At 64.3% G+C, this 57,239-nt stretch carries 52 protein-coding genes (1 of these 52 running past the window's edge); 23 read left to right on the plus strand and 29 right to left on the minus strand.

Features of this window, described 5'->3' with window-relative positions; translation table 11 throughout:
• Positions 1-885 (minus strand): efflux RND transporter permease subunit (locus GQ57_RS01425; protein WP_034196867.1); only part of this gene is annotated, 885 nt, incomplete at its 3' end.
• A 15-nt stretch (positions 886-900) separates the two neighbouring features.
• Complete coding sequence (locus tag GQ57_RS01430; RefSeq protein ID WP_034196868.1) at positions 901-2,139, minus strand: efflux RND transporter periplasmic adaptor subunit; 1,239 nt, start codon at positions 2,137-2,139, stop codon at positions 901-903.
• Between the two features lie 931 nt (positions 2,140-3,070).
• Between GQ57_RS01430 and GQ57_RS01435 the strand changes: the two genes are divergently transcribed.
• The gene (locus GQ57_RS01435; RefSeq protein WP_052000989.1) at positions 3,071-4,090 is read left to right on the plus strand and encodes a LysR family transcriptional regulator; all 1,020 of its coding nucleotides are present in this window, start codon (positions 3,071-3,073) and stop codon (positions 4,088-4,090) included.
• Positions 4,091-4,177: 87 nt separating this feature from the next.
• Here GQ57_RS01435 and GQ57_RS01440 read toward each other — a convergent pair whose 3' ends face one another.
• Positions 4,178-4,906: a TetR/AcrR family transcriptional regulator gene (locus tag GQ57_RS01440; protein ID WP_268810858.1), complete on the minus strand. Its 729-nt coding sequence runs from the start codon at positions 4,904-4,906 to the stop codon at positions 4,178-4,180.
• Between the two features lie 79 nt (positions 4,907-4,985).
• A complete protein-coding gene (locus GQ57_RS01445) occupies positions 4,986-5,657 on the minus strand; it encodes a TetR/AcrR family transcriptional regulator (RefSeq protein WP_152602001.1) in 672 nt (223 codons plus the stop codon).
• Between the two features lie 157 nt (positions 5,658-5,814).
• Between GQ57_RS01445 and mhpA the strand changes: the two genes are divergently transcribed.
• The 6 genes from mhpA (at position 5,815) to GQ57_RS01475 (ending at position 12,134) form a co-directional block, all read left to right on the plus strand.
• On the plus strand, positions 5,815-7,386 hold the full coding sequence (mhpA, locus tag GQ57_RS01450) for a bifunctional 3-(3-hydroxy-phenyl)propionate/3-hydroxycinnamic acid hydroxylase MhpA (RefSeq protein WP_034196869.1): 1,572 nt from the start codon (positions 5,815-5,817) through the stop codon (positions 7,384-7,386).
• A gap of 26 nt (positions 7,387-7,412) precedes the next feature.
• Entirely contained in the window at positions 7,413-8,354 is a 942-nt protein-coding gene (locus tag GQ57_RS01455; RefSeq protein WP_031403631.1) for a VOC family protein, read from the plus strand.
• Between the two features lie 82 nt (positions 8,355-8,436).
• Entirely contained in the window at positions 8,437-9,306 is an 870-nt protein-coding gene (locus tag GQ57_RS01460; protein ID WP_034196870.1) for a fumarylacetoacetate hydrolase family protein, read from the plus strand.
• A 19-nt stretch (positions 9,307-9,325) separates the two neighbouring features.
• The gene (locus GQ57_RS01465; RefSeq protein WP_034196871.1) at positions 9,326-10,255 is read left to right on the plus strand and encodes a 3-keto-5-aminohexanoate cleavage protein; all 930 of its coding nucleotides are present in this window, start codon (positions 9,326-9,328) and stop codon (positions 10,253-10,255) included.
• Between the two features lie 84 nt (positions 10,256-10,339).
• Positions 10,340-10,756, plus strand: coding sequence for a nuclear transport factor 2 family protein (locus GQ57_RS01470; protein WP_034196872.1), 417 nt, complete (start codon positions 10,340-10,342; stop codon positions 10,754-10,756).
• Between the two features lie 202 nt (positions 10,757-10,958).
• Complete coding sequence (locus GQ57_RS01475) at positions 10,959-12,134, plus strand: OmpP1/FadL family transporter (protein WP_081896556.1); 1,176 nt, start codon at positions 10,959-10,961, stop codon at positions 12,132-12,134.
• A 94-nt stretch (positions 12,135-12,228) separates the two neighbouring features.
• On the opposite strand, the gene GQ57_RS01480 is transcribed toward GQ57_RS01475, so the two are convergent.
• A complete protein-coding gene (locus GQ57_RS01480) occupies positions 12,229-12,678 on the minus strand; it encodes a MerR family transcriptional regulator (RefSeq protein WP_034196873.1) in 450 nt (149 codons plus the stop codon).
• Positions 12,675-13,094: a hypothetical protein gene (locus tag GQ57_RS01485; protein WP_052000996.1), complete on the minus strand. Its 420-nt coding sequence runs from the start codon at positions 13,092-13,094 to the stop codon at positions 12,675-12,677. Before GQ57_RS01485 ends, GQ57_RS01480 begins: the two co-directional genes overlap by 4 nt.
• Before the next feature lie 496 nt (positions 13,095-13,590).
• Here GQ57_RS01485 and GQ57_RS01490 point away from each other — a divergent pair, with 496 nt between their 5' ends.
• From GQ57_RS01490 to GQ57_RS01500, 3 genes are all read left to right on the plus strand, one after another.
• A complete protein-coding gene (locus tag GQ57_RS01490) occupies positions 13,591-15,093 on the plus strand; it encodes a catalase (RefSeq protein ID WP_174923149.1) in 1,503 nt (500 codons plus the stop codon).
• Positions 15,094-15,182: 89 nt separating this feature from the next.
• Entirely contained in the window at positions 15,183-15,824 is a 642-nt protein-coding gene (locus tag GQ57_RS01495) for an ankyrin repeat domain-containing protein (RefSeq protein WP_034196875.1), read from the plus strand.
• Between the two features lie 129 nt (positions 15,825-15,953).
• Positions 15,954-16,886, plus strand: coding sequence for an SDR family oxidoreductase (locus GQ57_RS01500; RefSeq protein WP_034196876.1), 933 nt, complete (start codon positions 15,954-15,956; stop codon positions 16,884-16,886).
• Positions 16,887-17,053: 167 nt separating this feature from the next.
• On the opposite strand, the gene GQ57_RS01505 is transcribed toward GQ57_RS01500, so the two are convergent.
• From GQ57_RS01505 to GQ57_RS01515, 3 genes are read right to left on the minus strand one after another with little or no spacing between them, the layout of a single operon-like run.
• On the minus strand, positions 17,054-18,349 hold the full coding sequence (locus GQ57_RS01505) for an MFS transporter (RefSeq protein ID WP_034196877.1): 1,296 nt from the start codon (positions 18,347-18,349) through the stop codon (positions 17,054-17,056).
• 16 nt (positions 18,350-18,365) lie between these two features.
• The gene (locus GQ57_RS01510) at positions 18,366-19,538 is read right to left on the minus strand and encodes a porin (protein WP_034196878.1); all 1,173 of its coding nucleotides are present in this window, start codon (positions 19,536-19,538) and stop codon (positions 18,366-18,368) included.
• Positions 19,539-19,597: 59 nt separating this feature from the next.
• Positions 19,598-20,785, minus strand: coding sequence for a M20 aminoacylase family protein (locus GQ57_RS01515; protein ID WP_034196879.1), 1,188 nt, complete (start codon positions 20,783-20,785; stop codon positions 19,598-19,600).
• 119 nt (positions 20,786-20,904) lie between these two features.
• Between GQ57_RS01515 and GQ57_RS01520 the strand changes: the two genes are divergently transcribed.
• Entirely contained in the window at positions 20,905-21,822 is a 918-nt protein-coding gene (locus tag GQ57_RS01520) for a LysR family transcriptional regulator (RefSeq protein ID WP_031403390.1), read from the plus strand.
• Between the two features lie 268 nt (positions 21,823-22,090).
• Here GQ57_RS01520 and GQ57_RS01525 read toward each other — a convergent pair whose 3' ends face one another.
• Together GQ57_RS01525 and GQ57_RS38685 are read right to left on the minus strand one after the other, a co-directional pair.
• Positions 22,091-22,744 (minus strand): hypothetical protein, encoded by a 654-nt coding sequence (locus GQ57_RS01525; RefSeq protein ID WP_152603165.1) that lies wholly within the window; start codon positions 22,742-22,744, stop codon positions 22,091-22,093.
• Positions 22,745-22,780: 36 nt separating this feature from the next.
• Positions 22,781-23,446, minus strand: a complete 666-nt coding sequence (locus GQ57_RS38685) for an OmpA family protein (RefSeq protein ID WP_081896557.1) — start codon at positions 23,444-23,446, stop codon at positions 22,781-22,783.
• A 327-nt stretch (positions 23,447-23,773) separates the two neighbouring features.
• On the opposite strand from GQ57_RS38685, the gene GQ57_RS01535 reads away from it, so the two are divergent.
• The 5 genes from GQ57_RS01535 (at position 23,774) to GQ57_RS01555 (ending at position 30,577) form a co-directional block, all read left to right on the plus strand.
• Positions 23,774-24,873, plus strand: a protein-coding gene (locus GQ57_RS01535) for an IS3 family transposase (RefSeq protein WP_152603166.1) whose coding sequence is annotated in 2 segments (ribosomal slippage) — positions 23,774-24,026 and positions 24,026-24,873 — 1,101 coding nt in all. Because the reading frame shifts where the segments join, the coding sequence is not laid out codon by codon here.
• Between the two features lie 99 nt (positions 24,874-24,972).
• Entirely contained in the window at positions 24,973-25,308 is a 336-nt protein-coding gene (locus GQ57_RS01540) for a hypothetical protein (protein ID WP_034196882.1), read from the plus strand.
• 226 nt (positions 25,309-25,534) lie between these two features.
• Entirely contained in the window at positions 25,535-27,661 is a 2,127-nt protein-coding gene (locus tag GQ57_RS01545; protein WP_152603167.1) for a hypothetical protein, read from the plus strand.
• Positions 27,639-29,561 carry a hypothetical protein gene (locus GQ57_RS01550; protein WP_034196884.1) on the plus strand — a complete coding sequence of 641 codons (1,923 nt, stop codon included), beginning with the start codon at positions 27,639-27,641 and terminating at the stop codon, positions 29,559-29,561. Before GQ57_RS01545 ends, GQ57_RS01550 begins: the two co-directional genes overlap by 23 nt.
• A complete protein-coding gene (locus GQ57_RS01555) occupies positions 29,558-30,577 on the plus strand; it encodes a hypothetical protein (RefSeq protein ID WP_034196885.1) in 1,020 nt (339 codons plus the stop codon). Before GQ57_RS01550 ends, GQ57_RS01555 begins: the two co-directional genes overlap by 4 nt.
• Before the next feature lie 371 nt (positions 30,578-30,948).
• Here the strand turns inward: GQ57_RS01555 and GQ57_RS42965 are convergent, their stop codons facing one another.
• Positions 30,949-31,257, minus strand: a complete 309-nt coding sequence (locus tag GQ57_RS42965) for a hypothetical protein (RefSeq protein ID WP_160257497.1) — start codon at positions 31,255-31,257, stop codon at positions 30,949-30,951.
• Between the two features lie 619 nt (positions 31,258-31,876).
• A complete protein-coding gene (locus GQ57_RS01565; protein ID WP_031397195.1) occupies positions 31,877-32,998 on the minus strand; it encodes a DUF2827 domain-containing protein in 1,122 nt (373 codons plus the stop codon).
• A 479-nt stretch (positions 32,999-33,477) separates the two neighbouring features.
• On the opposite strand from GQ57_RS01565, the gene GQ57_RS01570 reads away from it, so the two are divergent.
• Positions 33,478-33,672, plus strand: coding sequence for a hypothetical protein (locus GQ57_RS01570; protein ID WP_034196985.1), 195 nt, complete (start codon positions 33,478-33,480; stop codon positions 33,670-33,672).
• A 106-nt stretch (positions 33,673-33,778) separates the two neighbouring features.
• On the opposite strand, the gene GQ57_RS01575 is transcribed toward GQ57_RS01570, so the two are convergent.
• Complete coding sequence (locus GQ57_RS01575; RefSeq protein ID WP_081894806.1) at positions 33,779-34,843, minus strand: GlxA family transcriptional regulator; 1,065 nt, start codon at positions 34,841-34,843, stop codon at positions 33,779-33,781.
• Positions 34,844-35,085: 242 nt separating this feature from the next.
• On the opposite strand from GQ57_RS01575, the gene GQ57_RS01580 reads away from it, so the two are divergent.
• On the plus strand, positions 35,086-35,472 hold the full coding sequence (locus GQ57_RS01580) for a VOC family protein (protein ID WP_031397198.1): 387 nt from the start codon (positions 35,086-35,088) through the stop codon (positions 35,470-35,472).
• Here GQ57_RS01580 and GQ57_RS41260 read toward each other — a convergent pair.
• From GQ57_RS41260 to GQ57_RS01630, 11 genes are all read right to left on the minus strand, one after another.
• Entirely contained in the window at positions 35,459-35,932 is a 474-nt protein-coding gene (locus tag GQ57_RS41260) for a hypothetical protein (RefSeq protein WP_152603168.1), read from the minus strand. The genes GQ57_RS01580 and GQ57_RS41260 overlap by 14 nt on opposite strands.
• A 181-nt stretch (positions 35,933-36,113) precedes the next feature.
• On the minus strand, positions 36,114-38,804 hold the full coding sequence (locus GQ57_RS01585; RefSeq protein WP_034196887.1) for an excinuclease ABC subunit UvrA: 2,691 nt from the start codon (positions 38,802-38,804) through the stop codon (positions 36,114-36,116).
• 61 nt (positions 38,805-38,865) lie between these two features.
• Complete coding sequence (locus GQ57_RS01590; protein WP_034196888.1) at positions 38,866-40,179, minus strand: replication-associated recombination protein A; 1,314 nt, start codon at positions 40,177-40,179, stop codon at positions 38,866-38,868.
• A 64-nt stretch (positions 40,180-40,243) separates the two neighbouring features.
• Positions 40,244-41,563: an NAD(P)/FAD-dependent oxidoreductase gene (locus GQ57_RS01595; RefSeq protein ID WP_052001000.1), complete on the minus strand. Its 1,320-nt coding sequence runs from the start codon at positions 41,561-41,563 to the stop codon at positions 40,244-40,246.
• 18 nt (positions 41,564-41,581) lie between these two features.
• The gene (gene fghA, locus GQ57_RS01600; protein ID WP_034196889.1) at positions 41,582-42,412 is read right to left on the minus strand and encodes an S-formylglutathione hydrolase; all 831 of its coding nucleotides are present in this window, start codon (positions 42,410-42,412) and stop codon (positions 41,582-41,584) included.
• A 69-nt stretch (positions 42,413-42,481) separates the two neighbouring features.
• Complete coding sequence (locus tag GQ57_RS01605; RefSeq protein ID WP_031397203.1) at positions 42,482-43,792, minus strand: DUF3422 family protein; 1,311 nt, start codon at positions 43,790-43,792, stop codon at positions 42,482-42,484.
• A gap of 32 nt (positions 43,793-43,824) precedes the next feature.
• Positions 43,825-44,403: an S-(hydroxymethyl)glutathione synthase gene (gfa, locus tag GQ57_RS01610; RefSeq protein WP_034196890.1), complete on the minus strand. Its 579-nt coding sequence runs from the start codon at positions 44,401-44,403 to the stop codon at positions 43,825-43,827.
• A gap of 60 nt (positions 44,404-44,463) precedes the next feature.
• On the minus strand, positions 44,464-45,573 hold the full coding sequence (locus GQ57_RS01615) for an S-(hydroxymethyl)glutathione dehydrogenase/class III alcohol dehydrogenase (protein ID WP_031397205.1): 1,110 nt from the start codon (positions 45,571-45,573) through the stop codon (positions 44,464-44,466).
• A 57-nt stretch (positions 45,574-45,630) separates the two neighbouring features.
• A complete protein-coding gene (gene frmR, locus GQ57_RS01620) occupies positions 45,631-45,906 on the minus strand; it encodes a formaldehyde-responsive transcriptional repressor FrmR (RefSeq protein ID WP_031397206.1) in 276 nt (91 codons plus the stop codon).
• Positions 45,907-46,238: 332 nt separating this feature from the next.
• Positions 46,239-47,846, minus strand: coding sequence for a glutamate--cysteine ligase (gshA, locus tag GQ57_RS01625; protein WP_034196891.1), 1,608 nt, complete (start codon positions 47,844-47,846; stop codon positions 46,239-46,241).
• Positions 47,839-48,594 carry a ZIP family metal transporter gene (locus GQ57_RS01630; RefSeq protein WP_031397208.1) on the minus strand — a complete coding sequence of 252 codons (756 nt, stop codon included), beginning with the start codon at positions 48,592-48,594 and terminating at the stop codon, positions 47,839-47,841. The genes gshA and GQ57_RS01630 overlap by 8 nt, the downstream gene beginning before the upstream one ends.
• A 379-nt stretch (positions 48,595-48,973) precedes the next feature.
• Here GQ57_RS01630 and GQ57_RS41265 point away from each other — a divergent pair, with 379 nt between their 5' ends.
• Positions 48,974-49,282, plus strand: a complete 309-nt coding sequence (locus tag GQ57_RS41265; protein WP_152603169.1) for a hypothetical protein — start codon at positions 48,974-48,976, stop codon at positions 49,280-49,282.
• Here GQ57_RS41265 and GQ57_RS01635 read toward each other — a convergent pair.
• A complete protein-coding gene (locus GQ57_RS01635) occupies positions 49,256-50,194 on the minus strand; it encodes a LysR family transcriptional regulator (RefSeq protein ID WP_031397209.1) in 939 nt (312 codons plus the stop codon). The two genes, GQ57_RS41265 and GQ57_RS01635, sit on opposite strands and share 27 nt — an antisense overlap.
• A gap of 212 nt (positions 50,195-50,406) precedes the next feature.
• Between GQ57_RS01635 and GQ57_RS42970 the strand changes: the two genes are divergently transcribed.
• Both GQ57_RS42970 and uvrB read left to right on the plus strand, forming a co-directional pair.
• Positions 50,407-50,568 (plus strand): hypothetical protein, encoded by a 162-nt coding sequence (locus GQ57_RS42970; protein ID WP_160257498.1) that lies wholly within the window; start codon positions 50,407-50,409, stop codon positions 50,566-50,568.
• A 226-nt stretch (positions 50,569-50,794) separates the two neighbouring features.
• Positions 50,795-52,774, plus strand: a complete 1,980-nt coding sequence (gene uvrB / locus GQ57_RS01640; RefSeq protein WP_034196892.1) for an excinuclease ABC subunit UvrB — start codon at positions 50,795-50,797, stop codon at positions 52,772-52,774.
• Positions 52,775-52,870: 96 nt separating this feature from the next.
• On the opposite strand, the gene GQ57_RS01645 is transcribed toward uvrB, so the two are convergent.
• Complete coding sequence (locus GQ57_RS01645; protein ID WP_063934548.1) at positions 52,871-53,830, minus strand: LysR family transcriptional regulator; 960 nt, start codon at positions 53,828-53,830, stop codon at positions 52,871-52,873.
• Between the two features lie 122 nt (positions 53,831-53,952).
• Between GQ57_RS01645 and GQ57_RS01650 the strand changes: the two genes are divergently transcribed.
• On the plus strand, positions 53,953-55,341 hold the full coding sequence (locus tag GQ57_RS01650; protein ID WP_034196893.1) for a DHA2 family efflux MFS transporter permease subunit: 1,389 nt from the start codon (positions 53,953-53,955) through the stop codon (positions 55,339-55,341).
• Positions 55,342-55,571: 230 nt separating this feature from the next.
• On the opposite strand, the gene GQ57_RS01655 is transcribed toward GQ57_RS01650, so the two are convergent.
• On the minus strand, positions 55,572-56,117 hold the full coding sequence (locus GQ57_RS01655; RefSeq protein WP_031397213.1) for an RBBP9/YdeN family alpha/beta hydrolase: 546 nt from the start codon (positions 56,115-56,117) through the stop codon (positions 55,572-55,574).
• 121 nt (positions 56,118-56,238) lie between these two features.
• Between GQ57_RS01655 and GQ57_RS01660 the strand changes: the two genes are divergently transcribed.
• Entirely contained in the window at positions 56,239-56,694 is a 456-nt protein-coding gene (locus GQ57_RS01660; RefSeq protein WP_031397214.1) for an Lrp/AsnC family transcriptional regulator, read from the plus strand.
• 151 nt (positions 56,695-56,845) lie between these two features.
• Here GQ57_RS01660 and GQ57_RS01665 read toward each other — a convergent pair whose 3' ends face one another.
• On the minus strand, positions 56,846-57,239 hold the 3' portion of the coding sequence (locus GQ57_RS01665; protein WP_031397215.1) for a TetR/AcrR family transcriptional regulator. Its footprint extends 212 nt past the window's final position; the window shows 394 of its 606 coding nt (coding positions 213-606); its start codon lies off the right edge, out of view; it ends in the stop codon at positions 56,846-56,848.

Below are 57,239 nucleotides of genomic sequence, written 5' to 3' on the forward strand. Positions count from 1 at the left end.
GGTCGCGAGCTGGATACCGAGCGCCGCGGTCGGCTGACCGTTGTACTTCGTGTCGAAGTTGTAGTTTTCGCCGCCGAGGCCGATCTTCGCGACGTCCTTCAGGCGAACCTGCGAGCCGTCCTGGTTGACCTTCAGCAGGATGTTGCCGAACTGCTCGGGCGTCTGCAGCAGCGTCGATTCGGTGATCGTCGCCTGCAGCACGGTGCCCGGCGTGGCCGGCGTGCCGCCGATCTGGCCGCCCGCGATCTGCACGTTCTGCTGCGTGATCGCGGTCGACACGTCGACCGGCGTGAGGCCGTAGTTCGTCAGGCGGTTCGGGTCGAGCCAGATCCGCATCGCGTACTGCGAGCCGAACAGCGTGACGGTGCCGACGCCGTTCAGGCGGCTGATCGGATCCTTCACGTGCGACGCCACGAAGTTCGAGAGGTCGTCCCGGTTCATGCTGCCGTCGTCGGAGTTGAAGGCGAGCACCAGCAGGAAGCTGCTGCTCGACTTCGTCACCGACAGGCCGAGCTGCTGCACGACCTGCGGCAGGATCGGCGTCGCGAGCGACAGCTTGTTCTGCACCTGCACCTGCGCGATGTCGGCGTTGGTGCCCGGCGCGAAGGTCAGCGTGATCGTCGCGTTGCCCGAGTCGTCACTGGTCGACGACATGTACAGGAAGTTGTCGAGACCGCTCATCTGCTGCTCGATCACCTGCGTCACCGTGTCTTCCACCGTCTTCGCGGAAGCGCCCGGGTAGCTCGCGCTGATCTGGATCGATGGCGGCGCGATCGTCGGATACTGCGCGATCGGCAGCGTGAAGATCGATGCGACGCCGGCCAGCATCAGGATGATGGCGATCACCCACGCGAAAATCGGGCGATCGATAAAAAACTTTGCCATGAAGCAGGCTCCCCGTTATTGCGCGCTCGACGCGGCGGCGGCACTTGCCGGCGCGGCGCCCGATGCGGCGGCGGCGCTCGCGGCTGCCGGCGCGGCCTCGCCGGTGGCGGTGTCCGGCGCGAGCTGCGCCGCTACCGATTTCACGGTCGCACCCGGGCGCACCTTGTCGACGCCCTGCACGATCACGTGATCGCCCGCTTCCAGGCCGCCTTCGACGACCCAGTTCCGCCCGTTCATGCCAACCGTCTTCAACGGACGCGGCTCGACCTTGCTGGCCGCATTCACCACCATCGCGATCGCCTGGCCCTTCTGGTCGTGCGTGACGCCGATCTGCGGCACCAGGAACGCGTTCTCGTTCACGCCTTCCTCGATCCGTGCACGCACGAACATCCCCGGCAGCAGTACGCCGTCCTTGTTCGGGAAGATCGCGCGGATCGTCACCGAGCCGGTGGTCTGGTCGACCGTCACGTCCGAGAACTGCAGCTTGCCCGGCTCGGAATAGGTCTTGCCGTCCTCCAGGATCAGCGACACCTTCGCCGCGCCCGGGCCCGACGTCTTCAGGCGCCCGCTCTGCACGTCCTGGCGCAGCTTCAGCCCTTCGAGGCTCGACTGCGTGAGGTCGACATACACCGGATCGAGCTGCTGCACCGTCGACATCAGCGTCGCCTGGCTGGCCTGCACGTACGCGCCCGGCGTCACCTGCGAAATGCCGACGCGGCCGGTGACCGGCGACACGACGTCGGTATAGCCGAGGTTGATCTGCGCGGTATCGACCGCCGCCTTGCCGGCCGCGACGTCCGCCGCGGCCTGGCCTTGCGCGGCCACCGCGTTGTCGTAGTCCTGCTTGCTGACCGCGTTCGCCCCGACCAGCACCTTGTAGCGCGCAACCAGCGCGTTCTGCGTCGTCAGGTTCGCTTCAGCCTTCGCCAGCGTCGCCTTCGCGCTGTTCAGCGCGGCGATGTACGGCGCCGGGTCGATCTTGTACAGGCGCTGGCCTGCCTTGACGTCGGTGCCTTCGGTGAATTCACGGCGCAGCACGATGCCGTCGACCCGCGCGCGCACCTGCGCGACGAGGAATGCACTCGTGCGGCCCGGCAGTTCGGCGACGACCGGAACCGCTTGCGGCTGGACGGTGACGACGCCGACCTCCGGCGTTTGCGGCGGTGGCGCCGATTCTTTTTTTCCGCACGCAGCCAGGAAAACGGCGGCTGCCGCGACAGTGATCAAGCGGTATGGAACCCGTTCGACGCGCATAGAGCGACCTCTCACAAATAAACGACCTTCAATAGGAATCACTAAACCTCCTCGCCGCGGGCACGAACCGGCACACGGTCAGTTACGCCGTTTTTTCGACGGGAATGGACAAAGGACTCGGGCATTCGCCGCGCCCGGTGAAGCGTTCGCGGGCCGAACGGCTTCCGTAAAACAATGACGACCGCGCTTGACATGCCGAAACGCAGGCAGGCAGCGGCAGCAAGTCGCGTCGCCGGCCTCCGAGAAAGCACGCTGCCGACGCATTCGCTCGACACCCTCGTCGAGCGATGCACGACCTTCGGGAGCGAGCCGATGGAGAACCGGCCGGCACGACAACGTCGTGCTCCGGCCTGCCACGTCCGACGCCGCGCGCCCCGTTGCACGCGTCGAATCACGCAACCGTCACGGCACCGGACGTCGCATTCGAGCGACCTGTCACGCGTCGCACGACAGGTCAGGATGACGCGACAACCATCGGAATTTCCCATGCCACGGGGCCAATCAATTAATTCATCATTTGTTGATTTACGGCGATACTAAGGCAACCTCAACAGCCGTGTCAACCGCCCGAGGCCCGTGTGGAAAGACCGCCCGAAGGTCGGCAAACGGGCGCCCACATACTTGACGCGCGGCCGCGCGACGCTATCGGAGGCTCGCTCGCCGTTACAAGCAATGGAGTATTGACGAATCGGAAACAGGGACGATGCCGGTTCCGGCCGGCATCGAGCGGACGGCGGGGCGCGCGGCGCCCGGCCTGCCTTGACACGTCATCACCGGAGGGATACCATGCCGAAATTCAACACTCGTTGAATTTATATATGGTCGACAAATCCGATGCCCGCGCATGTCGCACGAGAGGCACATTCGCTGGATCGGGATAGTGGGATAGTTGGGAACACACAGGCCGCCCCACGTATTGCGAGAACCTCACATGGATCAACTCGAATCGATACGCACCTTCCACGAAGTGGTGAATTCGGGAAGTATTTCGGGCGCGGCACGGAAACTGAGCGTTTCCGATGTGGTGCTGAGCCGCCAGATCAGGTGGCTCGAGAAACGCCTGGGGGTGTATCTGTTCTCCCGCGAAACACGCGCGGTGTCATTGACGGACGTCGGCCGCCGCTATTTCGACCGTACGCTCGAGCTCGTGTGCAGCCTGGACGACTGCGAGCGGTCGATCGCCAACATGGTTCACAAGCCGATGGGCACCTTGCGGATCGTCGCGCCGAATTTCTTCTCGCACTACGGCCTCGCGCAGTGCCTGCATCAGTACAACGTGACGTATCCGGATGTCCGCCTCGAGCTTACCCTCGTCGATCGGCCGATCAACCTGGTGCACGACGGTTACGATCTCGGCCTGGTGGACACGTCGCTTCTTCCCCACTGCCCGACCAGCCTGATTGCCCGCCCCATCATGAGCGAACCGCTCATCGCGTGCGCGTCGCCCGAGTATCTGCGGCGCAGGGGAATTCCGGAACATCCGGACCAGTTGGTCGAGCACGCCCATGTCGCACTGACGGCCCAACCGTCCGGTAGCCGCGAATGGCTGCTCGAGGGCCCGGACGGCACGCGGCATACCCTCGACCAGCGGCCGACGATGGTCGTCGACAACATCGATGCGTTGATCCAGATGCTGATCTCCGGGGCAGGCATCGGCTTCGCGCCCGCCACCCTGGTCCGGCAGGATATTCAGAACGGGAAATTGCTGGAAGTGCTCCCGGAATATTCGACGGCGATCTTCTCGGTCAGCATCGTCTATCCCAGCAGGGAACATATGCCCGCGAAGGTTCGAACCTTCATCGATCACCTGCTCCGCACCGTCGGCGAACCCGCTCATGCTCCGGTGCCGCGACACCTCGCGACCGGCCCGGACCCGGTGCGCAAGCCAGACGCCCGGATGGAGCGAGCATCGGCCGACACCGCCGGAAGGCTCGCCGCGGCAGCCGCCTAGCGTATCCGCCACGCCGGCGCCGTACGGCGCGCTCCGGCCACGATCGCCGGGCGCCGGGCGCGATCCGGCCCGGATCGATACCGCGACTTACCGGAACATCCCGAGCGCGATGTCGAGCACCTCTTCCTTGAATTTTTCCGGCGACGCCGGCAGCGACGAGAAGGTCGACAGGATGTGGCTGTACGACATGACGTTACTGATCGCCATCACCATCATGTAATACATCGTATCCGGATCGTGCGGTTTCAGCTTGCCCGCCTCGATCGCATCGGTCAGCAACGGAACGAACGCCTCGCGATACGGGCGAACGTGACGCTCCAGCAGCAGGTTGAGCCGCTCGCCCTGCTCGGTTGTGGCAGTCGAGAAGAACATGCCGATATACCGGTCCTCGGACACGGTATCGATGAAGAGAATGATCGCCTGCCTGATGCGCTCGCGCGGCGACATGCGCGCCTCGCTCAGTTGTCTCGTCGATTCGATCAGGGGTCCCAACTGCTCGGAGAGCTGCTCGACCACCGCGATCCACAGCCCCTCCTTGGAGCCGAAGTGATGCGACATGAGCGCGGGATCCACACCGGCCAGCTGTGCGATGGCCCGCACACTGGTTCCTTCATAACCCTGGGTTGCAAACATTTGCCGCGCCCCGCGCAGCAATGAGTCGAAACCCGTCAGTGCGCTGCTCGTTGGACGTCCGCGAGCCCGTTTCTTCGCGGCGCGTTTGGGCGGTGTGCTGGAAGGCGCCATTTCTCCTGCTGTCTCGCTCTCTGATTCGATGACCCGCCAGTATAGCAAGCGCGTTGCGCCGGCCTGGACCATGCGTGGCATCGGCCGCGGCCTGGATCACGGCGCCGGATGCCCGCGTGCATGAACGCGGGCGCCAGCCGTGCCAGCCGGCCTACTCGCCTTCGCTCACTCCCGCTTCCAGCGATTTCAGCCCGTCGGGCAGGTCGATTTCGGGAAGCGGTTGCTTGACGAGCCGGTTGAGCGTCGCACGTGCGACGCCCAGCGCGCAGAAGGCAAGTTCCATGACCGCGCGCGGATGATCCGCGGGGGCCGCGCCGCTCAGGACGGTCTCGATGCTCTGATGAATCGCGCCGAGCAACAGATCGTGCGCAGCCCGCGCATTCGCATATTTCATCATCCCGCATTCGAGCGCGGCCGCCAGATCGCGCGGCAGATAGATTTTCGTCAAGCGCCCGCTCGCCGCTTCGCGCACCCCGGTGCGGGTGATGAACGCGCCCCAGGCGGGATGCATCACCGCGACCTGGACGAAGATCTGACACCCGATCCAGATCCGCTCGATCGGGCTGTCGATCTTCGACACGCAATTCTCGATGGCCACGATGACCTGGTCGTTGAGCTCGGCGGTCACGGCATCCAGCAGCTCGCCGGTCGTCTTGAAGTAGTTGTAGAACGTGCCCCGCGCGACACCTGCCGCCGCGAGGAAATCGTCGATCGACGCGGCATCCGGCCCCTTCCGCGCATACACCTCCACCGCCGCGCTCAACAGCTTGCGGCGCGTCGCCTCACGCCGCACGGCGCCCGTGCGCACGCGGTGGTCTTCCATTTCGGCCTCGACGGCCACGCGTCGCGCTCTGGAATGATTCGCTGCCAATGCCTCTCCTCGGGGTTTCCCCCATTTGCATGGACGCACTTGTCAAATTGACAATACAATCCAATTTATACGGTTGTGTCATTTTGAAGAATTCGTTTCCGGAGGAGACATGGAAGCAGACAAACACGTCGACGTCGCAATCGTCGGCTACGGGCCGACAGGGCAACTGCTCGCCCTGATGCTGGGCCGCGCGGGACATCGGGTCACGGTGATCGAACGCTGGCCCGACCTGTACCCGCTGCCGCGCGCGGTCCACTACGACCACGAGATTGCCCGCCTGTTCCAGGCCTCCGGTGTCATGGATGATATCAAGCCCATCACCGAGATCGCCGATCGCTACCAGTGGCTCAACGCCCGGGACGAGATCCTGATGGACTTCGACTGGAGCGGCCCGGGGCCGAGCGGCTGGCCCGTCTCGAACCTGTTTTCCCAGCCGCAGCTCGAACGCGTGCTCGACACGCACGTCCGGCGCTTGCCCAATGTAACCGTCCGCACGGGGTGGTCGGCGCTCGCGCTGCAGCAAAACGACTCGGGCGTCAGCGTCGAGATCGGGGCCGGCCGGTTCGAGAACGGCAAATGGTCGGCAACCGGCGAGACCGACACCGTCCACGCGCGCTACCTGATCGGCGCCGACGGAGCGAATTCGGTCGTGCGGACGCTGTCCGGAATCGAATTCGAGGATCTCGGCTTCGCGTTCGACTGGCTCGTCGTCGACGTCCAGCCCACCACGCCGCGCGAATGGATTCCCAAGGCATGGCAGCTGTGCGATCCGGCGCGTCCGACCTCGATCGTTCCGGGCGGCCCGGGACGCAGGCGCTGGGAGTTCATGCTGCTGCCCGGCGAAACGGGGGAGCAGATGAATCAGGACGCCGTCGCCTGGGACCTGCTCTCGCGCTGGGACGTCACGCCCCGCAACGCGACGCTCGAACGCCATGCCGTCTATACCTTCCGCGGGCGCTGGGCGCGGCAATGGCGCACCGGCAACGTGCTGCTCGCGGGCGACGCGGCCCATCTGATGCCCCCGTTCGCGGGCCAGGGCATGTGCAGCGGGCTGCGCGACGCGGCCGCGCTCGCCTGGCGCCTCGACACGATTCTGTGCGGCAAGGGCAGCGACACGCTGCTCGAAAGCTACGGTCCGGAGCGGCTGAACCACGTGCGCGACATCATCGATTTCTCGATCGAGCTCGGCAAGGTGATCTGCATCGCCGATCCCGAGGCCGCCGCGGCACGCGATCAGGCGATGCTGGCCGCGCAGGCCACGCCGGGGTTCCGGCCGCCTGCCACGCCGCAGCCGCGACTCGGCGCAGGACTCTACGATCCGCACTCGCCGGGCAGCGGGCAGCTCACCCCGCAAGGCCGAATCGAGATCGGCGGCAAACGAGGGCTGTTCGACGACCTGTTCGGCGCGGGCTTCGCACTGATTGCACGCGATCGGGCGACGCTCGATCGCCTGAGCGACGAGAACCGCCGGGCCCTGGACAGGCAACGCGCGATCGTCACGCACTTCGGCCCGGGCGGGTGTGTCGACGTCGACGGCATCTACGGCGAGTACTTCGCGCAGCACGACGTGGTCGCCCTGCTCGCCCGCCCCGACTTCTACAGCTACGGTTCGGCCCGCGCCGCCGACGGCCTCAACCCGCTCGTCGACGCATGGCGTCACGCCATGGAGCCGGCCTGCTGAGCCCCCCCTTCGATCAGGAGAAAAACATGACGCAACATCGCAGACGCGATCGTCTCGGCATTCATTCCATCGGCGAATTCCGCATGTCGGTGCCGTCGCTCGACGAGGCCCGACACTTCTACACCGCGTTCGGTCTCGATGTCCGGACTGACGGCGAGGCAGGACTGTCGATTCGCACCTTCGGCTCGCCGCACGCATGGGGCCGCCTGCGCGAAGGCGCGCGCAAGAAGTTCGAATGGCTCACGCTGCACTGCTTCGACGACGACCTGGACGCGCTGCACGCCCGGGCGCTTGCCGAAGGTGTCGAAACGATCGCGCCGCCGCCCGACGCGGATCCATCCGGCTTCTGGATCCGCAATCCCGACGGCATGCCGCTGCAGATCCGCGCCGGCATCAAGACGACGCTCGACGAAGCGGCGCACGTGAGCCCGCCCTTGCCGGCGGACGGCCTGCGGTGTGCGCCGTACCGGCGCAATACGCCGGCTGTACGGCCCACGCGCCTCTCCCACATCGCGTTCGCCACGTCGAACGTGCCGGCGCAGATCGACTTCTGCGAGCGCGTGCTCGGCCTGCGCCTCTCCGACCGCTCCGGCGACGGCGTGGCCTTCATCCACGCGCCGCACGGAGGCGACCACCACCTGTTCGCGTTCGCGGCAAGCGCCGGCCCCGCGCTGCATCACCTGAGCTGGGACGTGCCGACCGTCGAAGAGGTGGGACTGGGCTACATGCAGATGCATGCGGCCGGCTACACGAACGGCTGGGGGATCGGCCGTCACGTGCTGGGCTCGAACTACTTCCACTACGTGCAGGACCCGTGGGGCAGTTTCTCGGAATACAGCGCGACGATGGACTACATCCCCGCTTCGGTGGACTGGATCGCGCAGGACCACCCGCCGCAGGACGCCATGTACCTGTGGGGCCCGGACCTGCCCGCGATCTTCGTCGAAAACTCGGAGCAAGGCGTCTGACACGCCGGATCCGGCGGCCAAGGCGATCGCGGTGCGGCACGCACGGCGATCCACCCAACCCTATCTTTCAGGAACAACGCATATGAAACTCGTGACTTTTCAATGTCGCGGCTACCAGTCGATCGGCAAGATCGAAGGCAACCAGGTCATCGACCTGCCGGCGAGCGATCGCGGCCTGCCCGCCACGATGCGGGAACTGCTCCAGGGCGGCGCCGCGCTGATGCAGCGCGCGCAGGCGATCCGGCTCGCCGACGCGGCGACCTACCCGCTCGCGGACGTGCGCCTCGACGCCCCCGTGCCGAATCCGTCGAAGTTTCTCGCGATCGGCATGAACTATCGTCGTCACGTCGAAGAAGCCAGGGCCGCCGGCATCCAGGTGCCCGACAGCCAGGTCTGGTTCAACAAGCAGGTGTCGTGCGTGAACGGCCCGTTCGATCCCGTGCACATGCCGAAGGCATCGGACAAGCTCGACTACGAAGCGGAGCTCGGCGTCGTGATCGGCCGCCGGTGCCGTCACGTCCCGGAAGCCGACGCCGCATCGGTCATCGCCGGCTACGTGATCTGCAACGACGTTTCCGTGCGCGACTGGCAGATGCGCTCGCCGACGATGATGCTCGGCAAGTCGTTCAACACGCACGGCCCGTTCGGCCCGTGGCTCGTGACGCCCGACGAAATCGCCGATCCGCATGCACTGCAACTGCGCATGATCGTCAATGGCGAAACCCGTCAGTCGGTCAGCACGGGCGAGATGATCTACAACATCTGGCAACAGATCGCCTACCTGTCGACCGTGATGACGCTCGAACCGGGCGACGTGCTCGCCACGGGCACGCCGTCGGGCGTGGGGGGCGCAAGCAAGCCGCCGCGTTTCCTGAGCGTGGGCGACGTCATGCGGGTCGAGATCGACGGGGTGGGCCACATTGAAAACGTCGTCGTCGCCGAACCGGCCTGACGCAAGGGACACGTCAAACATGGCACGCAAAATCATCATCACCTGCGCGATCACCGGCTCGATCCATACGCCGAGCATGTCGCCCTATCTGCCCGCCACACCCAGGGACATCGCGCGCGAGGCGATCGCCGCGGCCGAAGCCGGCGCGGCGATCCTGCACCTGCACGCGCGCAACGGCGAGGACGGGCGACCGGCCTTCTCCGCCGACGCGTATCGGCAGTTTCTCCCGAAGGTGCACGCGGCAACCGACGCCGTGATCAACATCACGACGGGCGGTGCGGTCAACATGACGCTCGACGAGCGCCTGGCGGGCGCGCTCGACGCGTCGTCGGAAATGGCGTCGTGCAACATGGGTTCGATGAACTTCGCGATCTTCCCCGTGCTCGACAAGCTGACGACGTTCAGGCACGAATGGGAGCGCCCGTTCATCGAAGGCACCCGCCATACCATCTTCCGGAACACCTTCGCGGATATCGAGGAAGTCCTCACGCGGCTTGGCCACGCGCACGGGACGCGCTTCGAATTCGAGTGCTACGAGGTCGGCCACCTGTACACCCTCAAGCACTTCGTCGACCGCGGGCTGGTGAAGGGGCCGATCTTCCTGCAGTTCGTCCTCGGCATTCTCGGCGGGATCGGCGCCGATCCGGAGAATCTCGTGCACATGAAGCGCATCGCCGACAAGCTGTTCGGCGACGGCTACCAGTGGTCGGTGCTCGGCGCCGGCAAGCACCAGATTCCGCTGATCACGCAGGCGGCACTCATGGGCGGCAACGTGCGCGTCGGCCTGGAAGATTCGCTCACGATCGGGCCGGGCAAGCTCGCGACGTCGAACGCCGAACAGGTCGCGCTGATTCGCGACATCCTCACGCGGCTCGGCTTCGACATCGCGACGCCGGCCGACGCCCGGCAGATGCTCGGCCTCAAGGGCCGGGACAAGACGCGGCTCTGATCGCGATACACGACAACGCCCGGACCGGCGCGGCCGCTTGCGCCCACCGGGCGCCCCGGGCGACCCGACAGGATGGAGAAACCAATGAACGACACCGACCGCACGTCCGACGTGCGGACCATGGAAGAGCGGCGCCGGGCGGCCATGCTCGCGGCGGACACGCACGCGCTGCGGGAAATCCTCGACGAAGGCCTCGTCTACGTCCATTCGACCGGTACGCGCGACGACCGGGAGAGCTTCCTCGCGAGGCTCGGGCGCGGCGCGATCCGCTACGACGCGTTGTCGCTCGATGTCATCGGGATTCAGATGCACGAGCGATTTGCGCTGCTGCACGGAAAAATGGACGCCCGAATCGGCACACCCGACGGCACGCTCACCGTTTCGACCCGCTACGAAGCGGTGTGGATGCGGTCCGGCGAAGCCTGGCGGGTCGTGGCGTTCCAGGGGTTGCCGCCGGGCATCGCGAACGCCCCCGATGAAGGTCTCGGTCACGCAGGTTGAGCGTATCGCGCGGTCGCGCACATGACCGTTCCTCACGGTCAGTAAGTACGCGCCCGACCTCGACGAGCCTCAGGAAGCCGCCACCGGAAGCAGCGTGACCGGCGGATAGCCGGATTCGACCTGTCCGGCATCCGCGCTTCGACACCGGAATCATTTTCCGCAAAACATATCGGATAACTAAACAAAACGAATTGGAGACGTCATGAAAAAGAACCACCTCTTGTATGCAATGGCAACGGGCGTCATGCTGAGCGCCGGCATCGAACCGGCCCAGGCCATGAATACGACGCAGACCAACGCCACCGGCGCGGTCGAATCGATGATGGGCGGCGCATCGATCGCCAATCCGCTGACGAGCGCCGTGGCCGGCGACAACCCCGCCGGCATGGCATTCGTGGGCAACCGCGCGGATCAGGGCGTGCAGGTTCTCGTCGGGCACGCCCAGTCGAGCTTCGGCGATCCGTCGAACCGGCAGGCTTTCGACACGACCGGCCCGATGCCGGACGGCGGCTTCAACGTCACGCTCGGCGAGCGGTTATCGCTCGGCCTGTCGATCGGCTCGGCCGGCGGCGGCGTGAACTACCCCGGCCCCGCCCTGCCGATCCCGGGCGCCCCGCCGGCGAAGGCCAAAAACATTTTCGTCAACTTTCTGCCGACCATCGCGTACCGGGTCACGCCGGATCTGGCCATCGGCGTCTCGGCGATCCTCGGCGTGCAGAAATTCGAGGCGCAGAGCATCCTGGCGCCGGCCGCCGGCGGCGGCGTCGCGGTACAGCCCACGCACGGCATGACCACGACGTACGGGGCCGGCGGCGGCATCGGCGTGATGTGGAACGTGTCTCCGCTCGTCACGGTGGGCGCGTCGTACTCCACACGGGTACGCTTCTCGCGCGCAAGCGGCTATGCGGACGACCTCTTCGCGGCCGGCGGCGGACATCTCGACGAACCGTCGCGTGTCGGCGCGGGCCTCGCGCTGCATCTCTCGCCGCGCCTGACCGTCGCCGCCGACATCCTGCGGATTCAGTGGTCGCACGTCGCCGTGCTCGGCGATCCCGATACGTTCGGGCTCCGCGATCAGACGGTCGTTCGCGCGGGTCTCTCGTGGGCCGCGAGCGACCGGTTCACGGTCCGGTTCGGCGGCAAGCACGCCACCGACAGCATCGATTCGCAGCACACCGCCGCGAACTACTTCGCGCCGCTGATCCTGACCGACTCGATAAGCGGCGGGTTCACGTGGCGGGCATCGCCGAAGTGGGACGTATCCGCCGGCTACGAATACGACTTCCCGAAGACCGTCACCGGATCGGGTGCAAGCGCCGGAACGAACATTCACGCCCGCTACTCGCTCATCATGCTCAATCTCGGACGCAAATTCTGAACCGGCGGGTGCGAGCAGATTGCCGCGCTGCCGAAACGGGGGCTGGTTGGGGAATGCCCCGCGCCCCGCGCCGACCGGCTGGGCTTGAGCAGCGTCATCCTGCCTTGTCGGCGCCGTGCGCGCGCGTCGTGTCGCCCGGTTCGCCCGCTTGCATCCGCGACAGCATGCGCGTCGCATTGGCGGAACAATCGATCTTGTCGGATTTGGCCTCGATTCCGGCCATCAACGACACGAGATGCGCCTTGTTCCGTTCGAGCCGCACCTGCATGGCCTCGATATCGCACACCTTGCGGCGCAGCGCATCGAGCAGTGCGCCATGCTGCCACTGCGCAAGGTCGGGCGGCAGCAACATGCGGATCTCGTTCAGGCTGAAGCCGGCCTGCTGCGCCGTCGCGACCAGGCCGAGCACCAGCACGGCGTCGGGAGAATAGGCCCGATAGCCGTTGGGTTGACGCTCGACCGCCGTCAACAGGCCGATACGTTCATAGAAGCGGATGCGCGAAGGCGTCAGGCCGGTGCGCTCCGCCAGATCCCCGATCTTCATGACCTGAATGCACAAGTGTCCAGCCGGGTGGGCGGGTTCAGGGCCGGCTGCTCGCCCTTGACTACGTCCATGCGAAGCAAGGCGGACGCACCGAGCCCGTTCTGAAACTGGCGCGACGGATTCACGTGTCGCGGAAAGAGACGCTGTGCAAACGACAGCAGGTTGGTCTGCACCCGCGTCTGGCGCCAATAGCTGTCGCTCCGGTCGATCATGGTCGCCGTCGCCCGACGCGACCGCGACGGGACGTTGCGCAACGCAGGAAAAGACGCGTGCAGCGTCAGGGCCGCCAGAATCCCGCCGCCCGGCTGCACCACGCCCTCGTTTCGGGCGCCATCCTCCGCAAAGGCGACTCCGCCCGTCAACACCGATGCAAGGATGGCCAATCGCCAGTGCCGTAAAAACCAACGCTTGAACATTCCCGATTCCTCACATGAACCAGCGCGGTTTCGAATCATCGGTCGGGCCGGCACCGCGCACCGGGCAACGACTTAAAAGGCTTGCGACAAAATCCTAAGATTGAAGTCAGGTTGAATGTCAAGCGATGGATGCGTTACGTCACGCATGACCGTGCGCGTCGAGGCGATATCCGTCCGCCCCGCGGCACGCGACCGTCCGCATCGCCCGTCACCCGAACAGCGCCGTCTCGCTGCGGACTGGTTCGATATGCAGATCGGCTATCCGCGATGTCGATCGCATCGTTCATCCCGATATGGCGGGCCTTCCAGGCAATTTTAAAATCATTTAGTCATCTTGAATATATATTGATTAAAAAGCCCCCTATCGCGCAATTAGCAAGATTCAATTGGTTTATCGCACATCGACAAGATTAAATGTCGTCGGGATCTTCACCACCCACGTTAATCAAGGAACTGCATCGATATGTCACACCCCGCGAATCGTTTTTTGCAGAGCATGATTGCCGCGGCCTGCGTCGCACTGGCTTCGTCCTCGCATGCTGCCGATCTGACGCGCGACAACGGCTCGCCCGTCGGCGACAACCAGAATTCCCAGACGGCCGGGCCGAACGGCCCGACGCTGCTGCAGGACTCGCATCTCATCGAGAAACTCCAGCGCTTCGATCGCGAACGCATCCCCGAGCGCGTCGTGCATGCCCGCGGCACCGGCGCATTCGGTGAATTCGTGCCGAGCGCCGACCTCAGCGACCTGACCACGGCCAAGGTCTTCACGGCCGGTACGAAGACGCCCGTGTTCGTGCGCTTCTCGACCGTGATGGGTTCGCGCGGCTCGCCCGAGCAGGCGCGCGATCCGCGCGGCTTCGCGGTGAAGTTCTACACCGAGCAGGGCAACTGGGATCTCGTCGGCATCAACCTGCCGATCTTCTTCATCCGCGACGCGATCAAGTTCCCGGACTTCGTCCATGCGAACAAGCCAAGCGCGGTAACCGGCGTTCAGGACCCGAACCTCGCGTTCGACTTCTTCGCCCATACGCCCGAAGCGACCAGCATGCTGACCCGGCTGTACTCGTCCGAAGGCATGCCCGATTCGTACCGGCACATGGACGGGTTCGGCGTGCACGCGTTCAAGTTCGTCAGTGCCGACGGCAAATTCACCTACGTGAAGTTTCACTGGAAGAGCCGGCAAGGCATGCAGGGGCTGCGCCCGAAGGACATCCCGGGCTCGATCGGCGCGGACTGGAACCTGATGACGAACGACCTGTACGGCGCGCTGAAGGCCGGCGACGCACCGAAGTGGGATCTCTACATCCAGGTGCTGAAGCCGTCCGAGCTCGACGCGTTCGACTTCAACCCGCTCGACGACACGAAGGTGTGGGCCGGCGTGCCGGAGCGCAAGGTCGGCACGATGACGCTGAACCGCGTGCCGGACAACTACTTCGAGTCGACCGAGGAATCGGCGTTCGCGCCGTCGCGGATGGTGCCCGGCATCGAGCCGTCGGAAGACCGCATGCTGCAGGGCCGGATGTTCTCGTACGCCGACACGCAGATGTATCGCCTCGGGCCGAACTTCAACCAGTTGCCGGTCAACCGCCCGCGCGTGCCCGTCATGAACAACAACCAGGACGGCGCGATGAACTTCGGCGAGCGCAAGGGCGAAGTGAACTACGAGCCGTCGTCGCTGGGCGGACTGGCCCAGAACCCGCGCTACAAGTCGGTCCAGACGCCGCTCGCCGGCACGACGCAACAAGCCGCGATCCGCAAGACGCTGAACTTCCGGCAGGCGGGCGAGTACTACCGCACGCTGTCCGCGCAGGAGCGCCAGGACCTGCTGACCGCGCTGTCGGGCGACCTGAACCGGGTGAAGAACGACACGAACAAGTACACGATGCTGTCGTACTTCTACAAGGCCGACGCGGACTACGGCACGCGCCTCGCGCGCGCCACGCATGCCGACGTCGCCCGTGTGAAGTCGCTCGCCGACCAGCTCGTCGAGAACTGATCGGGCCATCCCGCGAGGGCCGGCATCGCGGCCTTCGCGTCCCTTCCCACCTGATTGCGCCGCGCGGCCGCGCGCGGCGCGCATCGCCGATGATGAACCGACTCCGAACCGCCCTCTCCCGCACGCTCGCGATCGCAGGCATTGCCGTGCTCACGGCCTGCGCCCCCATCGCACCGCCCGCCGCCGTGCCTCACCCCGACGCGCACGCCGACCTGCGCCGCTACGACGACGCGTGGTTTGCCGCAGCGCGCCTCGGCCGCATCGATATCCTGCAGGCACTCGTCGACGCACGCTACCCGATCGACGCGGCGACCCCGGAGGGCTACACCGCCGTCATCCTCGCGACCTACCGGAACCAGCCCGAGGCGCTCGACTTTCTCCTGCGCAACGGTGCGGACCCGTGCATCGGCGACCGTCACGGCAACACGGCGCTGATGGGCGCGCTGTTCAAGGGCGAGACCGCACTCGCGAAACGGCTGGCCGATACGCACTGCCCGATCGACCAGACCAACCACGCCGGGGAAACCGCGCTGTCGTTCGCCGCGCTGTTTGGGCGTCTCGACATGTTGCCGGTCCTCGTCGCGCACGGCGCGAATCCGGATCACGTCGATGCGCTCGGCCGCACCGCGCTGCAGACCGTCATCCTGCAAGGCAACGACGCGGCGGTCGCCGCGCTCGAGAAAGTCGGCGCGACGCCGAACGCGGACGTGACGTTGCGGTTGCGGCCATGACGCGGTGTGCATGCCGGCACGAGCACGCCCACGCGACCCCGATCGAACGCACCATTTGACATTGAAGTCGCCTTCAAGGTTAGCCTTCTGTCCATCGACACCTGACGCGGGTACACAAGGACGGACGACATGCAGACGATATTGGGTGCCAACGGGCAGATCGCCACGGAACTGGCGCGGGAATTGCGCAGACTCGACAACGGCGACATCCGTCTCGTAAGCCGCAACCCGCGCAAGGTCAACGACACCGACCACCTGGTGTCGGCCAACCTCCTGGATGCGGACCAGACCGCCCGGGCGATCCGAGGCAGCCGTATCGTCTATTTCACCGCCGGTCTGCCGCCCGACACGCATCTGTGGGAAACCCGGTTTCCCGTGATGTTGAAGAACGCGCTGGATGCATGCCGGGCGGAAGGCGCCAGCTTCGCCTATTTCGACAACACCTACATGTATCCGCAGGACGACCGGCTGCAGACGGAGGCAACGCCCTTCGCGCCGGTGGGCCGCAAGGGCAAGGTGCGCGCGGCCATGGCGTCCACGGTGCTCGAGGAGATGGCGCGCGGCGACATACCGGTCCTGATCGGGCGGGCGCCCGAGTTCTATGGCCCCGGCAAGACGCAGAGCTTCACGAATGCGCTGGTCATCGACAAGCTCAAGGCCGGCGCGAAGCCCAGGGTGCCACTGCGCGACGACACCCGGCGCACGCTCATCTGGACGCCCGACGCGAGCCGCGCGCTCGCGGCCCTGGGCAACACGCCGGATGCGTTCGGCCAGACATGGCATCTGCCGTGCTTCGACGACCGGCCGACCTACCGCGAATTCGTCGCGATGGCCGGCGAGGCCTTCGGACAACCGTCCGCCTATACGGTCGTCGGGAAATGGGCCTTCATCGTCGCCGGCATGTTCTCCCGGCAGGTGCGCGAGATCAGGGAACTCCTGCCCCGCTACGAGCAGGACAACCGCTTCGATTCCACGAAGTTCAAGCGCCGGTTCCCCGGGTTCGAGGTGACGACTTACCGGGACGGTCTCGACCAGATTCGACGGGAGTCGGCAAAACGATAGGCCCTCCCGGACGATTCATCGGGAAAGGCCATCCGCCCGCTCGCACGGCGCGATGGCTCCGGACGCTTCGCCGTCGATCACCGAACGGAAGCCGCGGCACTTGCGGCCTCCGTGGCCGACCCGCTCGACACACATACCCGCGCGTGCCGACGGCGGCGCGGTACGGATCATGTCCGCGCGCCGCCTCCACCGGCTGCTTCCCTGAACAACGCGAGACCGGCCAGGCTGGCCATCCCGCATCCCATCACATACCACGCGGGCGCATAGAAGCTGCCGGTTGCACGCCACATCTCGCCGACGATCAGTTGCGCGAAGCCGCCGAAGATCGTCACGCCGAGCGCGTAGATCATCCCGAGCGACATCGCGCGCACCTCGGGGCGCAGCGCCTCGAGGATCATCACGAAACTGGCCGGACTCGACAGCGTCATCAGCCCGATCAGCACGATCACGACCGCCATCGCGGTGGCCGCCGACGGCCAGGTGCGCAGCGCGTAAAAGGCCGGCAATACGAGCAGGGTCGACACGATGCACACCGCGCGCACCAGCGGCTTGCGGCGGCGCACGCGGTCCGCGAGCCGTCCAGCGAACGGCGAGCCGACCAGCAGGACGATGCCCGCCGTGCAGCCCGACAGCAGCGACACCGATGCCGGCATGCCTGTCGTCAGCGTCAGGAACGACGGCAGGAAGAACACGATCGTGTACATCGTCGACGTGCCGCCGATCACCAGCAGCGTGCCGGCCACGACCTGCCGCCACGGAATGCGCACGCGCTCGCGCGCCGCGCCGGCCGCCGCGTGCGGCAGCGTATCGTCGAGGTGGCGCCGCAGGTAGAACCCGATCGGCCCGATCAGCAGGCCGAGCACGAACGGCACGCGCCAGCCCCACGCATGCAGCGCGTCGGGCGACAGGGCGCGCGACAGCGTCAGTGCGACGAGCGCGCCCGCGAGTGCCGCACCGCCCTGGCTCGCCATCTGCCAGCTCACGAGTTCGCCGCGCCGGCGGGTGCCGCCCGACTCCATCAGCAGCGTCGTCGCCGCGCCTACTTCGCCGCCGGCCGAGAACCCCTGCAGCAGACGCCCGGCGACGATCAGCAGCGGCGCGGCGATGCCGATCTGCGCATAGGTCGGTGCGAAACCGATCATGCCGGTGCCGAGCGCCATCAGTGCGACGGTCAGCACGAGCGCGGGCTTGCGCCCGACGCGGTCCGCGTACGCGCCGATCGCGACGCTGCCGAGCGGCCGCGCAACGAAGCCGACGCCGAACGTCGCGAGCGACAGCATCAGCGCGCCCGCCTCGCTCGACGCCGGAAAGAACAGCTTGCCGATCAGCGCCGCGAAGAAGCTGTAGACGGTGAAATCGAAGAATTCGAGCCCGTTGCCGAGCGCGGCCGCGACGATCGTGCGACGCGTCGCGCGCCGACCGGCCTCGGCCGGCATCGCGGCCGTGCGATTCAGTGTGGTCATCGGAGAGCGGTCCTGATCAGAAATTGTGGTACATGCCGAGCGACATCGTGACGGGCGTCATCCCGGTGCGCGGCACGGTGCTGCCCGGCTCGGTCGGCAACGGATTGCCGTTCAGCAGCACCGTCGAAATCCCGTAGTTGCGGATGAAGCCGGCCCGCGCATAGAGGCCGGTGCGCTTCGACAGCAGGTAGTCGTAGCCGAGCATCACGCCGAGCGCCGAATCCTTCGCGGGCTGGCCGGCTGCATCGCGCACGCCGGACGTATCGCGATAGACGACCGACGCGCGGATCGCATGGACGCCGAACGGCACGATCGTGCCGACCGTATAGACGCGCGCGATGCCGTCTCCGGCCAGCTTCGGCGCGTACTGGTTGAACGACGCGGACAGCACGAGCCGACCGGTGTCGTGGACGACGCCGAGCCCGTACAGGTCGTTGCGCACGGTGCTCGCGCCATCGGTGCCCCACGTCTGGTTATAGCTCGCGGCCAGATAGGTCGTGCCGTTGTACCACTGCAGCAGCGCGCCCTGCGCGGACGCCGCCGGCGCGCGCCCGGCGACGTTGCTCGGCGCGATCATCAGCATCAGCGACGTGGTGCCGGCGACGATCGGCGTACGGTAGGTGATCGCATTGTCGATCCGCGCCGGCAACTGCGTCGCGCCCGGGCCGAGATCCGAGTTGTAGCCGACGCCGCGGCTCGTCTGCACGGCCGCCGCGCCGAGCCACGTATACACCGAGTTCGTGCCCACCGTGCCGAACACGTCGATGAACAGCGGCAGCGCCGTGCCGATCTGCTTGCCGAAGCGCAGCCGCCCGTAGCTGTCCGACGACAGGCCCACCCACGACTGCCGGTTGTAGGTCGACTGTGCGTCCTGCTGCGCGCCGCTGTTCGCGAGGAATCCGCTCTCGAGATTGAATTCGGCGCGCCAGCCGCCGCCGAGGTTCTCGCGGCCGAACAGGCCGAACTTCGACGTCCACTCGCCGCCGCTCTGCGTCTGCCACAACGAACGGCCGCCGACCGTCTGGTAGTTGATCCCCATGTCGAGCGAGCCGTACAGCGCGACGCCTTCCGTCATGCGGCCGTTGTACTCGGGCACGGCCGCGAGCAGCACGTCCTGGTACGGCACGGCGCGCGCATTGCCGGCGCCGAGCACGAGGCAGGCCGCACCCAGTGCAAATCGTCTTTTCATTCGGGTTCCTTATCGTTGTGCCAGCGGATCGCCGCTCCCCTGCCATTTCCCCGCGCGCGTCAGTCCACCGTCAGGTAGCGCTCGGCGACACCCGCGAGATAGGCGGCGCCCCAGCCCAGCGCGGCATCGTTGAAGTCGTAGTGCGGGTTGTGCACCGAACAGCCGCCCTGCGAATCGATGCCGTTGCCGAGCAGCACGTAGCAGCCCGGCACGCATTCGGTCATCCACGAGAAGTCCTCGCTGCCCATCACGCCGTCGGGCAACAGCGTGAGCGCGCCGTCGCCCGCCAGCGCCGCGATCGTCTCGACCGCGAGATCCGACGCAGCGCGATCGTTGTCGACGACGCGCGAAATCGGCTGATAGTCGACCTGTGCGGTCATCCCGTACGCTTGCGCGTGCGCGTCGACGATCCGGTGGATTCGCGCCTCGATTTCGTTGCGCGTGGCCGCGTCGAGCGAGCGCACCGACAACTGCAACGTCGCGTCCTGCGGAATCACGTTCGGCGCGGTACCCGCATGGAACGTGCCGACGGTCACGACCGCCGGCTTCGTCGGGTCGATGTTGCGGGAAACGATCGATTGCAGCGCGGTCACGAGATAGGCGCCCGCGACGATCGGGTCGCTCGCGAGCTGCGGCATCGCGCCGTGCCCCCCCTTGCCCGTCAGCGTGATCGTCACTGAATCGGACGAGGCCATCATCGGCCCGTAGCGCAGCGCGAAATGGCCGACCGGCACGCCCGGCGCGTTGTGCAGCGCATACACGCGTTCGCACGGGAACCGCTCGAACAGGCCTTCGTCGATCATTCGCTTCGCGCCGCCGAGCCCTTCCTCGGCCGGCTGGAAGATCAGGTTCAGCGTGCCGTCGAAGCGCCCCTGCACGGCGAGATAGTGCGCGGCGGCGAGCAGGATCGCCGTATGGCCGTCGTGCCCGCACGCGTGCATCGTGCGCGCGACCGTGCTCGCATACGGCAGCCCCGTCGCCTCCTGGATCGGCAGCGCATCCATGTCGGCGCGCAGGCCGAGCGTGCGCGCCGACGCGCCGCGCCGCAACCGGCCGACGACGCCCGTGCCGCCGACACCGGTCGTCACGTCATAGCCCCACTCCGCCAGCCGCTCCGCGACGAGCTGCGCGGTGCGGGTCTCGGCGAAGCCGAGTTCGGGGTGGGCGTGGATGTCGCGGCGGATCGCGACAAATCGGGACTCGGACTCGCGGATCGCCGCGAGCACGTGAGCAAGTTCCTGCGTCATTGAGGGGCTCCATGGGATCGGCCGCCGCGCGACCGTCGCAGCCAAGCATAGAGAGACGCTTCCGGTCAAAAAACTCACTAATTTTGATATGAATAACTTCCGGTGATATCTTCCGCATCATGAAAACCCATCAATTGCGCGCACTCGTGGCCGTGGCGACGGCCGGCAGCATCAAGGGCGCCGCCACGGCGCTGCACGTCACGCAGCCGGCGGTCAGCAAGGCGATCCAGGAACTGGAGAACGAGTTCGGCGTGCCGCTGCTCGAGCGCAAGCCGTGGGGCGTCGTGCCGACCCCGGAAGGCGACGCACTGCTCGGACGCGCGCAGGCGGTCATGCGCGAGCTCGAACGGGCGCGCGAGGACATGGCGCACATGAAGGGGTTGCGCGACGGCCGGCTCGTGATCGGCTTCACGCCGATCGTCGCGGTGACGGGCTTCGCGGACGCGTATGCGGCGTTTCGCCGTCACTGGCCGCACGTCCAGTGCGAACTGCGCGAAATGACCTTCAACCTGCTCGCCGAGCAGTTGCGCAACCGGACGCTCGATCTCGCGTTCGCCGCCGTCACGGGCCCGGTCGTCGAGTCGGCCGACGTGAAGGCGATCCGCACGTTCGACACCGCGTTCGTCACGCGCGAGAACGGGCGCTTTGCGGGCGCGACGTCGCTCGATGCGCTGCGCGACGCGGAATGGATCCACGCCGACGCGAGCGAGAGCTTTCCCGTGTATATCCGCGGCCTGCACGAGCGCGCAGGCCTGCCCCCGCCGCGCTGCATCACGCGCTGCACGTCGTATGCGCTGTTCTACAGCCTGCTCGTGACCACGGATGCAGTCTTCTCGTGGACCCGGCACTCGCTCGCCGAGACCGTGTTCGGCCTTAAACTGACGCCGTTGCCGCTGCCGATGTCACCGCCTCCGCTTCAGCTGTACCGGCTCACGCCGCCGGGATTGCAACTGACGCGGCCTGCGTCGGATTTTCTTGCGCATTTTGAAACTGCGTTTGCGTCGCAGTCGTTTGTCGGTGATGCGCGGTTGGGTTGATGCTGGGCAGGGGCGTTGTGTCGTGCGATGACTCGCAAGGCGGTGTATAGGTGTGCGCTTTGTTGAATGCTCTCACGTCACCTCAATTTCCTGACCGGGAAAGCGCGCATCTCGGCGTGGGGTACGGAGCTTGTCGGGCGCCTTTCGAAGTCGTGGCTCAACCCTGTTTCGCTCACACGTCAAGCACGATACCGTGCCAACTCGTCGTACCGCACTTCTTCCCGCGCTCTTTCCTCTTCCTCCGCGAACAGCACAGTTCGTCGCCCCGTCATCTGGCTGCCGCTCTGTTTCCGTACTTTGCGGCAAGCGCCTTACGGATTGAAGCAGCGTCAGCATAGCGTGCGTGTTCGACACGACCATCCCGAAATCCGCATTCGCATTGACCAATGAACGGTTCGCTCGCATCACTTTGAAGGCCAACAAAGACGGCGCCTGTTGACGCGGAACCCGTCAGCTTGTAGATGTAGCCGTCGTAGAAGTCCCCGCCGTAATCGTAGTGCCGCTGCGGCGTTTGAACCAAAACGACCAGTTCCTTGTCCTTCGGATCGTGATCGGCATTCGCAAAAAATACGGAGGCAATCTGCGGAATTCCGCCATCTTCCAAGTAACGGTCGAACGGTACATCATGCCAGTGGTGCGCCGCATCAGCGAACAACAGGTGTGCGTCGATCATGTACGGGCGATTGTCTTTCGAGTACCCCGGCTCGTTTCCAGTATTCTCCAGGAAGTACACGTACGTCCCAGGCATCGCAGGATCGGCATTGATGATCGGGGGCATCAACGTGTGTTGCGCATCCGTTTTCGACTTTACAAGCAGTTGCACTTCTTCAGGAATCTCCGCAGCGTAAAGGCAACTCGCACGGGCAAGAACCGCGCAGCAAACCAGGAAACGCAAGGCATTGACTGCTCTACTCAACATCATCGCTTATTCTCCTTGATTGCCTTTTACCCGCGCCAACTATCGCTTGAACGTACCAAGAACCTCTATTTCCACCCGGCGATCCGGGGCAAGACATGCAATAAGCTTCACCCGATTTTTCTCATTGCATCTCGCCGTGACCGGGTTCCGCGTCCCTTTACCCTCCGTGTAAATTCGTTCTACAGGTACACCTTTGCTCACCAGGTACGTCTTGACAACAAGCGCACGACGTAACGACAACTCGTCGTTGTATGCTATCCGGCCTAGACGATCTGTAAATCCCGTCACGACGACAACCTCCAAATTTACCGCTGAGAGCTTCTCGGCCAACTCGTCCAGCCTTTGCCTCCCAAGCGGTTTCAGCATCGACTTACCAAGGTCGAACCATGCATCCGCTTGAATCCTGGGCTGCTCAGCACCGATCGGAGGTGGCGGCACCCTCTCTGCATGCTCCGGTGCTACGTCTAACAGCCCGTCGCAGCGCGTATCTGCTGTGGCAGGCGTCCATTCGGCATCGCGCCAACAGAGTTTATTGGTGCCATTTTTCCAGATAGCCGTACCACTGCCATCGCGCCAATTGTTTCCGGTTGCCTGTTGTTGGGGCGACGCTGCATAAGCCGGAGTACCGCCAGAAAGCACCGCGATAGCAATCGGAACCACTATACGCAATGCGCGCGCCTTCTCAATCGACAGCGGAAGCAACATCCCTTTGGTCGACGCTGCGTGGCCGCAACGTCGTATCGCACTTCTTCCCACGCTTGTTTCTCCCCTCTACGAACAGCACAGTTCGACGCCCCGTCATCTGATCCGGGTTTTACTGCCGTACTCTGCAGCGAGGGCATTCCGCATTGCAGCGGCATCTGCAGATGCGCGCGTGTTCGACGTGGCTATCTCGAAGTCCACGTTCAAACTACCCGACAAAGACAGCGCCTGTCACCAATGGTCCGCCTCGGCACAGGCCCACTGACCTGAGACGGATCGTGTAGCCAAATGGCAAGTGAGTTCCCTTATCCTAAAGGCAAGGAGAACTCGATGAAGAAGCGACATACCGACGAACAGATCATCCTCATTCTGCGGGAAGCCGAGAGCCGCGAAGAGCCGGTGAAAGATCTGTGCAGGCGGCACAACATCACGGAGCAGACGTTTTACCGGTGGCGAAACAAGTTCGGCGGTATGGATGTGGCCGAAGCCCGTCGGCTCAAAGAGCTTGAATCGGAAAACGAGCGGCTCAAGCGCCTGATTGCCGAGCAACTGCTGGTGATCGATGGCCTGAAGGAGTTCAGCCGAAAAAAATGAATACCCCGACGGGCCGGCGCGAAGCGCTGGAAGTCCTGATCCGGCGGGGGCTGCCACAACGCAAGGCATGCCGTTACCTGGGCTTGAGCCGCCGGGTGCCGGCCTACAAACCTAGACAGCCGGAGAAAGATCGGCTTCTGGGCGAGCAGTTGATCGCAGCGTCTCAGGAAGTGCCGCGCTTTGGGTATCGACGTATCTCGGCCTGGCTGTCGCTGGGCGAATCGCGGGTGCGCCGCCTGTGGCGAGCCCTGAAGCTGAGTATCCCGAGACGGCGCCAGCGTCGCAGACGCTGCGGCAGCGACATTCGCCTGCCCGGCGCGACGCGGCCCAATTCGGTCTGGAGTTACGACTTCGTCCACGATCAGCTGGTAGACGGCCGGGTCTTGAAGATGCGGTGCGTTATCGATGAATACACGCGGGAATGTCTGGCGATCGAGGTCGGCGCCAGCCTGCGCTCTCAGGACGTGATTCTGGTGCTGTCGAGGTTGATGCGGTTGTATGGCAAGCCGGCGTTCATCCGGTCGGACAACGGTGCGGAATTTACCGCTGCCCGTGTCATGCGCTGGTTGCGCGACGCGTCTGTCGGCCCGGCCTTCATCACGCCCGGTAGCCCATGGCAAAACGGTTTCGTCGAAAGCTTCAATGGCAAGCTGCGCGACGAACTGCTGAATCGCGAATGGTTCCGCAGCCGCGCTGAAGCCAGGGTGCTCATCGAGCAATGGCGTCAGTTCTACAACGAGAAGCGGCCGCATAGCGCCCATCGTTACCAACCTCCGGCCACGGTCCGTCGAGCCTGGCCGGAGTCCGATAATATCGACATGCGACTCACTGCTTAACTGGCTACAAAATCCCGCCGCAGGTCACGTGCATCATTCGTCTGTCGCGATGAGCCGCAACGACAACATTTGAAAGATAGAAAGCAAAGGGAAGAACGTATGAAAGAACTTCACACGCTGGTGAAGAAAGCACGTTTCGAATACGACGGCACGCTGGCGACGGGCTATCGAATGGTCATTGGCACGGGCAGTTATACCGAAACGGTGACGCCGGAAACATTGGAGCAAATAATGGCGCACTTCGGCCGACAGCCGGAGCCGGTCGTCATCGGGACGTCGCATGATAAGCCGCCCGCGGGTTCTCTCGGTGCCTGGCTGATCGAGAATCGCGCTCGTCGGCGGCAGGTCGTGTCGTATCTGGCTGCCATTCTTGTCGAGGAAGGACACGTGACGATGTCCGGCGACCGTTTGCTTTTTCCGCTTCGGCCGGACTGAAGTCTTGACGTATTAAGCACGCAAGAAATTGCGCTTGCTGCCGATAATGAGAGAAAGCCAGTTCAATGGCAACGACCGAATGCAGGCCGAACACATCGGCCATGTCAGAGACGGCGAACCTGATCAATAACAAAAATCCACGACGCTATATCTTATCTGACCAACCCGGCGCGCACGATGAATCCGCGCGCCGCTCTTGAAAAATTCGAACAGACAGGACAGGCAAATGCCACTCAATCCAGCATCGATAGCGCGATTGACCAGCGCGCTCGTCAACCTTCTGAAGGCCAGCGACGGCGTGGAAGTGAATCATGAAGTGACGACCGGGCTCGTCAATGTGGTCCGAAAGCTGCGGATCCTGCACGAACTCAACGAGCGTTACTACATTGCGGTTGCCGGAAGTCAGGGTGCGGGCAAGACGCGACTGATCCGCGAGCTTTACGAACTGGACGACATGTGGCTGCAAGACAACGAAGGTCGCGGCGAACAGATGCCAGTGTTCATCGTGGAGAAAGAGGGAATCTGTGCGCCAATCGGTGTGGTGCAGACCATCGACAAGCAGACTGGTGAGATCGGGAGCGAAGAGCTGACGGCCGACGAGTTCCGTAAGCGCATCACGAACTATGCCGAGAGCGGCGTCCTGTTCCCGACGCTGTTTGTGCCGATCCGGCATTTCAACGGCGCCCAGACGGGTTTCGTCCTGCTTCCGGGCTACGAGATGGAAAACGAGCAGAACACGGCTTGGCAGCAGCTTATGCGCGGGACACTGCGGCTCGCGCTCGGAACGGTCATCGTGACCGATGCGGGACGGCTTGCCGAAAACAGTCAACTCGAGATCATGAAGGATCTGTCGGAAACCTGTCTCGCACTGCGCAAGCCGATGATTGTCGCTAGCAAGACGGAGAACGTCGATCTGGCGGACCGTGCGCGCATCATCGAGCGGGCAGCTGAGGTCTTCGATGTGCCGGCGAGCGAGCGCGATGAACGCATCGTGACCACGGGCGTGGGCAAACGCGACTACGTGTCCAACTGGTCACGCCCGCTACTGGCCGGATTGAACAAATATGCGCTGCAGGCGGCCGATGCCGATCAGGTGCGTGTCGACGATCTACTCGATCTGCTTGGCAACGAATTGCGTGACCTGCAGGAACGCCTCAAGGAAGCGCTGACAGACAAGGCCGTTGTATCGAGCGTGGCCGAGCGGCAGCGCTCGAGCATCATCGAGCAATTCAATGACTCGGCCGCGAGCTATCGGCGCAAGTACGAGGTTGAACTTCGCAGGCTGACCCGCGAATACGCCAACCGCGCACAGAAGACTGCGAAGAAACGGTACCACGAAGAGGAGGTCGGTTTCACGAACAAGATGCGCCAGGCCAAGAACTTTCTCATGTTGCGTTCGGGCGTGAACGAGGAAGCGCACATCACGCGGATCGTCGAAAGCTGGCAGGCGCCGGGCGACAGTGACGGACCGCGCAACCTGGTGGAAAGCCACTTCACGGTGCTGTCGAGGATGGCGAAATCACAGTTGCATATCGAATCGGGCGGCACGCGCGACGCGCAGAACGCTGCCACTGTGTTGCCGATGCTCGGATACGAGAGCGGGCCGCTTGTCGAGGCGAAGCACGGCCGATGGGCCGAGGCGCGTGTGCGGACCGGGCTGCGGCGCGTGCTCGGCGATGAGTCGATGCAGACCGAGGCACTCGAGAATGACGATCACGAATCGCTCCAGGTCGTGGTCAGGCTGATTCCGGCGATCACGATGGAGTTCATGCGGATCAACCAGAGCCTGCTGATCTCCGAACCGGAGATCCGTGCCGCGCTGAACTCGCCGGAGGAAATGAGCAAGGTAGTGGAGACGCTAGGCGCAAAGTTCGGCGCCGAAGTCAGCGAATCGCTCAGGACCGTGCTGCGCGCCGTCGCCTGCGTGTTCGCGGTGGACCTTGCGATCGACGGTGTGGCGGATATCCCGCAACTGATCGCCAGCATATTTGGCGCGGCCACGACGGCGACGGGCGTTGGCCACACGCTATCGCTGGTTGCGTCAGGCGTGGTGGTGGGTCTCTTCATCGCCCATTCGGCGATCAAGCAGATTAACCAGTACGATGCGGCGCGTCTCGGCTACATTGGCTCGGTGATGGAGCATCTGACGAAGGAGCATGTCGCGCAGCAACTCGAAATATACGACGACATCATGGAGCAGATCGGCGAACGCATGCACCGCACGCTCGCCGTGGCTTATCGGCTGGACACCGCGCTCGGCTTCCGCGACCAATTCCTGCGCGACCTAGCGGCGCTCGACCGTGCGCGCCTCACCTTGATGAATGATATCCGTGATCGACAAGCTCTGGCTTGAACTTCACGACAAGCGTCGAGACTGGGCGTACGACGCGTTCGATGAGTTCGCGCGGCACATCGATCCCGAACTGACGGCCGGCTATAGCCGGTCCAGTCAGGTGACGGTGGTGGTGTACGGTTCGACGCAGGTCGGCAAAACCACGCTGATGCTCGAGATGCTCGGCATCGCCCCAGCGCGCGCGCGCGAAGTGAGCGACGTGCTGCGAGGTGGCCGCTCGGTCGGCAAGTCTGCGACCGCTACGGCCACGCGATATCGCCGGTCGCAGAGCGATGACTGGCAGATCGGACAGGACGACACGCCGCTCACGAGCGCCGAAGCACAGGCGCGCCTTGGTGCGTTGCGCGAGCAGGTGGAAGCCGGTCACGCCCCGGATGCCGACGTCGTCGATGTTCATATCCCGCAGTGCTTTTTCGCCTCGACGCAAGACGGCTTCGCCTCGGACATTCGCCTGCTCGATCTGCCGGGACTGAACGCCACCAATCCACACGAGGCGGCGTACGTGCGCCGTGTCGCGGAGACGTATGTGCCCATTGCGGATCTGGTCGTGCTCGTGTGCCGAATCAACACGCTTGGTGCGCTGCGGCCCGTGGATCTGCAACTGCCGGAACTGCAGGACTGGATGTGCTATCCGATGCGTTTTCGTGTGGTCTGTACGTACGCGTTCTCGTCGGCCAGCTTCCGCGAGTGGCGGGGCGACGGAGAGTGTCCCTCCGATCAGATGCAGAAACGGATTGTCAAGCAATTGAACACGCACGATTTGAGGCTGTCGCCCGATCTCGCGCAATACATCTATCCACTCGAATTCGGCAAGTCGTGGGACGACCTGAAGCGCGAGGACCCCGACTACTTCGAGCGTGCCAAACGCGCCGTCGATGCGCTATGGAAGGATTTCATCGACGGTGTGCGTCGCGCCGCGAGTCCTTATTCACGTGTCCGCATGGCGTTCGGAATTCAGCAGGCCGCGCAGAAGCGGCTCGCGGATTTTTACGCGGAGAACAGAGAGCGCATCACGCCACTCCTCCGTGCGATCAGAGCGAAGGCGAAATCGCTCGAAGACTGGAAGCAGGAGCTGAGGATGCTCGCGCGCGAGGCGCAGGCGTTACGCGAGCGCAAATACGCATTCGAATCGCTGTATCGCGGCGAGGAACTCGATTCGACCCTGACGTCGCTATTCTCATGTGACAAGGTCGCGCCGTCGAAAGTGAGATTGAAGCGACCGTCCGATCTGGCGAGCGCGGCGAGAAAGGCGCGCGAGACGCTTCAATCGTTGTGGCTTCAATCGACCAACAGCGACGACGAGAACGAAATCTCCGCCGACGAGGACGACGGCAAGTGGGCGCCCGCGTCTGTTGCACACCTCGTTCAACGCGGTGCACCGCCATCCGCGCGGGTGATCCATGAGTTCATCGACCGGCTGGAAGCGTACACCTTCGACTGGTACCCGATCGTGTTTTCTGATTTCGACAAGGATTTCAGTGAGCTGGCGCGTGCCGTCGAGAGCGTCCGCAAGTGTTACATCGATGCGGCGCGCAAGTCGATCGTCGAGCAGGCGCGCGAAAAGGCTCGCGCGGTCGATGCGCGTCGCATGCAGATCGAGAACGATGAACTCGTGCTCGGCGCGCGATACGAGAAGCTCGAGAGGTCGCACGCGGCGCTGTGCATCGAACTTGAGCAGGCGTGGGCGGAACGAAGGGACTTCGGCAAGCGCATGCGGAGCAGCATCGAGCACGGCAAGCGCTTCCGCGGTCACATGCAGCGTGCGCACGCGGCGGCCGTGTCCGATGCCGCGCGCCGCTTTCACGAAGAAGCCGATCCGACGCGGCAGTTTTATCGGCTCATGTACAAAGAGCTCATCGAGCGAGAGTTCGAAAAATTGATGGTGGGAGAAGAGGCTTGAGCACGCAGCAAGACACAAACGCAGCAGCGGCTGGTCTGGCCGGTCTGCTCTCCAGCATGGTGAATCGGCCGGTGACCGAGGAGATCGGCAAGGCGGTCGCCGACGCAAGGTTTCGCGTCGACAAGCAGATCAAGGAATCGGAGAAGGGGGTAAAGGGTGACCTGGCGAAAATCGTCGAGGAGTTCCCCAAACTGCTGGACGAACTCGAGTCCGTCAGAGACCATCTCGATCTCGAGATTCGCAAACGCTCGGCTGAACTCGAAGAGAAGATCGCGCCGCGGTTCGGTGTCATAGGGGCAAAGCAGGAAGAGGTGGCGCGCGCCTTTCACACTGTGCTCGATGAAGCGTTCACCGATGTACGCATGCGCGACGAGCGTCTCGACGAGCGCATCGGAGAGCTGAGAGTCGGCTTTGCCGCCGCGATGAACGAACACGCGAGTGCGCAGGAGCGCCAGACTGCGCAGCTTTCCGCGCATGTTGACCAGTTGACCATTCGGGGCGAAGCGATCCACGGTGGCCTGGAGCGCCTGGCCGATGTCTTTCAGAAAGCACTCGGCAATGCCCAGGACGAAGTACGCGCAGACAACGCGCGTCTCGAAACCCGCATCGGGGAAGTGAAAACCTCTGCCGTCGCGATGAATGAACACGCGGGCGCACGGATGTCGGACCTTGCAGTCGTTGTCGTCGAGCGTGTACGTGTGGTTGAAGCGAGCATCGCCGAAAGAGCGAACACGCTGGAGCGTCAGACCGCGCAGCTTCTCGTGCACGTCGAGCAGCTGGATGCTCAGGGCAAGTCGATGTACGGCATGCTGGGGTCGGACGTTGCCGCGCTCGGGCGAAACCACGACGAACATCGCAAGGCCATGCAGGATGTGCTGGCGGATCTCACCACCGCGATCTCCGTCATCGGACAGGGCCAGAAAAACCTGAAGAAGCTCGTCTACGGTGCGCTGGGAATGTCGACGATCACCGCCGTGCTGCTGGTCATCTATGTGTTGCGCGTGTGGCCGCGTTGACTGCGAGTCGCCGACAGCATGGATCAACACTTTTGAGCGAGATTCCAGCATGACCGGCATCGATCGCGGCGGCGCCCCGGACAGTAAGCCGGCTTGCCGTACTTCACGGACGCCGATTCCGCGCTGAGCCGATCATCCGGAGGGCGGGATCCGCTCGGACTGCTGCCCTTATGGAGCGCATTTGGCAGACAGCTGGCGCCGCACATCACTTCACCAGTCTGCCAAATCATGGAATCAAGGCTGTCGTGCTCATTCAATGGCTCGCGAACGAGAACGTCTTCCATCCCAAGCTCATGTTAATGGCCGGCACGCTGAAAGGCACGAACGACCGCGGGCTATGGCTCTCGGTCGGCAGCGGCAACCTGACGCTGTCAGGCTGGGCGATCAAACGCGAGGTGATTGGCAGGACCGTCGTCGGGCAACAGCATGCCGCCGAATTGTGTCCACTCGTTGCATGGCTTGCCACGCAGGCGCAGCGGCAGGTCGCTGTGTCGGGACCGGACGCGGCAGAAGGGAAGGAGGAAGGCGACATCCGCGAGATTCTCCGGTACTTGCATGACGTGCTCGACGACGCCAGTCAACTCGCGTCCGACGCCCCTGACATGCCGACCTTGCATCTGTCCTTGCCGGTCGAAGGACGCACGCCGCTCGCAATGATCGATGATCTGAAAGGCAGTCACCCGATATGGAGGTCCACCAACTTCTGTTCGTGGTGCGTGCGTGGGCCCGAAATACACAATTATCGAATGGGCATACGGTTAAGGCGGTGTGAAAAAGCAAACGCCTGCTCATCAGGCGGGCATTTGAAGAGGTGGGGCGAGAACATACCGCGGTACACGTCCAAGCCGGTAAGTCCCGCTCCCTGTTTTCGTTTGCTAAACATAGCTCGGCTACGATGTGAGAGTACCTGCCGATCAGTTCCAAGGGCGGCAATCTGTTCTTCCAGCTCGTCAACGCCCGCCACGAGTGCTGCTCGATCATCCGCCCAAGACTGGCAAGGGTAGCTGTCCACCGGCTCAGTGCTGAGCAGCTGGGGGCGTTGCCTAGGTGTTAGCGCTGGACTTTTGGCTTGTTACGGGAGCGGCCCCTTCGTGCACTCGACCGTGAGAGGAACGTACGGTCGTCACCTTGGGTTGATTCTTCAAGAGGTTGGTACTCGACGCCCGGAGACGCTTACACAGCGCACGAAGTCCGGCGGCGTGGAATGTCGGACGCGCGCCGTCTATAAGATCACGAAGCGGATCACGGCACACACGCATCAAACAGACGGCATCCCGACCAGCATCATCACGACGCAATTCACTCGAAAAGACCGCCCAGCAGCTTGTCATACGCCTCGATTTGCTTCGGGTTGGTCGACAAGAACTGCCCGATTATTTCACGTTGCCGGTTACGATAATCCTGCCAGTTTTCGTCGTGAGATTCGATTGCGCGTTCGAGTTGCCGGCAACCTTCTTCCGCGTCGTTTTTCTCATAGAAGTAGCCCAGCTCGCGGCAGAGGTAGGCATTGTGAACCAGCGCGTAACCGTTCCAGCAAACATCGAAATAGAAATAATTCAAGGCCAACCCCAGCTGATGCGATATGACGATATCGGTGTATTCCGAAAGGAACTGAGGGGTGTTGTAATAGCCCACGAAGCTGATTTTCGAATCCCGAACGAGATCCAGGTGATGCGCGATGCCGACGAATTCGGGGCTGTTCCTGGCGAGATGCTCGGTATTCGTCGCATGTACGTAGGAAATCTTTTCGCCCAGTTTCCGATAGCCTAACTCCGCGATCAACAGCGGATAGAGGCAGAACTTGGTGACGTCGATATTCGCTTCCATGATCGACAACCGCTTGGGTTGTCCGGTCGGACGATACTCTCCGCGATGCGGGAGCGCAGCCGATCGTTCCTCAACGCATATCGGATCCCAGACGAACGGCACCTCGCGAACGGGCTGGCGTCGCAATACGCTGAAGAAGCTTGCGCTGGTGTCGACCACTTGCGGGATGATCCATACCTGATCGTAGCGTGGGTTGATGAATACCGTTTCCGCATGCCGTCTGCCGAAAATCATGGCCTGCATCATGTGCACGTATTCCGGGCCGCAGCAATAGCTCACGACCTTTGTGCCGCGTGCCTGCAGATACTCGGTCTGCTGCAGATCGATTTGCCCCCCGAGCTCGATCAGAACATCGAGCGAGTCTTTTGCGTCGTCGAAGGAGCGGACTGGAAACTGCGTGATATCCCACGGAAGATCCGGCGTGATCTTGACGCTCGTGGTATTGACGAGCGTCACCCGATGGCCGAGCGGCGAGTGTTGGAAGAGCTTCATCAGATACAAGGCATTCTGTTTGATGCCATTGACCCAGAGACTCTCCGTCGCGTGATGAAGGCCGATTGTAATGCCGATGTTGAGCGATCGTGCCGAACTCATGGGGGCTCCAGTGTGCGTATCAAACAGCGACTGAAATCATAGCGTCCCTTGCTTTACGGGCTGTTAAGAACTGTCAAAATATTGAACTCGATCCGCCCCGGGTTTGTGGAGACTCATATTCCCGAGTCAACCGGAACCCGCATCGGCCGATGCGGCTACCCGGATCCGGCACGTTTTCGGTGTTCTCCCGCCGGTGGCATCCGAAAGGCTGTTTTCCGCAGAAGATTGAGATCCCGTATCGCCGGGGGCGTGACCGTGGCGACAGGGCGGGAGCACGCTTGCGACGCCGGGCGACGATTGTCGGTCGCGGTCTGGAAATCCTCTCGCTTCACCGGTTCGCTGTCCGTCTGCAATCCTGTCCAAAATCGTCCGCCGGCGGTCGATAGAATCGTCTTCATCCTGCATGCGGTTGAATCCATCAGCGGTCAACGCGCATGCGTGGCAGTCGCAGGATTCGCCCTTACGTGATGGAGTCGATGATGAAAGCCCTGATCAAAGCGCATTTGCTTCATCCGTCGGTGGTGCTTCCTATCGCCGCGCTGACGGAACTGATGGTCGAGCGGGACTTCAATCTGAGTCAAGTCGGGTTGATCGTCGCCGCGCGCGGCGCGCAGGCGATGGTGTCGTGCTCGCGTTCGCTCTTGTGTTGCCATCGGTGCGGCGCGGAAAGCTGATCGCCGCGAAAGGAAAGCGCGGCGCACCGGCCTGTGTCCGGTCGACGCAGCGCCGGGCAAGATCGCGCCTCTCTCGCTTCACGTCGCCGGAATCGCCGGCCCGGCTTCACGATGTCTTCAGGCTGGTCGTGGAGAAGCGCGCGCGATAGGCGCGCGGCGTCAGGGAGAAATGCCGGACGAATACCTTGCGCATTTGTTCCTCCGTCGGAAACCCCACGCGGGAAGCGATGGTCTTCAGCGGCAAATCGCTGTCCAGCAATAGTGTCGCCGCCCGCTCGCAGCGGGTCCGGACCAGGTAGTGGGTCGGCGGCATGCCGACCTCTTCCTTGAACAGCCGCGTGAAGTTGCGCACGCTCATTCCCGCCTTCTCGGCCATATCTTCCAGCTGTAACGGTTTGCCCAGATTCGAGCTGACCCAGGTCTGAACGTCCCGGATCTCCGGGGCCGCGGTCATCTGGCTGTTCAACAGGTCGCTGAACTGCGACTGGCCGCCGGGCCGCTTGAGGTAGATGACCAGATCGCGCGCGACCGCCAGCGCGAGGTTGCGTCCGAAATCCTGTTCGACGAAGGCCAGGGTGAGGTCTATCGCCGCCGTGACGCCGGCGGACGTCCAGATGTTGTCCTCCTGAATGAAGATCGCATCGGCGTCGACCTCCACGGACGGAAACCGCTGCTGCAGCAGCGTGGCGACGCTCCAGTGCGTCGCGGCGCGTCGGCCGCTCAACACGCCGGCCGTGGCCAGGAAGAAACTCCCGGAACACAGCGCCGCGAAGCGGCGGGCGGCGGACGACCGCCTGCGCACCCAGTCGACGAGGGCGGTTTCGCGTGCGACGGCCGATTCGATATCCAGCGCGCCCGCGATCAGTACCGTGGAGAGTGCGTCACGCTCGGGCAAGCCCGCGCTCACGTCCAGCGAAATCAGCGTGTCCGACGGAATGGCGCCGGGCGTCGGGGCCACGAGGTCGATTCTGTACCGCCTCGTATCGCCCTGCGCGGCGAGATGCCGGTTGGCGTAGCTCAGGACGCTTACCGGGCCGACGGCCTCCATCAGCTTGAATCCCGGATAGATCACGAGATGCACGGGGTGGGTCGACGCCGGCCCGGCCGCTCGTTGCGAATCCTCGGAAGGAAATTGGACCTTTGCGTGCTCGTCCTGCCAAAAGGGGAACATTTTTCAGACTCCGCGTAATTTGAAGGAGGGATCTTGGCCAGAATCATCCGGAACGTCTCAATAGAATCGATCTTGCTGGATGTGAGTTGGTGCAAGCCGGACGCGTCGACAAGCGTGTTCGATTTTCACTAATTCCAAGAGCGAGTGGCTCGGGATTTCAGTCACGGCTCGTGTCGCCTGCAGGCGCATCACCGAGATCGGTAGGATCGCTTGTTTTTTCATTTTCGTTGAGGAGTAGTATTGTGACCACGTTCACGCATATCACGGTTGGCACCAACAATCTGCCGGAAGCACGCGCGTTTTACGACAAGGTTCTGGCTACGCTCGGCTGGTCGCGTATCGCCGACCTTCCCGGCGATGTCGGCTCGATCTGGGGCGCAGGCAAGCCGTCGTTCTTCGTTCTGAAGCCGGCCAACGGCCAACCCGCGACGGTCGGCAACGGCGTCACGGTGAGCTTCGAAGCGTCGGATCGCGCGGCAGTCCAGGCATTCCACGATGCCGCACTGTCCCTGGGTCGACCCGACGAAGGCGCAGTGGGCCCGCGTGGCTGGGCGCCGCACGCCTTCGCCGCTTACACGCGCGATCCGGACGGCAACAAGCTGGCTGTTTACACCTTCACGCCGGCGTAACGCCGCGCGTGCCAGCGACTCCGGAGCGTATGCGCTTGCGTGGCACGGGTGCCTGCGAGTGACGATGTGCGTGGATGAGCGGCTTCCGGATGAGGGAAATCCGCGAATGCCGATCGTCGTGGCACGGGCGCCCGGATGAGCTGGTGCCGACTGCGTAACGGTCTGGCCCGAAGACAAGCGTCTTCGGGCCAGCCTGCGTAGCAGGGTGTAAGTCATTACCGGTCGGGTCATGCATGTTTTTCTCCGGTGACAGGCCGCCGAATTCGATGAAATCCGCTGCCGCGAATCGGGAAATGAAAACGAAATTCCCGGAATCGATTTTCATGATGAATTCGATCAATTGAGCGGTTAAATCCAGTCGTATATTCGGGAGTGCCGTGATCTTTGCGTCATGCAAAAGATTGAGGAATTCCTGGCCGATGCATTTCGAATTCATGAATTCGATCGTCGATGTTTCCATGTCGTTTTTTCGGGCTGTGCGCATGTTAGTCATCGTCGTCGGTTAAAGCGCGATGCCGGAACCGCAGGCCACATGACGTGAAGTGCATGTCACGCGCTGCAACCACGGTCGCCATGTCGCGGCCTCGGCCGACGGCCGGCGTTTGCCGACCGAACGGTGCCTCGCCGCGCAATTCAACCAACTAGGCCGGCGAGCGTTGCTGCTTGCGGCGACGTTCGGGAACGCCCGAGCCGGCTCTCGCCAGTTCCTGCGCAAGAAAATGCGCGGTGCGACTGCCAGGCGCCTGGGCCAATTGCCGGGGCGTTCCGGTTGCCACGACGCGCCCGCCTTCTTCGCCCGCGCCCGGACCGACATCGATCACCCAATCGGCCTGCGCGACCGCACGCATATCGTGTTCGATCACGACAACCGAATTGCCCGCATCGACGAGGCGTTGCAGTTGCACCAGCAGCCGGTCGGCGTCCGATGCATGCAGTCCCGTGGTCGGCTCGTCGAGCACGTAGAGATTGCGTCCGCGCTGGCTGCGCTGCAATTCCGTCGCGAGCTTGATGCGCTGCGCTTCGCCGCCGGAGAGTTCGGTGGCGGGCTGCCCCAGGCGCAGATAGCCGAGCCCGATTTCGTGCAGCAACTGCAGCGGCCGGGCCACCGCGTCTTCGTGAGCGAAGAAATCCCGAGCCTCGTCCACCGTCATCTGCAGCACCTCGGCAATGTTGCGGCCGTTCCAGAGGACCTTGAGCGTCGCCTCGTTGTAGCGTGCGCCGTGGCAGGTCGGGCAAGGCGCATACACGCTGGGCATGAACAGCAGCTCCACGCTGACGAATCCTTCGCCTTCACAGGTTTCGCAGCGCCCCTTGGGCACGTTGAAGGAAAACCGCCCGGCGTCGAAGCGGCGGCGACGCGCGTCGGGCGTGGCGGCGAACAGCTTGCGCACATGGTCGAACAGCCCGGTGTAAGTCGCCAGATTCGAGCGCGGCGTGCGCCCGATCGGCTTCTGGTCCACTTGCACCAGCCGTTGCACCGCGTCGAGATCGCCCGCCAGATGGCCGGCGGTGACCTCGATCACCGTGGGGCCCTCGCTGGTGCTGTCGGCCGCGTCGTCTTCGGGTTCGTGGCCCAGATGCAGAAGCACGAGTTCGGGGAGTGCCTGGGCGACCAGACTGGATTTGCCGGACCCCGAGATGCCCGTGACCGCCGTGAGAACGCCCAACGGAATGCGCGCGTCTACGCCATGCAGGTTGTGGCGATGAATGCCGCGCATCTCGAGCCATCCGGCGGGCTCGCGGCCGCGGCTCGGCGAAGCGGGAATCTCGTCGAACAGGTAGCGCGCGGTGCGGGATTCGTCGATCGCGCGCAGGCCGTCCGGCGCGCCGCTGTAGAGCACCCGGCCGCCGCGCTCTCCGGCATCCGGTCCGACGTCCACGAGCCATTGCGCGCGGCGCATCAGGTCGAGATCGTGCTCGACGACGAACACCGAATTGCCGGCGTCGCGCAGTCTGTCGAGCGCGTCGTACAGGGCCTGGCTGTCGGAAGGATGCAGGCCCGCCGAGGGTTCGTCGAGGACATACACGACGCCGAACAGCATCGAGCTGAGCTGGGTGGCCAGCCGCAGCCGCTGCAGTTCGCCGGCCGAGAGCGTCGGCGTCGCGCGGTCGAGCGTGAGGTAGCCGAGGCCCAGTTCCCGCAATTGGCGCAAGCGTGCAACGACCCCTTGGGCCAGACGTTGCGCGGCGAGGCGTTTTTCCTCCGACAGCGCGGAGGTGCGACGCACGTCCGGCGTGACCGTGTGCGTTGCGCGACCCGATGCGGCACGCGCGTTGCGGTCGCGCCGGGTCGCTTCCCGGTCCGTGCCGGCGCCGGCCGCGTGCGCGCGGAAATCGCCCTGGGCGATCGGCTCGAGCAGGGACGCCAGGCGGTCCAGCGGCATCTGCATGAATTCGCCGATGTCCACGCCGGCGAAGGTCACCGAAAGCGCCTCGGCCTTCAGTCGCTTGCCGTGGCAAACGGGGCACGGCTTGCCTTCCATGAAGCGCGATACGCGCTTTCTCATCAGCGCGCTCTGCGTGTTGGCGAACGTATGCAGCACGTAGCGCCGCGCCCCGGTGAAGGTCCCCATGTAACTCGGCTCGAGTTTGCGCTTGAGGGCCGCCCGGGTTTCAGCCGGCGTCAGGCCTGCGTATACCGGCGCCGTGGGCGTCTCCTCGGTGAACAGGATCCAGTCGCGGTCCTTCTTCGGAAGATCCCGCCACGGCCGATCGACGTCGTAGCCGAGGGTCACCAGGATGTCGCGCAGGTTCTGTCCGTGCCAGGCCGGCGGCCACGCGGCGATCGCCCGCTCGCGGATGCTCAACGACGGGTCCGGCACCATCGTCGCTTCGGTCACCTCGTAGATGCGGCCGAGGCCGTGGCAGCTCGGGCATGCCCCTTGCGGCGTGTTCGGCGAGAAGTCTTCGGCATACAGCATCGGCTGGCCGGCCGGGTACGCACCGGCGCGCGAATACATCATGCGCACCAGGCTGGACAGGGTCGTCACGCTGCCTACCGAGGAGCGCGCGTTGCTGGCGCCGCGTTGCTGCTGAAGCGCCACCGCCGGCGGCAGGCCGTCGATGGCATCCACATCCGGGACGCCCACCTGGTCGATCAGGCGCCGCGCATACGGTGCGACGGATTCGAAGTAGCGCCGCTGCGCCTCGGCATAGATCGTACCGAACGCCAGAGAGGACTTGCCCGAGCCGGAAACACCCGAGAACACCACGAGCGCGTTGCGCGGAATGGACACGTCCACATCCTTCAGGTTGTGTTCGCGTGCGCCGCGCACCTCCACGAAGCCGCTCATGGCGTGACCGGCCGGCTTGCCGGAAAAATCGTTGGGCATGATGTTCTTTTCCTACCGTTCGTGTCGGCGCCGAAGCGGCGCGAATTCGATGAAAGGCCGATCAGGACTTCCCGTTGCCGTCTGCCGCGGCATCGAGCGAGCGCAACCAGGCGAGCTTTTCCCCGATCCTGATTTCGGCCCCTTGATCGGCCGGCTGATACCAGGCCTGTCGCGCGACGCCGTCCGGGAAATAGGTCTGACCGGCCGAATAGGCGTAGCGTTCGTGATGAGCATATCGATAACCCGCGCCATACCCCATCGTTTCCATGAGCCGGACCGGCGCGTTGCGCAGGTGCAGGGGAACGGGCCGCGACCCATCGCCCCTGACGAATGCCTTGGCGCGCTCCCACGCGATGCACGAGGCGTTCGACTTGGGGGCGACGGCGAGGTAGGTCACGGCCTGCGCAAGCGCCAGTTCTCCTTCCGGGGAACCGAGCCGGTCGTACGCTTGCGCCGCGCCGAGCGCCAGCTCCAGCGCGCGGGGATCGGCGTTGCCGATGTCCTCGCTCGCCATCACCATCATGCGGCGGGTGACCTGGCTCACATCGCCGCCGCCGTCGAGGATGCGGGCCAGCCAGTAGAGCGCGGCATCCGGCTGCGAGCCGCGCAGGGACTTGTGAAAGGCCGAGAGCTGCCAATGGAACTCGTCGCCCCCCTTGTCGAACCGTCGCAGTGACGGGCTGGCGGACAGTCCCGCGAATGCGCCGTCGACGGCTGTCCGGCCGGCCGCCGATGCCGCGAGCGCGACGTGTTCGAGCAGGTTCAGGAACCTTCTGCCGTCGCCGTCCGCGAAACCCGTGAGCAAGTCGAGCGCATCGGAATCCAGTTCGACGCCCTGGAGATGGGGGCGCGCGCGTTCGTAGAGTTGCTGTAGCGCGTCGTCGGCCAGCGGCTCGAGCGTATACACCTGTGCCCGCGAGAGCAGCGCGGAGTTGATCGCCAGCCCCGGATGCTCGGTGGTCCCGCCGACGAGCGTCAGCAGGCCGGATTCGACATGGGGCAGCAACGCATCCTGCTGGGCCTTGTTGAACCGATGGATCTCGTCGATGAACAGGACCGTCGGCTGCCCGTGGCTGTCCAGCGCGGCCTGGGCGTCGTCGATGGCCTGCCGGATGTCCTTGACCCCCGCGAGCACCGCGGAAACGGCGATGAACCGGCTGCGGGTGACGTTCGCGGCCAGCCGCCCCAGGGTGGTTTTGCCGACGCCCGGCGGGCCCCACAGGATGAACGAGTGCAGCTTCCCGGCGTCGAACGCGAGGCGCAGGGGCCTTCCCGGCCCGAGCAAATGCCGCTGCCCGACGAAATCGTCGAGCGTCGCGGGACGCACAAGCTCTGCCAGAGGGGGCGTCGGCCGGGTGGTGAACAGATCGACCAAGATTACCTCGCGAACGTCGACATCTCTGGCAGATTGGGGGGCGGGCGAACGCAGCGGCGCTGCTTCAATCCCGGGGGCTGGACCGGCCGAATTCCAGCTTCGGCGGCACGCCTTCGGCTTCCTTGCCGCGGCGCATGATGAGACGGGAGCCGCGATAGCCGATGCTGTGGTTCCACACCCAGCTGATCGCGACGCTGAGGCGATTCTGCACGCCGATCAGGAAATAGATGTGCGCCAGCTTCCAGACCCACCACGCGATCGCGCCGCGCAACTTGATCCGCCCCATGTCGATGACGGCAAGGCTGCGCCCGATCGTCGCCAGGTTGCCCTGGTGCCGATACCTGAACGGCTTGGGAAGCGCGTCGCCCGACAGTCGGCGCTTGATCAGGTCCGCGACGTACGCGCCTTGCTGCTTGGCTGCCGGCGCGATGCCGGGCACGAACTTCCCGTCGGGCATCGGCACGGCCGCCGTGTCCCCGATCACGAAGATTTCCGGACGATCGGGCACGGTCAGGTCCGGGCGGACCAGAACCCTGCCGGCGCGATCGGCGTCCGCGCCCAACCAGCGAGCCGCGGGCGACGCCTGTACGCCGGCCGCCCAGACGATCGTCCTGGCCGGCAGCGATTTCCCGCCGTAGATCACGCCTTCCGCGGAGCACTCGGTGACGGGCGCGCCGAGTTCGACGTCGACGCCGAGCTTGCCGAGTGCGCGACGCGTATATTCGGAAAGATCCTCGGGGAACACGGGCAACAGCCGGGGGCCCGCTTCAATCAGCACGACACGCGTGGCGCGAGGATCGATATGGCGAAAATCGCGCGCGAGGGTGTCGCGGGCCAGTTCGGCGATGGTGCCCGACAGTTCGACGCCCGTCGGGCCGCCGCCGATGATCACGAACGTCTGGAGGGCGGCGCGCTTCGCCGGGTCGCTTTCGCGCTCGGCTTCTTCGAACGCGACGAGGATGCGACCGCGAATGGTGGTGGCGTCTTCCAGCGTCTTCAGACCGGGGGCGAACGCCTCCCACTCGTCATGTCCGAAATACGCATGCCGGGCGCCCGTCGCGAGGACGAGCGTGTCGTACGAGAGCCGCGACCCGTTGTCGAGTATCACTTCCCGCGCGTCGCGGTCGACGCCTTCCACTTCCGCCATGAGCGTCTGGACTTCCGGGCGCTTGCGAAAGAGGTAACGGATCGGCCACGCGATTTCCGAGGTCGACAGCGATGCGCCCGCCACCTGATAGAGCAGGGGCTGGAACAGGTGATGGTTGTGGCGGTCGACAATGGTGATGTCGACGTCGGAATGGGCCAGGCCGTTGACGACGTCGAGTCCACCGAAGCCTGCACCGACGATCACGACATGATGTCGTTTGCCTGAGGCCTTGAACATGATTCGCTCTCCTCTCGCTCAGCGCTTCAGCGCGGACGCGTGGTGTGCAATGTGCTCGCCGATGAAGCTGGCGATGAAGTAGTAGCTGTGGTCGTGGCCCGGACGCAGGTTGAGCTGGAGCGGGTGACCGACGGCCTCGCATGCTTCGCGCAGCAGCTCCGGCCGCAGCTGCTTTTCGCGGAACTCGTCGTCGAGGCCCTGATCGACCAGCAGCGGCAGGCGCTCCTGCGCGGTACGGACGAGTTCGACGGTGTCGTACTGCTTCCACGCCGCCTGGTCGTCTCCGAGATAGGCCAGCAAAGCCTTCTGCCCCCAGGGAACCTGGGACGGCGCGACGATCGGCGAGAACGCCGATACGCTTCGATAGCGGCCCGGGTTGCGCAGCGCGGCGACCAGCGCCCCGTGCCCGCCCATCGAATGGCCGCTGATGCTTCTCGCATCCGTGACGGGGAAGTGGGCTTCGATCAGCGCGGGCAGTTCGTGGACGACGTAGTCGTACATCCGATAGTGGGCGGCCCACGGAGACCGCGTCGCATTGACGTAGAAGCCCGCCCCCTGGCCGAGGTCGTACGCGGCGTCGTCGGCGACGCCTTCGCCGCGCGGGCTCGTATCGGGGGCAACGACGACGATGCCGTGCTCGGCCGCGTAGCGTTGCACCGCGGCCTTGGTAATGAAATTCTGTTCGGTGCAGGTGAGACCGGACAGCCAGTAAAGGACCGGCAGCGGTTGGCTTGCCGCCTGCGGGGGCAGGTACACGCCGAAGCGCATCGTGCAGCCGAGCGTGACGGCGCGGTGTTGATAGACTTCCTGCCAGCCGTCGAAGCTGGCGTGATGTTCAACGCGTTCCATGCGTTTTCTCCTAATGTGGGCAGAGGGTGTGGCCGTGATGCATCCCGGCGACAGTCGGTCGAGTGCGCTTCAGTGTTTCGTGTCGCTGTGCGAATGCTTGATGCGACGGACGGTCCACCAGATCGCGAGGACGACGACGGGTACAAGAACGGCAATGGCGAGTTCCGGGGCCACGATGTCGTGAATGCCGGGTACGCCTTTCAGAAGATCGGCAATCAGACTCACGACGTAGTACGAGATCGCCGCGACCGACAACCCTTCCACGGTCTGTTGCAGGCGTAACTGCAGCTTGGCCCGGTTGTTCATCGAAGCCAGCAGATCCCGGTTCTGTCGCTCGAGTTCGACATCGATCCAGGAGCGGAGCAGCGCGATCGATCGTGTCAATTTGTCGGACAGCTTGGCCTGGCGCTCCTTCACCGACCGGCAGGTGCGCATCGCGGGGGCGATGCGCCGATGGAGAAAGTCATGCCAAGTGTAGAAGCCCGGAACGGCTGCTTCGGCAAGCGACGCAAGCCGCTCTTCGACGATGTCGTAGTACGCGCGGCTCGCGCCGAACCGGTAGAGGTTCGCCGCCGCGCCGGCCTCGAGTTCCGCTGCCAGATCCGTCAGATCGGATAGGAGAACTTCATTATTCCGGCGTGCGCTGGAACGCATCAGGTCCGTTATGTCGGCGAGACGGCCCTCGATACGCCGAAGCTCCGACGTAAGGGATCGGGTCAGCGGGAGCGCGAGCAGCGCCAGCGTCCGGTAGTTCTCGATTTCGATCAGCCGCTGCGCGAGCGCACCGGCGCTTGCCTGCGTCAATCCGCGATCCAGGACGAGGATGCGCGTCAGGCCGTTTTCATCCTGCCGGAAATCCGTCACGATCGCGGCCGCGCCGTCCTCGACGAGCGAATAGCACAGGCCGACGGGGTCGAAGCGCCCGACTTCCTTCTCCGCGTCGGGTGTCCACGGCAGCAGGTCGAGACGGATGCCGCAGATGACCGGGCCGGGCGGCGTGAAGCCGTGCCTGAACGGATCCTCGCCCGCGGGCGTCATCGTTTCGAGAGAGAGCGGAGCGCTCCAGAGATACGTGGAGAACTCCGTGTGCTTTTCGCAATGGAGATCGCCCTCGTTCCATGCAAGGGCATGAAGCGGTGCGCCCAGCGTCTGCGGAGCGATTCCCAGGCGATCCGACAGGGCGGTCAGGGCGGCACTGTCCCGGCTCATGTCCCCTTCGGTCAGGAACGCGAACTGGACCAGCGTACGAGGTGCCTGAATGAGGAGATGCGGGCGGGCGTGTACCTCGCCTACGGCAGCCGCCCGATCTTCGTGAGCCGGCATGCCATATACGGTCGGGGAGGGGTGTTGGGCCGTATTGGCTGGGATGGGCTCATTCATCATGACCTCGTGTCTACATGGTTCGAAAGGGATCAGGCTTCGCGGTAGGTGCCTTTCTGTTTCGCCGCGTGAATGGCCAGGGCATCCATCAGGCCAGGAGAAAGACAGTCGTACGGCTCGAGCTGGAGTTCGTGCAGCCTGCCGCGAATCTCCGCCATCTTCGAAGGCGGGGTGCCGCTTTCGATGACCGACGAAACGAACGCGGCGAAGCGGGGTTCCGACCAGCCCTCCTCGGGGGAGAGTTCGGTGTGAACGAAATCGAGGCCGTAGAACGCGTGCTGCGGGTTTTCGATGCGACCGAACATATGGACGCCGCATTCCCGGCAAGCATGGCGTTGAATCGCCGCGTGCTCGTCGACGACCTGAAGCTTCTCCGGATGCGCGATCACACTCACTTTGTCGCGCGGCACGACCGCGACCAGGGCGAAGGTTGCACTGGCGGGTTTCCAGCATTTGGTACAACCGCACGCGTGGTTGTGCAACGTCTGTGCGGCGACTGCAACTTCGACCGTGTCGCTCGGACAGTGGCACCGGAGTACGCCGCCGGCAAAGCCGGGGTGTTCGGGACGGCGCCCGTCGTCCACGGACGGATGGATGGAAATGGCACTCACGATGGCTCTCCTTGGGGAGGGAAAGACTGCGCGGCGCGATGCCGCGCAGTCGGGCCGACATCAGTAGTGAATGACCGTACGAATCGACTTGCCTTCGTGCATCAGGTCAAACGCGTCGTTGATCTTGTCGAGACCCATGGTGTGCGTGACGAAGGGGGCGAGATCGATCTCGCCTTTCATCGCGTCTTCCACCATGCCCGGCAGTTGCGTACGCCCCTTGACGCCGCCGAATGCGGAGCCTTTCCAGACCCGGCCGGTCACCAGCTGGAACGGACGGGTGGAGATTTCCTTGCCCGCACCGGCCACGCCGATCACGATCGACTGGCCCCAGCCGCGGTGCGCCGATTCGAGCGCGGCACGCATCACGTTGACGTTGCCGATACACTCGAACGTGTGGTCGACACCCCAGCCGGTCATCTCGACGAGGACTTCCTGGATCGGCTTCTCGTAGTCGCGCGGGTTCAGGCAGTCGGTTGCACCGAACACGCGTGCCAGCGTGAACTTCTCCGGGTTCGTGTCGATGGCGATGATGCGCCCCGCCTTGGCTTGCCGCGCACCCTGGATGGCCGCAAGACCGATACCGCCGAGACCGAAGATGGCGACCGAGTCGCCCGGCTGAACCTTCGCGGTGTTGTGAACCGCGCCGATGCCGGTGGTGACGCCGCAACCGAGCAGGCAGACGTGCTCGTGATTGGCCTGCGGATTGATCTTGGCGAGCGAAACTTCCGCGACCACGGTGTATTCGCTGAACGTCGAACACCCCATGTAGTGGAACAGCGGCTGCCCGTTGTACGAGAAGCGAGTCGTTCCATCCGGCATGAGCCCCTTGCCCTGGGTCGCGCGGACCGCCACGCACAGGTTGGTCTTGCCGGACTTGCAGAACAGACATTCGCCGCATTCCGCCGTGTAGAGCGGAATGACGTGATCGCCGGGTTTCACGCTGGTGACGCCTTCGCCGACTTCAACGACGACGCCGGCACCCTCGTGGCCGAGAACGGCGGGGAACACGCCTTCCGGATCGTCGCCCGACAGCGTGAAGGCATCGGTATGACACACACCGGTATGCGTGATCTTGACGAGAACTTCGCCCTTGCGCGGCGGTTCGACGTCGATCTCGACGATTTCCAGCGGCTTGCCGGGCCCGAAGGCAACAGCTGCACGTGATTTCATGATTTCGCTTCCTTGACTAAGTTAGGTCTCCGAAACCTGACGCCACCCTGGCGTCGGCTAACGGAGATAGGACCGAACGATAGAGATGGTTTCCTCGATGGACTTCTTCTGCGAGTCGGTAGCGGCTTCACTCTCCGGGAACTCTTCTCGCAGATAGCTTTCCAGGACGGCCGCCATCAAACCGTTGACCGCACCCCGGACGGCCGCAAGCTGCTGAAGAATCGCAGCGCATTCTGCGTTTTCTTCGAGCGCCTGCTCAAGAGCGATCGCTTGCCCGCGAATACGGCGAACCCGGGTAAGCGCTTGCTTCTTTTCTTTGGGACTGTAAGGCATGGTCTCTTTCCTGTCGGTAGATGGAAATATACTATACTCCCGCATAGTATGGAAGTGCGTGATTGGGTGGAATTTACACCTGCAGCATGCGCACCCCGAGAGTGTACAAGAACTGCCCCGGAGTATCCCTTCTCCGGGGTAGTCCATCCGGCCGCCGGCCGCCGTCCGGACCGGGGGGCGATCCTCGCGAGGATCGTCTTCGGTCAGCCCTTGGCGGCGCGTCGTGACGCCTCTTCGGCATCCGCCTGCCGGGGAAACCCGGGTGAATTCAGGACAGGCCGGTGACGGCGCTTGAATTCACGGCGGGCTCCATCGGCCAAGCGTTCACCGGGTCATATCCATGCCTCGGCCGTTTGCTGTTCAAGCGCCAGCATGGCGGCCTGATGCATGTTCACGAACTGGTCGAAATCGTCTGTTTCCTTCGCCTCCAGGCGCAACTGTTCCGCTATCGATTCGTGCGCCAGCGCTTCGAATTCCTGTCGGGCCTCGTCGGGCAGCGCCCGAGCCCGGAAGTACCCGGCGTGCAGCCGGCTTTGCTCCATCGCAAGGCGGTCGAAACTCATGGCGCCTTCGCTCATCGCGGTCAGCACCCGAGCCGACGGCGTCAGAAACGGGTCCTCGACCTTGGCGTGCTGCGCAAGCAGCGCCTGCCGATACGTCGCGCCTTCGTTCGTGCGAGTGCGATCCAGCAGATCGGCAACCGGCGCGATCTCCACAAGCAATTCGTTCGCCCATTCCCGCAGCGAGATCGATCGGCCGCGGCGCTGAAGTTTCAAATCCCAACGGCGCCCCTCGGTCGCCACCGCATGAGCGTTGGCCGTGCTCTCGGCGTGATCGCCGGCGCCCATCGAAGGGCTCTCGCTCATCGCGCAGTAGAACAGGAACGCGTCGAGGAAACGCGCCTGGGGCAAATCGATGCCCAGCGGCAGGAACGGGTCGACGTCCAGGTTGCGCACCTCGACGTACTGGACGCCGCGGGCCGCCAGGGCCTGAATGGGCCGCTCGCCGGCGCGTGCGATGCGCTTGGGCCGGATGCTCGCGTAGTGCTCGTTCTCGAGCTGAAGAATGTTCGTGTTGAGTTGCACCCATTCGTCGTCGAGGTGAGTGCCGATCGTTTCGTATTCCGGGTAGCGCGTGCTCGCGGCCAGCCGGAGGCTGTCGAGATGGCTCGCCAGGCTGTTGTAGCAGGGTGCAATGCCGGCCTGCGCGTTGCTTTGATAGCCGAGATCGCTCATGCGCAGGCTGGTCGCGCCGGGGAGATACACGGTCTCGGCGTCGAATCGGTCGAGGCGGCGCGCCGCGTCGCGAAGGAAGCGTGTGCCGACCGCCGGCGAGGCGCCGAACAGATACAGCAGCAGCCAGCCGTATCGACGGAAATTGCGAATCAACGCCATATACCCTGACGATTGCGCGTCGTGGCTGCGCTCGCCGGTATCCGCTGCTTCCAGCAACACAGGCCACGCGGCCTCGGGCAAGGAAAAGTTGTAATGGATGCCGGCGATGCACTGCATCGCCCGTCCGTAGCGGAGGGCGAGGCCCTTGCGATAGACGTGCTTGAGCCTGCCGGTGTTCGACGTCCCATATTCGGCAATGGGAATCTCTTCCTCGGACGGCAGCGTGCAAGGCATCGATGCGCTCCATAAGAATTCGTCGCCTAGGGTGGTATAGGCGAAACGATGTAGCGCATCAAGTCTCTCGAGGGCGCGAGCCGGGTCGGCCGATGCCGGCGTCACGAACTCCAGCAGGGATTCCGAATAGTCGGTGGTGATCTGCTTGTGCGTGAGCGCGGCGCCAAGTGCTTGCGGGTGCGGGGTGCGGGCCAGATGGCCCGCGCTCGTGACGCGCAGGCTTTCCCGCTCGATGCCGCGAAGACCCTGGCCGAGCAGCGGCAACTGTTCGCCGAGAATGCGCAGGCGACGGGTAAGCGTTCCGTTACTCATGAGCGATCCCGCCGACCAGTGCGACCAGTGCGATGCCGAGGAGCAACCAGACCATCTGGGCCGAGGTTTCCCGGCTTGTCTGACGTTGTTGCAACCGCGGGATCAGGTTGGAGAGTGCGACGTAGATGAAGCTGCTGCCTGCCAGGGTCACCAGGAACGGCTGCCACGTCTGCAGCCGGCTCGCCAGGAAATAGCCGGCGACGCCGCCGAGCGCCGTGATCGACCCGGCCATCGAAACCTTCAGTCGCGCCGGGCCACGACGGCCGCCTTCGCGCAGCACCACGAGGTCGCCCATGTGATGCGGGACTTCATGCACCAGGACCGAGATGGCCGCGACGATGCCAGCCCGAACGTCGGCGACCAGCGCGGACGCAATGAGCACCCCGTCGCCAAAGCCGTGGACGCCGTCGCCGATCAGCAGCGGCCATCCGGCGCCACGGTGACGGTGGTCGACAGGGTGAGGCTCGCGATGCCGCAGTGCGACCTTGCTCAGCAGAAAGAAGAAGACGAGGCCGACGAGCAGGGTCAGGAACAGCGCTTGAACATCGACCTTGCTCTCGAACGCTTCGGGCAGCAGGTGCGTGAATGCCGTCGCCAGGAGCGTGCCCGTCGCCAGGCTGAGCAGACGCTGTTGCGCGTCGCTGTCGTCATGACCGGCCGACCGGGTGCGCACCGTCAACAGGTCCGCCACCCAGACGCTACCGACTCCCGCCCCTAACGTGGCGACGATGATGATCATTAACGGCATAACGCTCGGGCAAGGTGAGAAGAAACGGGATCGAAGGACGGTACGGACGGGCCGTCGCCCGGACGCACGACGCGCGAGGCGATTGCCATCGGAACGGCCGGGCGATCGGCGCATCGTCATTCGTATACTATAGTGGAGTATAGATAATTGAAATAGCCTTGCGCAAATTCTGTTCGCTGTCGATGCCGGCGTGGTGCTGTTGCCGGGCGCCTCGTGGGGCTCCGCGCGGCCGGTCGCATGTCGAACGCATCCGGCGGGAAACGCGGGGCGTCGGGCTGCGGGCCGCATGGAGCGGATGATCTTCGCGGGCAACGCGGCATCGCGGCAGGTGTCATGAGCCATGGAAGCCTCTCGGCCCGTGAACGTGGCAAGGAGATCGATGTCTTGCAAAGCAACCGGACGTATTACGACGATCGCCGGACGGGTGTTGCGCGAGGTTCCGTTCCGGAGGCGGAGAAGCGACGATGCGTTTTCAGAAATTGTCCGACGAGATCAGGGGGGCATTAGTGCGACAAATACGGAATTCACTCAGCCGGTTTTTCAGGCGGCATCGAGTGGATGGCGTAAAGCGCACGCTTTCGATAAAAATCGCAGCTTGTGCGCAGCCGGTCAAACTGGAAAATTCTATGAAGAGATAGATTTTTTCTTTGAAAGACTTTCGTTATTTGTCGGAATTGGCCGGATCTGATAGCTTTGGGCGCAAGCTGCGATGGGCAGCGAGAAGCGCCTGTATCGGTGCGGCAACTTCTTCGGTATGAACCATCTCCAGTAGCGCGTTCGATGTCGTCGATTCGAGCCCGCGTCGGGTGGCAACGAATCCGACACTGGCCTGCGCGCCGGCTCCGCTCACGGCAAGCGCCTGAAGATGGGGGATCTGCCTGAGCCGGGCCGCGAGGGATTGCGGCAGCACCGTGGCGTATTTGCCCGACGTGACGTGGGCCACGAGCACTTCCAGCGAGTCCGTGCATATCGCTCTCGCGCATTGGGCGAGCTGAGTTTGCGCGCTCCGTGGAATGGCGGAGTCGAGCAGGCACAGCGGAAGTTGCGCGACGTGATTCCACGTTACGTTTCTCGGTTGCGGCTCGATGCTGGATTGGAAGGCGAAGATGCGTTCGCGATACAGCAGGTGCGTATCGAAATTTTCATCGACGAAATCCTCCAGATAGGCGAAGGCAATGTCGAGGGCGCCTTCCCTCAAACAAGTGGACAAGGTGATGGAATCGGCGGTCGTGATGGATTGTTCGAGCAGCGGGATCTTTTCGGCGAGGGCGACGCTCAGAATCGGCGCGACCGCGGACATGCCGGGGAGTACGCCGAGGCGGAACGGCCCTTCGATTCCACGGTGCAGCGCCGACAGCTCGCGCCGCAGCCCCTTGCAGTCCTCATGCATCTGTTGAGCCCATGCCAGTACCAGCGTCCCTTCCTTGGTGAGTCCGTCGTAGCGCTTGCCGTGATGCACGATCTGGGTGTCGAGGTCCTTCTCCAGCTGCTTGATGCCGGCGGAGAGGGTGGGCTGAGAGACGTTACAGCTTTGGGCGGCTCTACCGTAGTGACCTTCCCGGTTCAGGGCAATGAGGTATTCGAAGTTTCTGACGATCATGTGTTCCTCTTCTGATGATTCGGTCGAACCCGGTTCGGCAAACATAGCGCACGCCGAAGCCGGGCGCACCTCATGGGATTCCGCATGTGAGCATGCGAGCGCGAGCCGGAGCTTGCCTGTCATCTGCGTGCGGAGCAACGGTATGTGGAATGACGTCGCTTCCGCGGTGGCGTGCCGGAAGGTCGCATCCTGGTGTCGTGCCGGAGGGCGGGATGCCGTTGCGCATCGTGGCGATCGGATGTCGGCGGCAATTCGCCGGCGGCACGTCCGGTTTTGCTCCAGCCGCCGGGACGGCGGCGGGCAATGCCGCGCTCGCGCGGCCATCGGCGATCGATGTTCGGCCCGGCAAACGCGCTGAAGCGCCACCGGCCTGAAGCGGGGCGGCGCGGAGCGCATGCTTTCAATCGGCTTCAGATCGGCCGATTTGAAAGGATTGCATAGTAATTCGGCAGTGTGTGATGAAGCGAGTCGTCCAGACGGGTTCCGATCGCGAAGGCGAGCCGGGACGCCGTGCGTTCCGCATCGAACCGTCAGGATTCGTCGTGTTTTTCAATAGGCCGTACACGCTTGCATGGCGTGGGCTAACCAGGAGGACTGGCAATGTCAACCGGTGTCTTTATCCTTCACTCGAACTACACCCCGGGTGGGGATCAACCCGAAGCGATCGCGCGTCTGATATCCGGAATCGACGAAGGGGCGACCCATCAGACGCTGATGGGAATCACGGGCTCGGGAAAAACTTTTACGATCGCCAACATCATTCACCGCTTGAATCGACCAACCCTGATCCTGGCGCCGAATAAAACGCTGGCTGCACAGCTTTACGGGGAAATGAAGCAGTTCTTCCCTGAAAACGCCGTTGAATATTTCGTTTCCTATTACGACTATTTTCAGCCGGAAGTTTATATTCCCGGCAGCGACAGGTTCATTCAAAAAGACTCGGCGATCAATCAGCATCTCGAGAGATTGAGGCTGTCGACGACAAAGTCGTTGATCGAGCGTCGGGACGTGATCGTCGTGGCGTCGGTGTCGTCCATCTACGGCCTGGGCGATCCGGATGGATATCGCGCGCTGCAGATTCCGCTGTTGGACGGGGCGCAACTGCGACGGGACGAGCTGCTGCGCCGTCTGGAGCTGCTGCAGTACACGCGCTCGGAGCGCGCGCTCAAACGCGGGACGTACCGCGTGCGCGGCGACATGATCGATATTTTTCCCGCCGATTCGGAGTTCAGGGCGGTGAGGGTCGAACTGCCGGACGAGGTCGTCAAGTCGCTTTGCTGGACCGACCCCGCTACCGGGAAGCGGCTGGGTGACTTGAGAAACTATCTGGTTTCGCCGAAGACGCTTTTTGCCACGCCTCGCGACAAGATAGAGTCGGTGGCCGACAAGATACTTGCCGAAATGGAGGAGCGGGTCGACGCATTCAATCGCGACAACCGGCTGGTCGAGGCGGATCGCCTGTTCGAGAGGATCACGGGCGACGTCGAGATGATGCGGCAACTCGGCTACTGTTCCGGCATCGAAAATTACGCGTGCTACCTGAACGACCGCGAGGCCGGCCAGCCGCCGACCACGTTGCTCGACTACCTGCCCGCCGACGGGCTCCTGTTTGTCGACGAATCCCACGTGATGATCCCGCAGATCTCGGCAATGTCCCGGGGGGATCAGAGCCGCAAGGAGACATTGATCGACTACGGATTCCGGCTGCCTTCGGCAAAGAGCAATCGTCCGCTGAACTTCGAGGAGTTCGAGGCAATCAAGCCGCAGACGATCTTCGTGTCCGCCACGCCCGGGAATTACGAGCTGGAGGTCTCGAAAGACAGGGTCGCCAATCAGATCATCCGGCCGACGGGATTGCTCGACCCCGAGGTGGAGGTGCGGCCGTCGAAAGACAGCGTGCCGGATCTGCTCGAAGAAATCGGGCGGTGTGTCGGGGCGCGCAATCGCGTGCTGGTAACCGCATTGACGAAGAAGGCGGCCGAAGCGCTCCACGAGTTCATGTCGGAACGCGGCATTCGTTCTCGTTACATGCATTCGGACATCAAGACGCAGGAGCGGCTCGAGATCATCGATGGCCTGCGCGCCGGCGAATTCGACGTGTTGATCGGCGTGAGTCTCTTGCGCGAGGGGCTGGATATTCCGGAGGCATCGCTGGTGGCGGTGCTGGATGCCGATCATGCGGGCTTCTTGCGTTCAGCCCATGCGCTGATTCAAATGATCGGCCGGGTCGCGCGCAATACGGCCGGAAAGGCGATCCTGTACGCGGATGTCGTGACTCCGGCGATGACGGAGGCAATCGATGCGACGAGAGCGCGACGCGAGAAGCAGATGGCGTTCAACCGGGAGAACGGCGTGGTGCCCGTTTCGTCCGTCAGAAAGCTGGCGTCCGGGCAAGACGCCGAGATCGTCGGTCCTTCGATTCATTCGGCGGCCTTTTGCGAGAATTTATCGGTGCTTTGCCATCGAATTACCGCCAGGGAGGAGCAACTGCTGGAGTTCGCCGCCGCCGGAGACGAACAACGCGTGGAGGAGATTCGCCATCAACTGGACGGGCTGTATCGGCAGTTCATCTACATGTGAGTGCGACGATCCGGCGCGGCGCGGATGGCGGACGCCGGCGCTCCGGATACGCCGGCATTCTCGATCGCCACGCGATATCGCGCCGCGGTAGCTGGATCAGCCGCGACCGCCGGCCCGTGCGCCTTCAGGACCGGCGTCGGGCGCATCGTGTCGGTGCGACAGGTGTTCGACCAGCGCATCGATCGTGACGCGCAGCCGCGCGGTCATGCGCGTGGTCTTCGACCAGAGCACGTGGATGGGCAGCGGCGCGGGTTGCGCGTCGGGCAGGACGGCGAGGAGCCGCCCCGCGCGGATATCGTCTTCGACAAACCAGCCGGGCAGTTGCGCGAGCCCGAGCCCCGCCAGCGCCGCGTCCTTCACGGCCGCGACGTCGCTCAGGCGCAGGCGTGCGTGCCGCGACTGGCGCGCGCTTCGGCCCGCGTCGCCGGAGAACTGCCACGCGACCTCGGCGTCGCCGCGCAGGAGCGCGATGCGGCGGTGATGGTCGAGCGCTTCCCGCGACGATGGCGTGCCATGCCGATCGAGATACCCGGGCGCGGCGCACAGCCGTAACGCCTGTTCGCCCAACGGGCGCGCGACATGCGACGCGCTGTCCTCCAGCCGGCCGATGCGCACCGCGAGGTCGATGTTCTGCTCGACCAGATCGGCCGTGTTGCCGGAAAACAGGACGTCCAGATCGAGTGCCGGGTGACGCTCGGCAAGCGCGTTCAACACGGGCAACACGCGAATGCGTCCGTAGAGCACCGGCAGCGCGATGCGTACCCGGCCGGTCGGCGTCTGACGCCGCTCGGCCAGCGTGGATTCGGCCCGATCCAGTTCGGCCAGCGTGCGCAAGCAGGTCTCGTGATAGGCCTCGCCCTCGTCGGTCAGCGTCATGCGCCGCGTCGTGCGCTTGAACAGCCGCACGCCGAGGCGTTCCTCCAGTCGGGCCACGGCCTTGCCCACGCTGGACGGCGATTGCCCCATCCGGCGCGAGGCCACGCTGAAACTTCCGCACTCCACGGCCTGCACGAACGCGAGGATGCCGCGGAAGCGGTCGGTCGGCGGGATTGGCAATTTGATCGTCCCTGTCTCTTATCTTGATAAAGATTCTATCAATTGCGCCCTGGAAGTCTTGAATATGATTTTCTCCTTCATCGCGGCCCGGATGGCCGCGCTCACGAAAGGAGTGCCGTACCGTGCATCGTTCGCCGCGCCGCGCGCGCTGGCTGGCATTGGCCGGGGTCGCCATCGCCAGCTTCCTGGGCTGTATCGACTTCACGATCGTCAATACCGCCATTCCTGAAATCCGGTCGTCCTTCCATGCCGATATCGACCAGGTGCAATGGGTCGTCACGGCTTTCGTCATCGCGCTGTCGAGTTGCACCATTCCGGTGGGCCGGCTGGCCGATCGCCACGGCCGGCGCCGGGTGATGCTCGCGAGCATGGCGGGGTTCGGCGTCGCGTCGCTGGGGGCCGGGCTGGCGCCGGGGCTGGTCGCGCTGGTGATCTGGCGAGCCGTGCAGGGGCTGGCGTGCGCCGGGCTCTATACCGCGTCGGCCGCGCTGGTCGCGGCGATGTTTCCCGAGCAGGAGCGCGGCAGGGCGCTCGGGTTGCTGTTCAGCGTCAACGGGCTGGGGCTCGCGCTCGGCCCGGTCGCCGGCGGGCTGCTCGTCGACGCGCTGGGCTGGCGCTGGATCTTCCTCGTCAACGTACCGTTGATCGCCGCGAGTGTCGCGCTGTGCGCCGGCCGGCTGACGCAGGATGCGATCGCGGCGGTACGGGCGCGCGTCGACTGGACCGGTGTCGTCCTGCTGCTGCTGATCCTGCCCAGCGGCCTCGGCGCCGTGGTTCGCGGCGCGGAGCGCGGCTGGACGTCGCCGGCCACGCTGGGGCTGGCGTGCGTTGCCTTGCTCGCGGGTGCGGCGCTGGCCCGGGTCGAAAGGCGCACACCGGCTCCGTTGCTGCGGCTTGCGGCGTTCCGGCAGCGATCGTTCGTGCTGGCCGTTTGTGCGACGGCCGTGCTGGCCTTCTTCTACTGCGCGGCATTCCTGCTGATGCCGTTGTATCTCGGCGAACTGCGCGGGCAGGACAGCGCGGCGACGGGCTGGCTGCTGCTGCCCACGACCGCCGTCATGGCGATGGTTTCGCCGCTGGCGGGCCGTGGATGCGACCGCTTCGGCGCCGGACCGGTCATGGCGCTCGGATTCGCCGCGCTGCTGGTGTCGGCCGTGATGCAGTCGGCGTTCGGTGCGTCGACGGCCTGGTGGCGGGTGCTCGCCGCGTTCGCCTGCATGGGGTTCGGCTGGGGCTGCATTCTGGGGCCGTCCATGGCCGCGGCGCTGGCGGCCGTACCGGAAGCGCTGGCGGGCACGGCGCTCGGCCTGGCGACGACGGTGCACAACATCGGCGGATCGGTGGGCCTGGCCGCCGCAACCGCGTTGTACCGGTTCTCGGCCGCGCGCGGGGGCGCGTTTGTCTCGGGCTACCACGCGGTCATGCTGATGCTGGCAGGCGCGTGCATCGTGATGCTGTCGATACTGACGCTTGCGCGGCGCGCCCGGCGCGTGTCCGGGTCGGCGGTATGACACGGCGGCATTCGCGCGCTGCCGGGAGGGCCTGTTTTTCCCTGCCGCGCGTTGCGAGGCCGGGCGGATGCAGGGGATCGATGCCGGCCGTTTCCGGCTGAACGCCGCTCAATTCCACGGCGACGGCTGCGGGCGCGGGCAAGCGGCTTCAGTTCGATACGGCCGCTCGAATCGGTATCGGCATGCGGCGAGACGCTGATCGCCGATCGCTCAGGCCTCCGGCACGCGTGCTAAAGACGGTTCGTGTCGAACCGCTGGAGGAGCCGGTATCCGTCCGCCCAGTCGTCCAGGCGACTGGCGGCGTTCAGATGCCCCCGTGCGCCGACATCGAGGAACTCGCTGCCCCAGGCGTTCGCACAGGCCCGCGCATGACCGATTGCTGCGTAGGGATCGTCGTTGCTGGCGACCACGATGCTCGGAAATGGCAGCCCGACCGACGGTACGGGTGAAAATCCGATGCTGTCGGCGCGAGGAAAGGCCGGCGCCGTCGGATCGGGAACAGCCACGAGCAATGCCCCGGCTATCGCGACCGTGTTTCGCGCGGCCCAATGCACGACCGCGAGGCAGCCGAGACTATGAGCAACGACGATCGTATCGGGGCCGAGCGCCTCCGCCTCGCGTGCAATTGCCGCCACCCACTCGTCGCAGACGGCGTGATCCCAATCTTCGACTTGCATGCGGCGCCATTCCCCCGGCTTCGAGGTTTCCCAGATGCTTTGCCAGTGCGCTGCCCCCGAATTGCCGTGGCCAGGCACGATCAGAACGCGTCGATTCATGTGCGGTTTCCTCCAGAATTGAGTTCCCAGTGTAGGAGCCGAGCGCTTCTGCCAGAATGGCCAAACCAATGAAATCATCGTCGCATGGATCGGTATTCATGGAATTTGGAGGCGGTTGCGAATGAAACCCAAGCGAGTGGAACTGGACCGGCTTGACTGGCGCATTATCGAGGCGCTGCAGGTTCATGCGCGTGTGACCAACACCGAGCTGGGCAAACGGATCGGACTGTCGCAGCCGGCGGTCAGCGCCCGCATCAGGCGACTGGAAGAGCACGGTGTGATCGAGGGTTACTCGGCGAGGGTCAACGCCGGGCTCCTGGGGCGCGATATCTCCGCACTCGTCCGGATACAGACGACTCACGCGCAGATCGCGAGATGCCTGAAGGCCTTCGCAACGATGCCCGAGATCGTCGAGGCGCATCGCATCACGGGCGATGACTGCTTCATCGTCCGCGTGGTGGTTCAAAGAATGTGCGAACTGGAGAAAGCCATCGACGCGCTGGCCAGGTTCGGGCCGGTGACCACCTCGATCATCCTCGCGAGCTATCCGCCCAAGGCGATGGGCGAGATCACGTGAGGCATGGACAACGGGCCGATGGCGGCCCGGCCGTCTCGCGTTTCACTCGAATCCTCTCGTTGCCCGACGTCTCCCGAACCCGACAGGCCGGTTGACGAACGGCAACCGCGGCCGGTGCGCATGAACGCCGTGTCCGGCCAGGCGAGCCGCGTTATGCGCCGTCACGCACGGCCATCGCAAGCGGCATCATGGCCGGCGCGATGGACGCCAGCAGGCGCTCTTTCGAGACTCCGTCGCGGGCCTGGACGGAAATGCCGTGCAACTGGGTCGCATAGAAATCGGCCAGGGCCTTGACGTCGGCGCCGCGCGCGAGCTGTCCCTGCTCGGCCGCAAGCTGCAGGCGCTCGGCGATCGATTGCGTGCGTGCACGCCGATGTCCGGCGAGCCATTCCATGACGCTTTCGTTTTCGGCGGAATAGTTGGTGGCGGCGGAGACCACCATGCAGCCGTGCGGATGGCCGCGCCTCGTATAGGCGGCGACGGCATCGCGCAGCATCCGCTCGACGGCCGTGCGGACATCGGCCTCCCCGGCGAGCGCGCGATCG

The sequence above is a fragment of the Burkholderia sp. MSh2 genome, assembly GCF_000731655.1.
GTDB classification, from domain to species: Bacteria; Pseudomonadota; Gammaproteobacteria; order Burkholderiales; family Burkholderiaceae; genus Burkholderia; species Burkholderia paludis.

Bases quoted from the DNA above. Each gene is read 5' to 3' on its own strand.
- GQ57_RS01430 (WP_034196868.1), bottom strand. From the start codon at position 2,139: ATGCGCGTCGAACGGGTTCCATACCGCTTGATCACTGTCGCGGCAGCC.
- GQ57_RS01435 (WP_052000989.1), top strand. From the start codon at position 3,071: ATGGATCAACTCGAATCGATACGCACCTTCCACGAAGTGGTGAATTCG.
- GQ57_RS01440 (WP_268810858.1), bottom strand. From the start codon at position 4,906: ATGGTCCAGGCCGGCGCAACGCGCTTGCTATACTGGCGGGTCATCGAA.
- GQ57_RS01445 (WP_152602001.1), bottom strand. From the start codon at position 5,657: ATGGAAGACCACCGCGTGCGCACGGGCGCCGTGCGGCGTGAGGCGACG.
- mhpA (WP_034196869.1), top strand. From the start codon at position 5,815: ATGGAAGCAGACAAACACGTCGACGTCGCAATCGTCGGCTACGGGCCG.
- GQ57_RS01455 (WP_031403631.1), top strand. From the start codon at position 7,413: ATGACGCAACATCGCAGACGCGATCGTCTCGGCATTCATTCCATCGGC.
- GQ57_RS01460 (WP_034196870.1), top strand. From the start codon at position 8,437: ATGAAACTCGTGACTTTTCAATGTCGCGGCTACCAGTCGATCGGCAAG.
- GQ57_RS01465 (WP_034196871.1), top strand. From the start codon at position 9,326: ATGGCACGCAAAATCATCATCACCTGCGCGATCACCGGCTCGATCCAT.
- GQ57_RS01470 (WP_034196872.1), top strand. From the start codon at position 10,340: ATGAACGACACCGACCGCACGTCCGACGTGCGGACCATGGAAGAGCGG.
- GQ57_RS01475 (WP_081896556.1), top strand. From the start codon at position 10,959: ATGAAAAAGAACCACCTCTTGTATGCAATGGCAACGGGCGTCATGCTG.
- GQ57_RS01480 (WP_034196873.1), bottom strand. From the start codon at position 12,678: ATGAAGATCGGGGATCTGGCGGAGCGCACCGGCCTGACGCCTTCGCGC.
- GQ57_RS01485 (WP_052000996.1), bottom strand. From the start codon at position 13,094: ATGTTCAAGCGTTGGTTTTTACGGCACTGGCGATTGGCCATCCTTGCA.
- GQ57_RS01490 (WP_174923149.1), top strand. From the start codon at position 13,591: ATGATTGCCGCGGCCTGCGTCGCACTGGCTTCGTCCTCGCATGCTGCC.
- GQ57_RS01495 (WP_034196875.1), top strand. From the start codon at position 15,183: ATGATGAACCGACTCCGAACCGCCCTCTCCCGCACGCTCGCGATCGCA.
- GQ57_RS01500 (WP_034196876.1), top strand. From the start codon at position 15,954: ATGCAGACGATATTGGGTGCCAACGGGCAGATCGCCACGGAACTGGCG.
- GQ57_RS01505 (WP_034196877.1), bottom strand. From the start codon at position 18,349: ATGACCACACTGAATCGCACGGCCGCGATGCCGGCCGAGGCCGGTCGG.
- GQ57_RS01510 (WP_034196878.1), bottom strand. From the start codon at position 19,538: ATGAAAAGACGATTTGCACTGGGTGCGGCCTGCCTCGTGCTCGGCGCC.
- GQ57_RS01515 (WP_034196879.1), bottom strand. From the start codon at position 20,785: ATGACGCAGGAACTTGCTCACGTGCTCGCGGCGATCCGCGAGTCCGAG.
- GQ57_RS01520 (WP_031403390.1), top strand. From the start codon at position 20,905: ATGAAAACCCATCAATTGCGCGCACTCGTGGCCGTGGCGACGGCCGGC.
- GQ57_RS01525 (WP_152603165.1), bottom strand. From the start codon at position 22,744: ATGATGTTGAGTAGAGCAGTCAATGCCTTGCGTTTCCTGGTTTGCTGC.
- GQ57_RS38685 (WP_081896557.1), bottom strand. From the start codon at position 23,446: ATGTTGCTTCCGCTGTCGATTGAGAAGGCGCGCGCATTGCGTATAGTG.
- GQ57_RS01540 (WP_034196882.1), top strand. From the start codon at position 24,973: ATGAAAGAACTTCACACGCTGGTGAAGAAAGCACGTTTCGAATACGAC.
- GQ57_RS01545 (WP_152603167.1), top strand. From the start codon at position 25,535: ATGCCACTCAATCCAGCATCGATAGCGCGATTGACCAGCGCGCTCGTC.
- GQ57_RS01565 (WP_031397195.1), bottom strand. From the start codon at position 32,998: ATGAGTTCGGCACGATCGCTCAACATCGGCATTACAATCGGCCTTCAT.
- GQ57_RS01570 (WP_034196985.1), top strand. From the start codon at position 33,478: ATGAAAGCCCTGATCAAAGCGCATTTGCTTCATCCGTCGGTGGTGCTT.
- GQ57_RS01575 (WP_081894806.1), bottom strand. From the start codon at position 34,843: ATGTTCCCCTTTTGGCAGGACGAGCACGCAAAGGTCCAATTTCCTTCC.
- GQ57_RS41260 (WP_152603168.1), bottom strand. From the start codon at position 35,932: ATGGAAACATCGACGATCGAATTCATGAATTCGAAATGCATCGGCCAG.
- GQ57_RS01585 (WP_034196887.1), bottom strand. From the start codon at position 38,804: ATGCCCAACGATTTTTCCGGCAAGCCGGCCGGTCACGCCATGAGCGGC.
- GQ57_RS01595 (WP_052001000.1), bottom strand. From the start codon at position 41,563: ATGTTCAAGGCCTCAGGCAAACGACATCATGTCGTGATCGTCGGTGCA.
- fghA (WP_034196889.1), bottom strand. From the start codon at position 42,412: ATGGAACGCGTTGAACATCACGCCAGCTTCGACGGCTGGCAGGAAGTC.
- GQ57_RS01605 (WP_031397203.1), bottom strand. From the start codon at position 43,792: ATGAATGAGCCCATCCCAGCCAATACGGCCCAACACCCCTCCCCGACC.
- GQ57_RS01615 (WP_031397205.1), bottom strand. From the start codon at position 45,573: ATGAAATCACGTGCAGCTGTTGCCTTCGGGCCCGGCAAGCCGCTGGAA.
- frmR (WP_031397206.1), bottom strand. From the start codon at position 45,906: ATGCCTTACAGTCCCAAAGAAAAGAAGCAAGCGCTTACCCGGGTTCGC.
- gshA (WP_034196891.1), bottom strand. From the start codon at position 47,846: ATGAGTAACGGAACGCTTACCCGTCGCCTGCGCATTCTCGGCGAACAG.
- GQ57_RS01630 (WP_031397208.1), bottom strand. From the start codon at position 48,594: ATGCCGTTAATGATCATCATCGTCGCCACGTTAGGGGCGGGAGTCGGT.
- GQ57_RS41265 (WP_152603169.1), top strand. From the start codon at position 48,974: ATGTCTTGCAAAGCAACCGGACGTATTACGACGATCGCCGGACGGGTG.
- GQ57_RS01635 (WP_031397209.1), bottom strand. From the start codon at position 50,194: ATGATCGTCAGAAACTTCGAATACCTCATTGCCCTGAACCGGGAAGGT.
- GQ57_RS42970 (WP_160257498.1), top strand. From the start codon at position 50,407: ATGCCGTTGCGCATCGTGGCGATCGGATGTCGGCGGCAATTCGCCGGC.
- uvrB (WP_034196892.1), top strand. From the start codon at position 50,795: ATGTCAACCGGTGTCTTTATCCTTCACTCGAACTACACCCCGGGTGGG.
- GQ57_RS01655 (WP_031397213.1), bottom strand. From the start codon at position 56,117: ATGAATCGACGCGTTCTGATCGTGCCTGGCCACGGCAATTCGGGGGCA.
- GQ57_RS01660 (WP_031397214.1), top strand. From the start codon at position 56,239: ATGAAACCCAAGCGAGTGGAACTGGACCGGCTTGACTGGCGCATTATC.